The organism is Streptomyces sp. NPDC021749 (assembly GCF_040640655.1).
Lineage (GTDB): Bacteria > Actinomycetota > Actinomycetes > Streptomycetales > Streptomycetaceae > Streptomyces.
The window spans coordinates 170,305-218,768 of record NZ_JBFACE010000011.1; the positions used below are offsets into that span (position 1 = coordinate 170,305).

Below are 48,464 nucleotides of genomic sequence, written 5' to 3' on the forward strand. Positions count from 1 at the left end.
CCCCGCTGGCCCGGCCCGACAAGAAGCTGGACAAGCAGGAGAACCGCCGGATGCCGACGCTGCGCCCCTGACGGGCCGACAGGCTCGCCGGGCCAGCGGACCGATGGACCGACGGGCCGACGGGCCGGCGCGCTCCCCGCGACCACGGGGAGCGCGCCGCACCCGCACCGGCTCAGTACGACAGGCCGTGCCCGATCTGGTACAGCGCCGTGTCCGGGGCGTCGGCGCGCATTATCGCCACCGGCAGCCGGCCCACCGGCTCCCGCCGCCCGGCGATCACCCGGGCCGCCGCCCGCAGCTCCACGTCCGTCCACGAATAGCTCGCCAGCGCCGCCTTGACGCCGTCCAGCTGCGCGATGTCGTACGGATTGCGCACCGCCAGCTGCACCACCGGCTTCCCGGTGGCCAGCAGCGCCTCGACCAGCTTCCGCTGCGGCGAGTTCGCGGTCACGTTGTACGTGGCCACCACCACCGCGTCCCGCTCGCCGAGCGCCGCCACCGCCGCGTCGATCTGCTGGGGCGTCGGCGACATGCCCGTGGACCGGGCGGTGGCCGTGAATCCCAGCTCGCCCAGGGCCCGCGCCAGGACCGCGGTGGGCGGACCGCCGGTGCCCGACGGCGCGGCCGCGTCGACCCCCACCACCAGCACCCGACGCTCCCGCCGGCGGGACAACGGCAGCACCCCGCCGTCGTTCCGCAGCAGTGTCGTCGTACGGTCCGCGATCCGGTCGGCGGACGCCAGATGGCCCCGCGTCCCGACGACCCGGTCCACATCGCCCTGAGTGGTGTACGGGTCGTCCAACACCCCCCGCCGCTGCTTCAGCAGCAGGATCCGCAGCAGCTTCGCGTCGAGGTCGCGCTCGGACAGTTCCCCGTCCTTGAGCGCCTTGAGGACCGCGCCGTGCGCCAGGGACAGATCCGGCGGGTTCAGCAGCTGGTCCACCCCGGCCTTGAGCGCGAGGACCGGCACCCGGGCATCGCCGTACTTCTTCCGTACGCCCTCCATGCCCAGCGAGTCCGTCACCACCACCCCGTCGTAGCCGAGGCGTTCGCGGAGCAGGCCGGTGAGGATCGGCCGGGACAGCGTCGCCGGGTCCTCGCTCGGGTCGAACGCCGGTACGACGATGTGCGCCGTCATGATCGAATCGATGCCCGCGGCGATCGCGGCCCTGAACGGCGGTGCATCCAGCCGCTCCCACTCCTCGGCGGTGTGGTGGATGTACGGCAGCCCCACATGGCTGTCGGTGTCGGTGTCGCCGTGCCCCGGGAAGTGCTTGGCGCAGGCGGCCACCCCGCCCTCCTGATAGCCCTTCACCTGCCCGCCGACCATCCGGGCCACCGCCTGCGGGTCGGCGCCGAACGACCGCACGCCGATGACCGGGTTGGCCGGGTTGACGTTCACGTCCGCGTCCGGTGCGTAGTCCTGCCGGATGCCCATCGCGGCCAGCTCCCGACCGGCGATCCGGCCCGCCGTACGCGCGTCCTCGCGGGAGCCGCCGGCGCCGAGCGCCATCGCACCGGGGAACAGCGTCGCGGGCGCGCCGACCCGGGCCACTATGCCGTGCTCCTGGTCCGTGGAGATCAGCACCGGGACCGGCACGCGCTGGGCGGCCGCGGCCTTCTGGATGCCGTTGGACAGCTCGGCGATCTGGTGCGGCTCGCGGGTGTTGTGCGCCCAGCCGAAGTAGATGATGCCGCCGACGTGGTACTTCGCGATCAGTTCCGCCGCGTTGGCGACCCCGATCTCCTTCTGGTTGGCGGCCACGTCGGCCGGGTCCGGGTCGGTCGCTGAGTGGCCGTAGACCCGCATCACGAACAACTGGCCGACCTTCTCCTCCGGTGTCATCCGGGCGATCAGGCGGCGCAGCCGGGCCCGGGCGGCGGCATCGGGGGCGGGCCGGCGCCCGGTGACGGGCGCCGCCACGGCGGGCCCGGCGCCCGCTGCACAGGCGGCGACGGCACCGGCCGCGGTGGTCAGAACGGTACGTCTGGAGTGCATCCGCGCTCCTTCCGGAGGGCTTCCTCGACCTGATGAAGGGCTCGTTGAAGGAAACTTCCAAGGAGACACGGATAGCCGGAAAACTATTGTCGGTCAATCACTCCGACCGGGGGTGCCGCCCTCCTCTTGCACGCCGGCCGGGGCTGTGGGAGGGACCGCGGGAGACCCGGCAGCGGCGTCACCCGCGGAGGCACCGGCCGCCACCCCGTCGAGCAACCGCCGCAGATGCTCCCGGCCCGCGGCCAGCAACCCGGGCAGCTCGGGTGCCTCCGGGAACCAGCGCTTCTCGTACTCCCAGCACAGCCAGCCGCCCGCCCCCAGGCCGTAACCGCCCTCCGGCGCCGGCACCGGACCGTGCGCCGCCGCCGGTTCCGGCCCGAGCGCGGCCAGCGCGGACGCCAGCGGCAGGGTGCCCGCACCGAGCGGCACCGGACGCGGATCCGCCGCCGACACCACGTCCTTGACCTGCACATAGCCCAGATACGGAGCGAGCGCCGCCCGGGTGTCGGCGGGCCGCTCAGCGCCGCGCCAGGTGTGCAGCACGTCCCACAGCGCGCCGACGCTGCGGTGCCCCACCAGGCCCAGCACCCGCGCGGCGGCCGCGCCCGTGCCGTGCGAGTCATGGGTCTCCAGCAGCACCCGGACGCCCCGCTCGGCCGCGAGCGGCGCCACCGCGGCGAGCCGCCGGGCGGCATCCGCGTCCGCCGCGTCCGCCGGCCGCTCCTCACCACCCGGGAACACCCGCACATACGGCGCGCCCAGATCCGCGGCGAGCAGCACCAGCTCGGACAGCTCGTGCGCCAGTTCCTCCTCGCCCGCCGCGTCCCGCTCGGCCGCGACCCGGGCGTACCCGGCCACGGCCAGGATCTCCACCCCCGCCGCCGCGAACTCCGCGCGCACCGCGGCCCGCTCCCGCGGCCCGAGCAGCGGATGCACCGGCTCCTCCGGATGGGCCCGCAGCTCCACCCCCTGATAGCCGGCCCCGGCGGCCAGTCGCACCACGTCGGCGACCGGCATGCCCGGCACCCCGAGCGTGGAGAACGCCAGGCGCAACGGGGGTGCCACCGCCCGTCCCGGACCGCCGACCGGGGTGCCGGCCGGGGTGCCGGCCGGGGCGCCGCCGCCCGGACCGCCGCCGCCCGGACCGTCGCCGCCGGTGCCCTCCGTGCCCTCCGTGCCGTCCGTGCCGTTCATGCCCGCGCTCCTCTCTTCGTGGTCGTCCCTACCTGGTCGTCCCGCGCAGTGACAGCCGCCAGTCCTGGCCGACCAGGTCCTGTCCGAAGCTGTGGTGCGGTGTCTCCGAGACCAGCTCGAAGCCGGCCCGCTGGTAGATCCGGCGGGCCGCGTCGAGGACGGAATTCGTCCACAGCACCATCTCCGCGTACCCGGCGTCCCGCGCGAAATCGACACAGGCGTCGACGAGTTGCCGCCCGATGCCGTGGCCCCGCGCGGACGGCTCCACCAGCAGCAGCCGCAACCGGGCCACACCCGGCCGGCCGTCCCGTACGCACATCACCGCACCGGCTCTTGCGCCGCCCAGCTCCGCTATCCAGGTGTGGTCCCACCGAGGGTCGAACCCCTCGGCGTACTCTGCGACGATCCGGGCGACCAGTGCCTCGTAGCTCAGGTCGAAGCCGTACTCGGCGGCGTAGAGCGCGGCGTTCCGCTCGACCATCCAGCCGAGGTCACCGGGGCGGGTGGGGCGCAGGGTGACCTCGGGGGAGGGCGTGGGGGAGCCCTCGGCGGCGGCCGGTTGCTCCGGTCGTTCGGGGTGTTCCGGCGCGCCGGTGGCCGGCGGGTCGTCGCCGAGCAGCGCGCGTATCGTCCGCATCGCGTCCGTCAGGCGGGCCCGGTCCGCCGGCGGAAGGTGCCGGAGCAGTGAGCCCGCGGCCTCCCGGGAGCGCTCCTCCAGGAGCCGGGCCGCCTCCCGGCCGCCGCCGGTGAGCGTGATCCGCTGGCGGCGCGGGTCCTGCTCGGACCTGCCGCGGCTGATCAGCTCGCGCTGCTCGAACTTGCCGAGCAGCCGGCTGAGATAGCCGGCGTCCAGGGACAGCGAGGCGCGCAGGTCCGCCGCGTCCACCCGCTCCTGGTGGGCGAGTTCGTAGAGCACCCGCGCCTCGGTGAGGGTGAAGGGGGTGTAGAGGTGCCGGCCGTAGTCGAGCGCGCCGATCAGGTTCGTGTAGAAGCGGTTGAATCTGCGCAGCTCACGGACGTCGGCGGCGGGATCGGGCGCCGCGGTGGCGGCACCCGGCCCGCTGCCGGACGGGGTGCCGGGGGGTGCTTCGGTTGTCATCGTCGACCCCTCACCATTGACTGAGTCAAGGATAGCGAACCGAGGCCGATCCGCGCACCACCGATTCCGCCCGCAATGTCGCCGGCCCGCCCGGCGGCCCCCTGCGCCGCCCCGTCCGCCGGCGGCACCGTCGTCGCGCGTCCCCGACGGCCCCGGCCCTGTTTCCGGCACCGCTCCCTGATGCCACGGTAGAAAGCGCTTACTGCCTGTCCGTTCCTACTGCCACTGCACCGCACCACGCCGCTGCTCCCCCCGCCGCCACCGAGGACCCCGCCGAGGCACCCACCCGCGAGGTCCCCCTTCGAGGAACCCACCCCCGAGGACCCCCACCGAGGCACCCACCGAGGAACCCACCCCCGAGGAATCCGCCCCGCCCGAGGGGCAGAGAGGCCGGGCCGTGACACGCAGGACCGTACGCATCGCCATGAACGGCGTGACCGGGCGCATGGGCTACCGCCAGCACCTGGTCCGCTCCCTCCTCGCCCTGCGCGACCAGGGCGGACTGCCCCTGGACGACGGCACGGTCATCCGGCCGGAGCCGGTGCTGGTCGGCCGCTGTCCGCACAAGCTGCGTGCCCTGGCCGAGCGGCACGGCCTGGCGGAGTGGACGTGCGACCTCGACGCCGTACTGGCCGACGACACCGTCGAGATCTACTTCGACGCCCAGATCACCGCCGCCCGCGAGGAGGCCGTGAAGAAAGCGATTGCGGCCGGCAAGCACCTCTACGTCGAGAAGCCCACCGCGAGCAGCCTCGCGGGCGCCCTCGAACTCGCCCGGCTCGCCCAGGAGGCCGGCGTCAAGAACGGCGTCGTCCAGGACAAGCTCTTCCTCCCCGGTCTGCGCAAACTCCGCCGCCTCGTCGAGGGCGGCTTCTTCGGCCGCATCCTGTCGGTACGCGGCGAGTTCGGCTACTGGGTCTTCGAGGGCGACTGGCAGCAGGCCCAGCGCCCCTCCTGGAACTACCGGGCCGAGGACGGCGGCGGCATCGCGGCCGACATGTTCCCGCACTGGGAGTACGTGCTGCACGAACTGTTCGGCCCGGTCCGTACCGTCCAGGCGCAACTGACCACCCACCTCCCGCGCCGCTGGGACGAGTCCGGCGACCCGTACGACGCGACCGCCGACGACGCCGCCTACGCCGTGTTCCAACTGGCCGGCGGCATCGTCGCGCAGATCAACTCCTCCTGGGCGGTCCGGGTGCACCGCGACGAACTCGTGGAGTTCCAGGTGGACGGCACCGAGGGGTCGGCCGTCGCCGGGCTGCGCGGCTGCCGGGTGCAGCACCGCTCCGTCACCCCCAAACCGGTCTGGAACCCCGACCTCCCGGCCACCGAACCGTTCCGCGCGCAGTGGCAGGAGGTCCCCGACAACGCCGACTTCGACAACGGCTTCAAGGCGCAGTGGGAGCTCTTCCTGCGCCACGTCGTCCGCGACGAGCCCTGGCGCTGGGACCTCGCGGCCGGCGCCCGCGGCGTCCAACTCGCCGAACTGGGCGCCCGGTCGTCCGCGGAGGGCCGCCGCCTGGACGTCCCGGAGCCGGGCCGGTGACCGCCCCGACGCCCGGCCGGACGGCGTCCGGGCCCGCGGTCGGCGCGGCGCCCGCAGCCCGGCCCCCGGTGCGCTCCCGCACCGTCCTCGCCGCCGCCCACGTCGTCGCCGACCCGTACGCCGACACCACACCGGACGGGCCGGCCGCCCTCGACTGGGACGCCACCCTCGCCTTCCGCCACCACCTCTGGTCGCACGGTCTGGGCGTGGCCGAGGCGATGGACACCGCCCAGCGCGGGATGGGCCTGGACTGGGCCGTCGCCGCCGAACTGATCCGCCGCTCCGGCGCCGAGGCCCGCGCGGCCGGCGGCCGGCTCGTCTGCGGCGCCGGCACCGACCAGCTCACCGGCGGATCGCTCGCCGAGATCCGGGCCGCGTACGAGGAGCAGCTCGCCGTCGTCGAGGACGCCGGCGCACAGGCCGTCCTGATGGCCTCCCGGGCGCTCGCCGCCGCGGCCCGCGGCCCCGAGGACTACCTGGACCTCTACGGCCACCTCCTCCGCCAGGCTGCCCAACCGGTCGTCCTGCACTGGCTGGGCCCGATGTTCGACCCGGCGCTGGCCGGCTACTGGGGGTCGGCCGACCTGGACGCGGCCACCGACACCCTCCTCGCGGTCGTCGCCGCCCACCCCGGCAAGGTCGACGGCGTCAAGGTCTCCCTGCTGGACGCCCGGCGGGAGACCGCACTGCGCCGCCGCCTGCCGCCCGGCGTGCGCTGCTACACCGGCGACGACTTCCACTACCCCGAGCTGATCGCGGGCGACGACCGGGGCTTCAGCCACGCCCTGCTCGGCGTCTTCGACCCGTTGGCCCCCCTGGCGGCGGAGGCGGTCCGCCGCCTCGACACCGGCGATCCGGCCGCCTTCCGCCAACTCCTCGATCCCACCGTCGGGTTGGCCCGCCACCTCTTCCAGGCCCCCACCCGCTACTACAAGACCGGTGTCGTCCTGCTGGCCTGGTTGGCGGGCCACCAGTCGCACTTCACCATGGTCGGCGGGCTCCAGTCGGCCCGCTCGCTGCCCCATCTGCACCGCGCCCACGAACTCGCCGCCGGGCTCGGCCTGTTCCCGGACCCCGACCTGGCCGTCCACCGGATGCGCCGGCTGCTCTCCGTATACGGCGCCGCGGACGCCTTCCCGCTCCCGGGGACGGCGAAGAAGGCCCCCCGGGAGCGCGCAACGGAGCGGAGCCCCCGCATGACCGGCAACCTGACCGGCCCCACCGTGCCTACCAGCCCCACCTCCCTCTCCCGACTGAGCCTCAACCAGGAGACCCTCCGGCAGTGGTCACTGCCCGAACTGGCCGACGGCTGCGTACGGGCCGGCATCCCCGCCGTCGGGCTGTGGCGCGCTCCGGTGCAGGCCTACGGCGTGGCCGCGGCGGCCCGGCTCGTCCGCGCGGCCGGGCTGCGGGTCAGCAGCCTGTGCCGGGGCGGGTTCCTCACCGCCCTCGACCCCGGGGAGCGGGCGGCGGCCCTGGACGACAACCGGGCGGCCGTCGACGAGGCCGCCACCCTCGGCACGGACACCCTGGTGCTGGTCTCGGGCGGGCTGCCGGCCGGCAGCCGGGACCTGCCCGGCGCCCGGGAGCGGATCGCGGACGCCGTGGGGGAGTTGGCGCCGTACGCCGCGGAACGGGGCGTACGGCTGGCGATCGAGCCGCTGCACCCGATGTACGCGGCGGACCGGTGCGTGGTCTCCACGCTCGCCCAGGCGCTGGACCTCGCCGAGCGGTTCCCCGCGGACCGGGTCGGGGTGGTCGTGGACACCTACCACCTGTGGTGGGACGACACCGCCGGCGCGCAGATCGACCGCGCCGGTGCCGCCGCACGCCTCGCCGCCTTCCAGCTGGCCGACTGGGTCACCCCACTCCCGGAGGGCGTGCTGCTGGGCCGCGGGCAGCTGGGGGACGGCGTGGTGGGCCTGCGCTGGTTCCGGGAGCGCGTCGAGGCGGCCGGCTACCGGGGGCCGATCGAGGTGGAGATCTTCAATCCGGCGCTGTGGGCCCGCGACGGCACCGAGGTACTGGCCGAGATCGTGGACCGTTTCCGCCGGCACGTCGCCGCCCGGCCGGAGTCCGCACCGGAGGCGCCGGGTGAACGGAATTCGTACAAGGGGTGACGGGCGAATAACTCAGCGGATGCGCGCAACCGTTCGCGGCCGGCAGAGGTCATAGCTGACGCTGGCCCCGCAAGGGGGAGGGATCCGGGGGGATCCGGGGCCGGCACGGGAGGGGGAATCGAGGGGCCCGACCTTGGGGGGACGGGCCCCTCGATGGTGGTGCCTCGATGCCGCACACCACGGCCGCGACGACTGGACCACCACGTCTGCTCTGCCTGGTCTGCTCTGCCAGGTCCGCTCCGCGAGGTCCGCTCCGCCAGGTCCCGGCCGCGTTGTCGGACCCTGGGGGTACCGTCGGGGCATGGTCAACACAGCCGTGGTGGAAGGGGTCCTGGAGCGGATCACGTACGCCAACGAGGAGAACGGCTACACCGTCGCGCGGGTCGACACCGGCCGGGGCTCGGGTGACCTGCTGACCGTCGTGGGCTCGCTGCTGGGGGCGCAGGTGGGCGAATCGCTGCGGATGGAGGGCCGTTGGGGCTCGCACCCGCAGTACGGCAAGCAGTTCACCGTGGAGAACTACACGACGGTGCTGCCCGCCACCGTCCAGGGCATCCGCCGCTATCTCGGCTCGGGCCTGGTCAAGGGCATCGGCCCGGTCTTCGCCGACCGGATCACCCAGCACTTCGGGGTCGACACCCTGGACGTCATCGAGCAGGAGCCGGAGCGGCTCATCGAGGTGCCGGGGCTCGGCCCCAAGCGGACCAAGAAGATCGCGGACGCCTGGGAGGAGCAGAAGGCCATCAAGGAGGTCATGGTCTTCCTCCAGAGCGTCGAGGTCTCCACGTCCATCGCCGTGCGCATCTACAAGAAGTACGGCGACGCCTCGATCTCGGTGGTGAAGAACGAGCCGTACCGTCTCGCCGCCGACGTCTGGGGCATCGGCTTCCTCACCGCCGACCGCATCGCGCAGTCCGTCGGGATCCCGCACGACAGCCCGGACCGGGTCAAGGCGGGCCTGCAGTACGCCCTGTCGCAGTCCACGGACCAGGGGCACTGCTTCCTGCCCGAGGAGCAACTGATCGCCGACGCGGTGAAGTTGCTCCAGGTGGACACCGGCCTGGTGATCGACTGCCTGGGGGAGCTGGCCGCGGAGCCGGAGGGCGTGGTGCGCGAGAAGGTGCCGGCCGGGGAGGACGGTTCGGAGGTCACCGCCGTCTATCTGGTGCCGTTCCACCGCGCGGAGATCTCGCTCGCCGGGCGGCTGACCCGGCTGCTGCGCACCGACGAGGACCGGATGCCGGCCTTCCGGGACGTGGCCTGGGACAAGGCGCTGGCCTGGCTGGCCCGTCGTACGGGCGCCGAGCTGGCCCCGGAGCAGCAGGAGGCGGTGCGGCTGGCGCTGACGCAGAAGGTCGCGGTGCTCACCGGCGGCCCGGGCTGCGGCAAGTCCTTCACGGTCCGTTCCGTCGTCGAGCTGGCCCGCGCCAAGAAGGCCACGGTCGTGCTGGCCGCGCCCACGGGCCGGGCCGCCAAGCGGCTGTCGGAGCTGACCGGCGCGGAGGCCTCCACGGTCCACCGCCTCCTGGAGCTCAAGCCGGGCGGGGACGCCGCCTACGACGCGGACCGGCCGCTGGACGCCGATCTGGTGGTCGTCGACGAGGCGTCCATGCTGGACCTGCTGCTGGCCAACAAGCTCGTCAAGGCGGTCCCGCCGGGCGCCCATCTGCTGCTGGTGGGCGACGTCGACCAGCTGCCGTCGGTCGGTGCCGGGGAGGTGCTGCGGGACCTCCTGGCCCCTTCCGGCCCCGTACCGGCCGTCCGGCTGACCCGGATCTTCCGGCAGGCCCAGCAGTCCGGCGTGGTCACCAACGCCCACCGCATCAATTCCGGTGTGCCGCCGCTGACCACCGGGCTGACCGATTTCTTCCTGTTCGCGGAGGAGGACAATGAGGAGGCCGGGCGACTCGCCGTGGACGTCGCGGCCCGCCGCATCCCGGCGAAGTTCGGTCTCGACCCGCGCCGGGACGTCCAGGTGCTGACCCCGATGCACCGCGGCCCGGCCGGCGCGGGCGCGCTGAACGGTCTGCTCCAGCAGGCCATCACCCCCGCCCGCCCCGACCTGCCCGAGCGGCGCTTCGGCGGCCGGGTCTTCCGGGTGGGCGACAAGGTCACCCAGATCAGGAACAACTACGAAAAGGGCCGCAACGGCGTCTTCAACGGCACGGTGGGCGTGGTCACCGCCCTGGATCCGGAGGAGCAGCGGCTGACGGTCCGCACGGACGAGGACGAGGAGGTCCCGTACGAATTCGACGAACTCGACGAACTCGCCCACGCCTATGCCGTGACGATCCATCGCTCGCAGGGTAGTGAGTATCCAGCGGTGGTGATTCCGGTCACCACCAGCGCCTGGATGATGCTGCAGCGCAATCTGCTGTATACCGCCGTCACCCGGGCAAAGCGCTTGGTGGTGCTGGTCGGCTCCCGCAAGGCCCTGGGGCAGGCCGTACGCACGGTTTCCGCCGGTCGGCGGGGTACGGCGCTGGCTCACCGGCTCGCCGGGGCGATGTGATGTCACACCTCTTTCCCAATCGGGTCGAACGGGAGCAGGATGGGACACTGGCGCGGCACTGAGTGCCGTAATGAGGCCCTATGGCCGACCCCGAGTGCACATCCAAGGTCCAAATGGGGGAAGGTATAGGCAGTCAGGGCACCTCGAAGAAGAGGCACAACGTCGGTGAGGGATGACGTGAGCGACAACTCTGTAGTACTGCGTTACGGGGACGGCGAATACAGCTACCCGGTCGTCGACAGCACGGTCGGCGACAAGGGCTTCGATATCTCGAAGCTGCGCGCCCAGACCGGTCTGGTGACCCTGGATTCCGGTTACGGCAACACCGCGGCGTACAAATCCGCGATCACCTATCTCGATGGTGAGCAGGGAATTCTTCGTTACCGCGGGTACCCGATCGAGCAGCTCGCAGAGCGCAGCACGTTCGTCGAGACCGCGTACCTCCTCATCAACGGTGAGCTGCCCACCGTCGACCAGCTGTCGGCCTTCAAGCAGGACATCACCTACCACACCCTGCTCCACGAGGACGTCAAGCGCTTCTACGACGGCTTCCCCCGGGACGCCCACCCGATGGCGATGCTGTCCTCCGTGGTCAGCGCGCTGTCGACCTTCTACCAGGACAGCCACAACCCGTTCGACGAGCAGCAGCGCCACATCTCCACGATCCGGCTGCTGGCCAAGCTCCCGACGATCGCGGCCTACGCCTACAAGAAGTCGGTCGGCCACCCGGTCGTCTACCCGAGCAACGACCTCGGCTACGTCGAGAACTTCCTGCGGATGACCTTCTCGGTGCCCGCCGCCGAGTTCGAGCTGGACCCGGTCGTCGTCAGCGCCCTGGACAAGCTGCTGATCCTGCACGCCGACCACGAGCAGAACTGCTCGACCTCCACGGTCCGCCTGGTCGGCTCCTCGCAGGCGAACCTCTTCGCCTCGATCTCCGCCGGTATCAACGCCCTGTGGGGCCCCCTGCACGGCGGCGCCAACCAGTCCGTGCTGGAGATGCTGGAGCGCATCCAGCGCGACGGCGGCGACGTCGACGCCTTCATCCGCAAGGTGAAGAACAAGGAAGACGGCGTGAAGCTCATGGGCTTCGGGCACCGCGTCTACAAGAACTTCGACCCCCGGGCGAAGATCATCAAGGCGGCGGCGCACGACGTCCTCTCCGCGCTCGGCAAGTCCGACGAGCTGCTGGACATCGCCCTCAAGCTGGAGGAGCACGCGCTCTCCGACGACTACTTCGTCTCGCGCAAGCTCTACCCGAACGTCGACTTCTACACCGGTCTGATCTACCGGGCCATGGGCTTCCCGACCGAGATGTTCACGGTGCTCTTCGCGCTCGGCCGGCTTCCCGGCTGGATCGCCCAGTGGCACGAGATGATCAAGGAGCCGGGCTCCCGCATCGGCCGCCCGCGCCAGATCTACACCGGCATCATCGAGCGCGACTTCGTGCCGGTCGAGCAGCGCTGACGCCTGCGCCTGCTTTCTCGGGCGGCCCTGAGCCCAAAAGCGAGAAGCGCCCCGCCTCCGGATCCCCCCACGGGTCCAGAGTGCGGGGCGCTTCCCTTGTCCCGGTTGGATTCCCCCCACGGGATCCGTCCGGGCGTTCCGGGTTGCACCGCGCTCTGCCGGGACGCGCACATCGGGAGGGCCGCTCAAAGCTCCCCGGGCACGTCGCCCCGGCCACGCGTAGCCGTGGCACGGTCCCCCAAGACCGGCACGGCAGGTGCAGTGCAAGACCCGCCGGGGTGCCTGCACTGCCCGGTTAGACTCACGACCCCCCTCAATGGTTACGTTCCGATGAGTGTGATCTGGGTCTCTTGCCATATGGGGGCGAATGCGGTCAAGGCCCTCGATCTGGAGATCGGGGCCTTGGGGTATGGGTGCTGTGTCCCGGAGTGTGGACATTGTGTCAACTGTAGGGATTATGTGAAGGTTTGAATGGTTACGCGCGGCGGCGCGAGCCGCGGCCGGGGGTGACGACCCGCATCCGCACGCGCGGACCGGCGAACCGGAATCAGGCCGCCCGGCCCACCAGCTCGTAACCCGCCTCGTCGACGGCCGCCCGCACCGCCTCCTCGTCCAGCGGTGCCTTCGAGGTGACCGTCACCAGCCCGGTGGTCGCGACCGCCTGCACCGCGCTCACGCCCGGGATCTCCGAGATCTCCGACGACACCGCCCCTTCGCAGTGACCGCAGGTCATGCCGGTGACCCGGTACGTCGTGGTCACCGCGCCGGCCGGGGCGTCGGCGGCGCCGGAGTGGCAGGAGCCTTCCGGGGTGCAGCAGGAGCTGTTCTCAGCCATGGGTTCTCCTCGTGGTGCGGATGTCCGATGCTTCTGTCCGAGCTTCGACCGGCCTTGCCCACCCTATACCCCTAGGGGGTATGTACCCAAGCGGGGGCACGCCGGTTCCCGCCGGGGACCACGCCGCCGCGTTGCCGCGCACCCCGCCGCGCGTCAGCCTTGGGATACGGACTCGGAGCCGATCCGAGGAGGCGGCGCATGGCCGTACTCGCTTTTTACGCCCTGCTGGCGCTCACCACCCTGCCGCCCCTCGTCCCCAACTCCGCCCTGCTCGTCTCCGCCGGCGTACTCGCCTCCCGGGGCGCACTCTTCCTCCCCCTCGTCCTGCTCACCGTGGCGGGCAGCGCCCTGACCGGAGATCTGCTGATGTTCCTCGCCGCCCGGCGGTTCGGCGCACCCGTGCGGGACTGGATGCGGCGCACCCCGCGCCGCAGCGCCCTCCTGGACCGGACCTCCCGGCGCATCGAGCGCTACGGCATCCCGTTCGTGATCGCCGTGCGGTTCCTGCCCAGCGGCCGGATCGCCGGCGCGCTGGCCTCCGGCGTCCTCCGCTACCCGCTGCCCAGGTACCTCCTCGGCGCCGGCATCGCCGAGGCGACCTGGGCGGCGTACTCGGCCGGCCTCGGCTACCTCGGCAGCGCCACCGCCGGCAGCCCGCTGTACGCCGCCGCCGTCGGCCTGGGCGTCTCCTGCGCGGTCGCCGCCACCGCCACCGTCGTGCAGTGGGCCATCCGCCGCCGGGCGGTCCGCCGCGCGGCTACCGCTCCCCGCCCGCCGTGCCCGCACCCGTCCGACCCCTCGGGGCTGCCGGACCGGCCGTAGCGCGGACGTCGGCGAGCGCCACCGGCGCACCGGACCGCCGGGACCGCTCGCACGCCTCGGCCACGTACAGAGCCTCCAGCGCCTCCGCGGGCGGACACGGGTTCTCCGCGCGGCCCGCGGCCACCTCGGCGAAGACCCCCAGCTCGGTCACGTACGCCTCGTGGAAGCGCTCCATGAACGTCGCGTACGGGGCGGCCGCCCGCCGCCACGACAGCCGCGGCTCCGCGGACGGCAGCGGCGCACGGTCGTCCAGCCCCACGATCCGGGTGCCCCGCGAGCCGCACACCTCCAGGCGGACGTCGTGCCCCGCGCCGTTGTAGCGGGTCGCCGTGACCGTGGCCAGGGTGTCGTCGTCGAAGCGCAACAGCGCCGCACAGGTGTCGACGTCGTCGCCGTCGGCGAAGAAGGACGCACCGCGGTTGGACCCCTGCGCGTAGACCGAGACCACCTCACGGCCGGTGAGCCAGCGCAGCACGTCGAAGTCGTGGATGGAGCAGTCCCGGAACAGCCCGCCCGAGGTGGGGATGTACCCGGCGGGCGGCGGGGCCTGGTCGCTGGTGCAGGCGCGCAGGGTGTGCAGCCAGCCCAGCTCGCCCGAGCGCAGCGCCTCGCGGGCGGCCCGGTAGCCCGCGTCGAAGCGCCGCTGGAAGCCGATCTGGACCGGCACCGGGCCGGCCTGCGCCCGTTCCACGACACCGATCGTGCCCGCCACGTCCAGCGCGACCGGCTTCTCGCAGAAGACCGGCACACCGGCGTCCAGCGCCTGGTGGATCAGGGTGGCGTGCGCACTGGTCGCGGCGGTGATCACGACCCCGTCCGGGCCGTCCGCGTACAGCTCCGGGATGCCCGCGGCCGCACGCACGCCCAGCGTCTGCGCCAGCGAGACGGCCCGCGCCGGGTCGGCATCGGCGACCACCAGATCGGTGACGCCGGGAACCTGCTGAAGGGTCTTGGCGTGGAAGGCGCCGATGCGCCCGGTGCCGATGAGGCCGATCTTCACTTCTCGGTCCTTCCAGGAGGTGGCGGTGGCGGCTGCCATGGGAAACGTCGTGAAGCGTCGTGGAACGTCGTGGAACGCGGCGGGCAGCAATTGGAACGGTCCAACAGCGGCCGTTCCGCGCACCCTGCATGTCCGGATGTCCGCATGTCAACCCTTCTCGCAGGCCGCATGGCGGGCCGCGGGGAGGCCGGGAGCGGCGGACCCTCCCGGCGTTGACGGTCACCTGCGACCTCGGCGTTGACGGTCACCTGTGGCGATGGCAGGATTCCGGTCCATGGAACGGTCCAACGAGCGCGACGGCGGCCACCGGGCAGCAGCCGCCGGCCGGCCCCCGACGATCCGCGGGGTCGCGGAACGCGCCGGTGTCTCCAAATCGCTGGTCTCGCTCGTTCTGCAGGGCTCGCCGCGGGTCAGCGACACCAAGCGGCGGGCCGTCCTGGCCGCCATCGACGAGCTCGGCTACCGGCCCAACGCCGCCGCCCGCAGCCTCGTCGCGCGCCGCACCCACACCGTCGGCGTGCTCCTGAACGACCTGCGCAACCCCTGGTTCGTCGACCTCCTCGACGGCCTGAACTCGGTCCTCCACGCCCACGGCCTGCGCATACTGATGGCCGACGGCCGGCTCGACCGGCGCACCGGCCAGGACGTCGCCCGCACCTTCCAGGAACTGCGGGTCGACGGCCTCGTCGTCGTCGGCACCCTCCCGGACACCGACGGCCTCGCCGAGGCCGCCGAGCGGCTGCCCACCGTCATCGCCGGCAACCACGAACCCCGGCTCCCGCACGTCGACATCGTCGCCAACGACGACGAACGCGGCGCCCGGCTCGCCACCGAGCACCTGATCTCCCTCGGCCACCGCCGGATCGCCCACATCTCCGGCCAGGGCCTGGTCGGCACCCTGCGCCGCCGCGGATTCGAGGCCGCCGTACGCGCCCACGGCCTGCACACCGCCGCCGTGGTCGAGAGCGCCGACGGCACGGAGGAGGGCGGTTACCGCGCCGCCGTACGACTCCTCAACCCCGCGCGCCGCACCGAACGCCCCACCGCCGTCTTCGCGTTCAACGACATCTCCTGCGTCGGCGCGCTCTCCGCGGCCCAGGAACTCGGGCTGACCGTACCCGTCGACCTCTCCCTCGTCGGCTACGACAACACCTACCTCGCCCGCATCCGCCACCTCTGGCTGACCTCGGTCAACAACGCCAGCCACGAGGTCGGCCGGCGGGCCGCCCGCTGCCTCCTGGACCGCATGGCGGGCAACGACGTGCCGGCCGCCGCGAACCCGGCGACCAGTGCGCACCCGCCCGCCGACCACCAACTCGTCGCCCCGGAGCTGGAGATCAGGGGGTCGACGGCCCCGCCCGGAGCCGCGTGACACCGGCCCGGCCCCGGCCGCGACCGGCTCCCCGCCCGCCCGGGTCCGCCTACTCCTGACGCCCGGCCCGCAGTTCGCGGTCCACCGCCCGCAGCAGCACCAGCAGCATCCGGTTCAACGGCGTCGCGATGCCGTGCCGTTCGGCCGCCCGCACCACCGCGCCGGTGAGGTACTCGTGCTCCAGCGGACGGCCCGCGAGCCGGTCGTACAGCATCGACGAGCCACCGTCGGGCGGCGCGTGCGCGTACAGCTCCAGCGTCCGGGCGATGTCCGCGTCACCGATGTCCGCGCCCTCCGCGCGGGCCACGGCCGCCGCCTCCCGCAGCAGATCGCGACTGAGCGCCGCCATCTCCGGATCCGCGAAGACGCCGATCCGCTGCTGGAGCAGGGCCGTGAGGGGGTTCGCCGCGAGGTTCGTGAACAGCTTGCGCCAGACGGCCGTGGTGAAGTCCGGCACCGGATGCACCCGCAGCCCCGTACCGGCCAGCAGCGCGGCGAACCGGTCCGCCAACGGGCCCTCGGGAACGTGCAGTTCACTGGCGACGTGGTGCCGGACCCGGCCCGGCGCGATGCGCTCCGCGGAGATGTAGACCACGGTCGGCAGGATCGCGGTCCCCGGAGGAACGAGCGGTGCCACCCGCTCCTTCTGGCCGATGCCGTTCTGCAGCACCGCGACGACGGTCTCCGGGCCGCACAGCCGCCGCAGCCAGCCCTCGGCGCTCGCGGTGTCCTGCGCCTTGGTGGTCAGCAGCACCCAGTCGACCGGTGCCACCCGCTCCGGATCGGTGACGATCCGCACCGTCGCGGTCCGCACCTCGCCGCCGCTCTCGACGGCGAGGTCCCGCAGCGGACTGCGGACGCACAGCGTGACGTCCAGGCCCGCCCACCGGGTGAGGGCGGCGACGTACCCGCCGATCGCACCGGCCCCGATCACCGCGACCCGGGCGGGCGCGGCGGCGGCCCGGTCCGGCACGGCGGCGGCCTGGGGTGTCTGGGCCATACCTCGATCGTAGCCACGCGACCGGGCGTCACGGGGGCACGAGAGGGACGGGAGCACCCGGAAGGCCCGGGCGGCCCGCCGGCGGCGGCGTCACTACCGGCCGCGCCGGCTCGGCCGCTGGGCCACCCACGCTCTGACCGTGTCCGCGAACCAGAAGGGTTTCCCGCCCTCCACCAGATCCGGTTCGGGCAGCAGCCCGTGCTTGCGGTACGAGCGCACGGTGTCCGGCTGCACCTGGATGTGCGCCGCGATCTCCTTGTACGACCAGAGCCTGCGGTCGGTCATCTCTGACACCTCCTGAGCGCCGCACGCAGGGCCGGCCCGGGACGAGCCGGCCGGGGCCGCGTACGGCCTGGTGATCCCTCAGCCTGTGCCCGGACAACGACGCTGGGTGACGACCGGCGAGGGGCTGTTGAACGGTTGTGACCGAAGGCCCGGGGAACTGTGACAGCCGTGACACCCGCCGTACGCCTGTGACGGGAGGGAGATACCGCTCCCTTCGCGTCCCCTCCGGGGCCCTCCAGGGGCGGCCCGGGCGCCCTACGTGCCCGCCGCCCTTTGCAGCTCGTGCTCCAGGTCCTCCAGGGCCAGCCCCTTCGTCTCCGGTGCGTAACGCCGGCAGAAGACCCACGACAGCACGCACATCGCCCCGAAGAACCAGAACGTGCTGCTCGCGCCGACCGCGTCCAGCAGGACCGGGAAGACCAGCGCCACCGCGAAGTTGACCACCCACATCACGAACACCGCGGCCCCCATGGCCAGTCCGCGCACCCGCAGCGGGAACATCTCCGCGAGCAGCAACCACACCCCCGTGTTCAGCGTGGCCTGCATGAACGCCATGTACAGCACCATCAGGCACAGCACCAGCACACTGACGGCCGGCGAATGCGGGAGACGGAAGGACGCCCCGAGCAGCGCGAGCGCCACCGTCATCCCCGCCAGCCCGCAGAGCAGCAGGGGCCGCCGGCCGACCCGGTCGATCAACGACATCCCGATCGCCGTGGCCACCACGGAGACGGCCCCGACGGCGATCGTGGCGGTGATGGCCGCGCCGGTGCCCAGACCGGTCGACGCGAGGATCTTCGGCGCGAAGTACACCACCGCGTTGACGCCGGTGATCTGCTGCACCGCCGCCAGCCCGATGCCGACCAGCAGCAGCCGCCGCACCCACGGCGTCCGCAGCTCCCGCCAGGCGCCGCGCCGGGCGTTGGCCTCCAGACTGCGGGCGCGGTCGATCCGGGCCAGCTCGGGGGCGACGTCCTCGGCCGGCAGCGTACGGCCGAGCACCCGGGCCGCGTCCTCCTGCCGCCCCTTGCTGATGTACCAGCGCGGGGTGTCGGGCAGGAAGAACAGCCCGGTGAACAGCGCCACCGCCGGCAGCGCGGCGAGCCCCAGCATCCAGCGCCAGGCCGCCCATTGCGCCAGGACCGCGTTGAGGAGGTACGCGAGCAACTGCCCGCTGACGATCATCAGGGAGTTGAACGAGACCAGCCGGCCCCGGATGTGCGGAGGAGCGATCTCGGACAGGTACAGCGGGGTGATCACGGACGCACTGCCGACCGCCAGGCCGAGCACGAACCGCGCCACCGTCATGAACGGCACGGTGGGGGAGAGCGCGACGGCGACCGCGCCCCCGATGAACACCGCACCGGCCCACAGCAGCGCACTGCGCCGGCCCAGCGCATCGGACATCCGCCCGCCGATCAGCGAACCGAGGGCGGCGCCGATCAGCAGGGCACTGGTGATGACGCCCTCACCCAGTGACGTCAGGCCGAAGTGGCCCTCCATGAAAGGGAGCGCGCCGGAGATCACCCCGGTGTCGTAGCCGAACAGGGCGCCACCGAGGGCGGCGATGGCGGCGATGCCGACGATGAAGCGCTTGGCGTTCCGGTCCCGGGAGGCAGGACGCTGACCGGCGGACGCCACCTGGCTGGTCGGAACGGCCATCAGCACCCCCGCCGCGCCCGCGGAACGGGCGCGACACGCGTGGCATACATGGGCATGGGAACGGGGCCTTTCGGTACGGAAGCTACAGGTGACGGGGGGCGGTCAGCGGTACATCGCCGGCCGCTCGACCAGCTCGACCGGGACGCGCTCACCGGTGGCCTGGGCGCGCACCCCGGCCTCGCAGACCGCGGCCGCGGCGTAGCCGTCCCAGCAACTGGGGCCCTCGACCTCGCCGCGCCGGGTGGCGTTCACCCACAGCTGCACCTGCCGGTCGTACGCGTCCTCGAAGCGCTCCACGAAACCGGGCGGGATGGCGCCGCCCCAGCGGCCGCCGGCGTTGGTGAAGACACCGTGGTCGTCGCCGATCCGGGCGGTGCCGCCCTCGCAGACCGCCTCGCAGCTCACCTGGTAGCCGAAACCGCAGTTGACGAAGATCTCGGTGTCCACGACCTGGCCGCCCGCGGTCTCGAAGAGGACCAGCTGCGGGTCGCTCAGCCCTTCGGGCGCGTGCGCGGTGGGGACGGGGCGCAGCACGCGTACGGCGGTGATCTCGTCGTCCAGCAGCCAGCGCGTCACATCGATCTCGTGCACCACCGAGTCGTTGATCATCATCGCGTTGGTGAAGCCGGGCGGCGTGTCCGCATTCCGATGGCGGTTGTGCAGCATCAGCGGACGCCCGTAAGTCCCTTGTGAGAGCAGGGACTTCAGGCTCCGGTAGTCCGCGTCGTAACGGCGCATGAAGCCCACCTGTACGCGGCGGTGCCCGAGCGCCTGCTCGGCCTCCAGCACGCGCAGCGCGGACGCGGCGTCCGGCGTCAGCGGCTTCTCGCAGAGCACGGGCCGATCGCGTGCGAACGCCGCCAGCAGTGCCGCCTCGTGCGCGGGGCCGGGCGAGGCGATCACCACCGCGTCGACGGCCGGGTCGTCCATGGCGGCAGCGGGATCGGTGTACGCGGTGCAGTCCTCGATGCCGTCCGCCAGATGCTTCACCCGTGCCGCGTCGATGTCCGCCACCGCCGCCACCCGGGCCCCGCTGATCACCTCATCGATCCGCCGCACATGGTCCGCCCCCATCCGCCCGGTCCCGATGACCGCCACCCCGAGCGTTCCGCCGGACACCACGCCGCTCCGCCTCCTCATACCGTCCTCCGTGCCGTGCTCCATGCCGTCACCGTCCTCCGTGCCGCGTGCCATGCCGTGTTCCATGCCGTGCTCCCTTCCGTCAGGCGCCGCAGGAGCGCAGGAAGCGGCGGGTGCGCTCGGCGATGGGGAACGGGCGGTCCGGCGGGCAGGGGTACATGTCCTGTTCGACGATGGCGAAGAGGTCGACGTTCAGTTCTTGCGCGGCCTCCAGGACGGGCGGCAGTGCGGGTACGCCGAGCGGCGGTTCGCACATCACGCCCTGCTGGACGGCCGGGCCGAACGGCGTGCCCTTGGCGACGACGTCGCTGAGGATGTCCGGGTCGACCTGCTTGAGGTGCAGGTAGCCGATCCGTTCGCCGTAGGTGCGGATCAGCTGGACGCTGTCGCCGCCGCAGTAGGCGTAGTGGCCGGTGTCCAGGCACAGGTTGACCAGGTCGGAGTCGGTGACGTGGAGGAAGCGCTCGACGTGCTCCTCGGTGTCGATGTGGGTGTCGGCGTGCGGGTGGACGACGATGTCGAGCCCGAACTCGTCGCGCACCCGCTTGCCCAGGCGCTCCATGCCCGTCGTCAGGTGCTTCCACTGCTCGACGGTCAGTTCGCGCGGTTCGAGCTCCTCGGCGGTCTTGTCGTCCCGCCAGAAGGACGGGATGACGACCAGGTGCCGGGCGCCCATGGCCTGGGTGAGGGTGGCGACCTCAAAGACGTGCGCCCAGGTCTTGTCCCATACGGACGGGCCGTGGTGCAGCGACGTGAAGATCGTGCCGGCCGAGACCTTGAGGTGGCGGCGGGCGACCTCGTCGCGGAGGACGGCGGGGTCGGTGGGCAGATAGCCGTACGGGCCGAGCTCGATCCACTCGTAGCCGGCCTGGGCGACCTCGTCGAGGAAGCGCTGCCAGGGGACTTGCCGGTCGTCGTCGGGGAACCAGACTCCCCACGAGTCGGGGGCCGAACCGATGCGGAGGCGGTCCAGGACGGGCGGGGCGGCATGGCGTGCGGGCATGCTGCGGCTCTCCTCTCGCCGGTCGGCGGTGACCGGGAAGGCGCGGGGTGGGGTTGTGGGGCACAGCCTCTCTGCCGCCCCGGGGAGTGTCAAGACTTCGTCCTGACATAAGGACGTAAGGACTTGCAGGCGCAGGTTCGCTTTGACGTCAGAATGTAAGGACAAACTGTTGACAGGGTCTGAGGGTCACCGTTAGACCTTTCCTCGGGCGGGGTGAAAGAACCCGGTCCCGCCGAGTGAACCCGCTGAGCGGCAAGCGGATGGAGCGCGCTGACCCGAAGGGGCGTGTATGACCGAGTCGTACGACCTGATCACGATGGGCCGGATCGGGGTGGACATCTATCCGCTGCAGACCGGCGTGTCGTTGGCGCAGGTGGAGACCTTCGGAAAGTTCCTGGGGGGCTCGGCCGCGAACGTCGCGGTGGCGGCCGCCCGGCTCGGGCGGCGCAGCGCGGTCATCAGCCGTACCGGCGCGGACCCGTTCGGGGAGTTCCTGCACCAGGCGCTGCGGGAGTTCGGGGTGGACGACCGGTGGCTGACGCCGGTCGCCGCCCATCCGACGCCGGTGACCTTCTGCGAGATCTTCCCGCCGGACGACTTCCCGTTGTACTTCTACCGGCGCCCCAAGGCCCCTGACCTCGACATTCACGCGGGGGAGCTCGACCGGGAGGCGATCGCGGCGGCACGGATCTTCTGGGTCACCGGTACGGGGCTGTGTGAGGAGCCCAGTCGCAGCGCCACCCTGGCCGCGCTGGAGGCGCGCGCCGAGTCCGCCGGACCGACCGTCTTCGACCTCGACTGGCGGCCGATGTTCTGGGGCGGTGAGGGCGGCGCCTCCGGCGACGGCGGGGCCACCGGCGCCGCGGCGCGGGCCGCCGCACGGCCGTATTACGAGGCCGCGCTGCGGCACGCCACCGTGGCGGTCGGGAACGTGGACGAGGCCGAGGTCGCGACCGGGCTGCGCGATCCCAAGGCGTGTGCGCACGCGCTGCTGGACATGGGCGTCGAGCTGGCCGTCGTCAAACAGGGGCCCAAGGGCGTGCTGGCCGTGCACCGGGACGGCCGGGTCGCCGAAGTGCCGCCCACCCCCGTCGAGGTCGTCAACGGACTCGGCGCGGGGGACTCGTTCGGCGGGGCGCTGTGCCACGGGCTGCTCTCCGGCTGGGACCTGGAGCCGATGATGCGGTACGCGAACGCGGCCGGAGCGATCGTCGCCTCCCGGCTCGCCTGTTCCTCCGCGATGCCCACGCGCGAGGAGGTCGAGGAGTTCCTCGCCGGCCGGTGACCCCCGGCGGCCCGGTCCGCAGTCCTCGCCCGGCCCCCACCCCTCGCCCGGCCCGGCCGCCGGCCCGCACCACCCCACTCCGCTCCACCCCGCCCCGCCCCAAGAAGGTGAGTTGACCCTTGTCCCCTCGGATCAGTGATCTCGCGACGTTGCGGGCGCGGCAGCCCGGAGCGGTGGCGGAGGCCGCCGCCCGTCGTACCCGCCGGCCGCTCATCGGCGAGAGCGGGCGGCTGATGATCGTGGCAGCCGACCACCCGGCCCGCGGTGCGCTCGCCGTGGGGGACCGGCGGCTCGCCATGGCCAACCGCCTGGACCTGCTCGAACGGCTGGTGCTCGCGCTGTCGCGGCCGGGAGTGGACGGGGTGCTGGCCACCGCCGACATCCTGGAGGACCTGCTGCTGCTCGGTGCCCTGGAGGGCAAGGTGGTGATGGGCTCGATGAACCGCGGCGGGATCGCCGGCGCGTCGTTCGAGATGGACGACCGGTTCACCGGGCACCGGCCGCAGGACCTGGCCCGGCTCCGGTTCGACGCCGGGAAGCTGCTGCTCCGCATCGACTACGACGATCCCGGGTCGCTCACCACGATGGAGGCCACCGCCCGCGCCATCGACGCGATGGCCGAGCGGGAACTGCCCGTCTTCGTCGAGCCGTTCCTGTCGTCCCGAATAGACGGCAGGGTCCGCAACGACCTCAGCCCGGAGGCGGTCATCCGCTCCGTCGCCATCGCCTCCGGCCTCGGCGGCACCTCCGCGTACACCTGGCTGAAGCTGCCGGTCACCGACGACGCGGAGGCGATGGCGCGGGTCTGTGAGACCAGCACGCTGCCGACGGTGCTGCTCGGCGGTGACATCGGCTCCACCGTCCGGGACCAGGAGGCCGCGTACGAGAAGTGGGCCAAGGCGCTGCGGCTGCCGACGGTGCAGGGCCTGGTCGTCGGGCGGTCGCTGCTCTATCCGGCCGACGGCGATGTCGCCGCCGCCGTGGACACCGCCGTAGGCCTGCTGTAAACGCCGCGATTCCCGCAGGAGACTTGAGACATGAGTGCTGAATTCCCCCCGACGGGCAGCTCCCACCCCGACCCCGGGCCCCCTCCCGGAAACCGGCCCGCACCCCGCCCCGGGGCCGCGTCCCGCCCGGCTGCCGATCTCCACCTCAAGGCCGGCGAAGCCGCGCGCGGTCCGTACGCCGTGGACGTCGACCCGGAGCGGGCCGGCTGGGGCTATTCCTCGCTGCGGGTCCTGGAGCTGCCGGCCGGGGGGCACCACGCGTTCGACACCGGGGACAGCGAGTGGATCGTGCTGCCGCTGTCCGGCGGGTGCACGGTCGTGGTGGACGGCGTCGAGGAGTTCGAACTCCTCGGCCGGGACAGCGTGTTCAGCGGGGTCACGGACTTCGCGTACGTACCGCGGGACGCGCACGTGGGGATCACGAGCAATGCCGGCGGGCGGTTCGCGCTGACCGGTGCCCGGTGCGAGCTGACCCTGCCGGCCCGCTACGGGGCCGCCTCCGAGGTGCAGGTGGAGCTGCGCGGCACCGGGAACTGCTCGCGCCAGGTGAACAACTTCGCCGCGGCCGGCACGTTCGAGTGCGACCGGCTGATCGCGGTGGAGGTGCTCACCCCGGGCGGCAACTGGTCGTCCTATCCGCCGCACAAGCACGACGAGTGCCGCCCGGGCGTGGAGTCCGAGCTGGAGGAGATCTACTACTTCGAGATCGCGTCGGCCCACGGCACGGAGGGCGTCGGCTACCAGCGCGTCAGCCCGTCCGGGCACGGCCGCGGCACGGACGTGCTCGCCGAGGTGCGGGGCGGCGACGCGGTGCTGATCCCGGACGGCTGGCACGGGCCGTCGATCGCGACGCCCGGCCACGCCATGTACTACCTGAACGTCATGGCCGGCCCGGGGGAGGAGCGGGAGTGGCTGATCTGCGACCACCCCGAGCACGGCTGGATCCGTGACACCTGGCCCGACCAGCCCGTCGACCCCCGCCTTCCGCTCTACGACGCGCCCGTAGGAGACGTCCGATGAACGCCGCCCCGACGACCCGCCGCCTCACCGTCGCACAGGCCCTGGTCGAGTTCCTCGCCCACCAGTACACCGAGCGGGACGGCCGGCGACAGCGGCTGATCGGCGCCTGCTGGGGCATCTTCGGCCACGGCAATGTCGCCGGTATCGGCCAGGCGCTGCTGGAGTCCGGCACGGCGCTGCCGTATCTGCAGGGCCGCAACGAGCAGGCGATGGTGCATGCCGCGGTCGGGTACGCCCGGCAGTGCGACCGGCTCTCCGCGCACGCCGTCACCACGTCCATCGGCCCGGGCGCGACCAACCTGGTCACCGGCGCGGCGCTGGCCACCGTCAACCGGCTTCCGGTGCTGCTGCTGCCCGGTGACACCTTCGCCACCCGGCCCGCCGATCCGGTGCTGCAGCAGCTGGAGGTGCCGTACGCCGGTGATGTGTCGGTCAACGACGCGCTGCGTCCGGTGTCGCGGTACTTCGACCGGGTGACCCGGCCGGAGGCACTGATCCCGGCGGCGATGCAGGCGATGCGGGTGCTGGCCGATCCGGTGGACACCGGGGCGGTCACGCTGGCGCTGCCGCAGGACGTGCAGGCGGAGGCGTACGACTGGCCGGTGGAATTCTTCGCCGACCGGGTGTGGCGGGTGCCCCGGCCGGCCCCGGACGCCGCCGCGCTGGCGGAGGCGGTGGCGGCGGTCCGCGGTGCCCGCCGGCCGTTGGTGATCGCGGGCGGCGGGGTGCACCACTCGGAGGCCGAGGAGGCGCTGCGGGCGTTCGCCGACGCGACCGGGATCCCGGTCGCGTCCACCCAGGCCGGGAAGGGCTCGCTGCGCCACGACCACCCGTGTGACGTGGGCGGCATCGGGCACACCGGTACGGCGACGGCGGACGCGCTGGCCCGGGAGGCGGATCTGGTGATCGGCGTGGGCACCCGCTACACGGACTTCACCACCGCGTCGGCGACGCTGTTCGCGGAGCCGGGCGTGCGGTTCGTCAACCTCAACATCGCCGCGTTCGACTCCCACAAGCTGGGCGCGCTGTCGCTGGTCGCCGATGCCCGGGCCGGCCTTGCGGCCCTCACGGGTGCGCTGGCCGGGCACCGGGTGGAGAAGGAGTACGAGGCGGCGTACGGGGCGGCGAAGGAGGAGTGGGAGCGCCGGGTGGACGCGGCGTACGGTGCCGCGGACGCGTCGGCGCGGCCGTCCCAGACGCAGGTCCTGGGGGCGCTGGACGCGCTGGTGGACGACACCGACATCGTGATCAACGCGGCCGGGTCGCTCCCCGGCGACCTGCACAAGCTGTGGCGGGCCCGGTCCCGCCGGCAGTACCACCTGGAGTACGGGTACTCCTGCATGGGCTACGAGATCCCGGCGGCGATCGGGGTGCGGCTGGCCGCGCCGGACCGGCCGGTGTGGGCGCTGGTCGGCGACGGTACGTATCTGATGAATCCGACCGAGATCGTCACCGCGGTGCAGGAGGGCATCAACATCACGATCGTGCTGATCCAGAACCACGGCTACGCCTCGATCGGCGGACTGTCCGAGGCGACCGGTGGTGAGCGGTTCGGGACGGCGTACCGCTTCCGGGCCGGGGACGGTACGTACACGGGGGCGCCGCTGCCGGTGGACCTGGCCGCCAACGCCGCCTCGCTCGGGATGGCGGTGATCCGGGCCGGGACGGTCGGTGAGCTGCGGGCGGCGCTGGCCGAGGCGCGGGGCGCGAAGGGGCCCACATGTGTCTATGTCGAGACCGAAACGGCCGACACTGTGCCGGGCGCGCCGGAGGCGCAGGCCTGGTGGGATGTTCCCGTTGCCGAGACCGCGACGCGTCCGGCGGCGGTCGCCGCGCGTGCGGCGTACGACCGGCAGGCCGCCGGGCGCCGCCGCCACCTCTGACCCACGTTTGCCCATCGTCACAGCGAAGTCGTCACAGCGAAGTCGTCACCCCAGAAAGGCCCCTCGCATGAAGACCATCAGCCACTGGATCGGCGGTAAGCCCGTCGAGGGCGTCTCCGGCAACTTCGGTCCGGTCTACAACCCGGCCACCGGCGCCCAGGAGAAGCAGGTCGCCTTCGCCTCGGCCGGGGAGGTGGACGCGGCGGTGCGGGCCGCGAAGGAGGCGTTCGCGACGTGGGGCACCAGTTCCCTGGCGAAGCGCACGTCGGTGCTGTTCAAGTACCGGGAACTGGTCGACGCGCACCGTGAGGAGCTGGCCCGGCTGATCACGGCCGAGCACGGCAAGGTGCATGCGGACGCGCTCGGTGAGGTCGCCCGCGGTCTGGAGATCGTCGAGCTGGCCTGCGGCATTCCGGAGAAGCTCAAGGGCGAGCTGTCCACGCAGGTGTCCACGCGGGTGGATGTGGCGGCGATCCGCCAGTCGCTGGGCGTGGTGGCGGGCATCACCCCGTTCAACTTCCCGGCGATGGTGCCGATGTGGATGTTCCCGATCGCCATCGCCTGCGGGAACACCTTCGTGCTGAAGCCGAGCGAGAAGGTGCCGAGCGCGGCGTTCAAGCTGGCGGAGCTGGCGGCCGAGGCGGGGCTCCCGGACGGTGTGCTGAACATCGTCAACGGCGACAAGGTGGCGGTGGACGCGCTGCTTGCGCACCCGGACATCGCCGCGGTGTCGTTCGTCGGTTCCACGCCGATCGCCCGGTACATCCACACCACCGGTACGGCCAACGGCAAGCGGGTGCAGGCGCTGGGCGGCGCCAAGAACCACATGCTGGTGCTGCCGGACGCCGACCTGGACCTGGCCGCGGACTCGGCGATCAACGCCGCCTACGGCTCGGCCGGTGAACGCTGCATGGCGATCTCCGTCGTCGTGGCGGTGGGGGACACCGCGGACCCGCTGATCGGCAAGATCAAGGAGCGCGCCGACCGGCTGCGGATCGGCCCGGGCGACGACCCGGCGTCCGAGATGGGCCCGCTGATCACCAAGGCGCACCGCGACAAGGTCGCCTCGTACGTCACCGGTGCCGCGGCGCAGGGCGCGGACGTGGTCATCGACGGCACCGGCTACACCGTCGAGGGCTACGAGGACGGCCACTGGATCGGTGTCTCGCTGCTGGACCACGTCACGCCGGAGATGGACGCCTACCGTGACGAGATCTTCGGCCCGGTGCTGTCGGTCGTGCGGGTGGAGACGTACGACGAGGCGATCGCGCTGATGAACAACTCGCCGTGGGGCAACGGCACCGCGATCTTCACGCGGGACGGTGGCGCGGCCCGCCGCTTCCAGCTGGAGGTGGAGGCCGGCATGGTCGGTGTGAACGTGCCGATCCCGGTGCCGGTGGGCTACCACTCGTTCGGTGGCTGGAAGGACTCGCTCTTCGGCGACCACCACATCTACGGCAACGACGGCGTGCACTTCTACACCCGCGGCAAGGTCGTCACGACCCGCTGGCCCGACCCGGCCGACGGCGGGATCAACCTGGGCTTCCCCAGCAACCACTGACGAGGACCGGATGCCCCGACCCCCTGCCGGCCCGTGCCCGGCGGGGGGTCCGGTGCGTCCGGGCCCTTGCTAACGTGCTCCCTCGCATCTGATGGGACGAGCGGCGCGCCGATGTTGGCGGGGCACCGGGAACAACGGGGGACGAATGCAGTCATCCATGGCGCTCACCAAGGGCGCCCGCATCACGGGCGGCGCGTTCTGCCTGCTCTTCTTCCTCTTCACGGCGTACTGGCTGGCCGTCGATCTGGGCGAGTTCGGCCTCGACGGGATGTGGGGTTTTTGGACCCTGCAGCGTCCGTCCGGTCTCAACCAGGTCACCGGGCCGTTCCATCTGGGGCTGGCGCTGCTGCAGTTGGCGGCCGTGATCACGGCGTTCGCGGGGCAGCGGGTGGCCGGCGGGCTGCTGGCGGTGGCGACGACGCTGACCTTCGCCACCACGCTGCAGGCGCTCGTCAGCGTCGGCAACCACACCAGTGACGACAAGTGGTTCCAGCACGCGGAGACCTCCACCTCGACCTTCGACGGGGTCTTCATCAGCAGCGGTCTGCTGTTCCTGCTGACCCTCGTCGCCGGTGTGGTGCTGCTCGCCGGGATGCGGACGTGGCCCCGGCCGACGCCCAGTGAACCGCCGCTGCGGCCTGCCAAGGTGGCCGGCACGGTGGCCGGGCTGGTGCTCGGTGCGATGGCGCTGTGCCTGGTCGTCTGGCACATCTACATGCTGGTGCAGGGCGGCACCGGCTCCTTCGAGATGCTCTACCTCGGGCGGGGTGCGCTGTCGTCGCTGCTGAGCCTGGCGCCGGGCTGGTCGGGGCTGGTGTTCCTGGTCCTGACCGCGCTGGCCGGGCTCAACAGCCTGATGCGGGGCGGTGCGGCCCGCGGGCTGGCGATCGGGCTGTCGGTGGTGTCGCTGCCCGGCGCCGTGCTGACGCTGATCGGGCTGGTCGCCAACGGCGAGCTGTTCACGCTGAACGAGTCGATGCCGGGGATGAGCGTCCTGGGCGATGTGCAGTTGCTGCTGGACCTGCTCGGTTCGGCGGCGCTGGTGGCGCTGATGGCGCGCGGTGAACCGGTGGCGCCCGCCTGGTATCCGCCGGCCCAGGCCCCGCAGTTCGGGGTGCCCGGCTACGTCCCGCCGGCCGGCCCGCCGCAGCAGGCGATGCCCACCTGGCAGCCGCCGGTGCCGCCCGGCCCTCCGGTCCCCCCGGGGCCGCCGGCCGGCGGACCGCCGATGCCGCCGCCGGGCAACCCGCCGCAGCCGCCGGGCGGTTTCGGCCCCGCCCCGTACTGACGTCGTTTCCCGGCCGGTGGCCGTTCGCGCGCGGGCCCCGCGTACCGCATCCGCGGTAGCCGGGGGCGAACCGTACTCCCCCCGGAGGCCACCGGGTTCACCCCGGGGTACCGGCCGCCCGCACCGCCCCCTCCCTAGGATCGCGGTATGGATCTGCGAGGTTTCGGCCGCCGGGCCCGGTCGCGTGCGGCGCTGCGCGGCCGGCGGCTCTCCGCCGCCGTGGGCGCGCTGGCGGTGCTGGCAGGGGGCGGTACCTGGGCGGCCGCCTCCTCGGACGCGGCGCCCGCGGTGCACCGCGAGGACCGGCTGCTGTCCCTGCCGGCACGTCCCGGCGGTACGAAGCAGGTGCGGATCGACACCTCCTTCTTCACCTCGGGTCCGGCCGGCCGGCGGCCCGCGGTGCTGCTCGGCCACGGCTTCGGCGGCAGCAAGGCCGACGTCCGCCCCGAGGCGGAGCGGCTGGCCAGGGACGGCTACGCGGTACTGACCTGGTCGGCGCGCGGCTTCGGAAGGTCCACCGGGAAGATCGGGCTGAACGACCCGGACGGCGAGGTCGCCGACGTCCGCCGGCTGGTCGACTGGCTGGCCCGGCGGCCCGAGGTGCGGCTCGACCGGCCCGGCGACCCCCGGGTCGGGGTGGCCGGCGCCTCGTACGGCGGGGCGGTGTCGCTGCTGGCCGCCGGGCACGACCGGCGGGTGGACGCGATCGCCCCGCAGATCACGTACTGGAACCTCGCCGACGCGCTCTTCCCGCACGGCGTGTTCAAGAAGCTGTGGGCCGGGATCTTCTTCACCACCGGCCAGTCCGGCGCCCCCACCGGCGCGCCGCGCACCCCGCCCGCCTCCTCCGGCGGCTGCGGACGGTTCGAGCCGGCGCTGTGCCGGATGTACGAGCGGACCGCGGTCGCCGGCCGGCCGGACGCGGCGGCCCGCCGGCTGCTGGTGGCCCGTAGCCCGTCCGCCGTCGCGGACCGCATCAACGTCCCCACGCTGATCATGCAGGGCCAGACCGATTCGCTGTTCCCCCTGGACCAGGCCGATGCCGTGCAGCGGGCGGTCCACCGCAACGGGGCACCGGTCGCGGTCGACTGGATCGCCGGCGGCCACGACGGCGGCGACCGGGAGACCGCCCGCCTGACGGCCCGTACGGCGGCGTGGTTCGACCGCTATCTGAAGGGCGACAAGGGCGCCGACACCGGGCCCGGGTTCCGGATCAGCCGGACCGGGGGAGTGGATTCCACCGACGGCGCGGTGCGGCTGCGCGGGGCGAGCGCGGACCGGTACGCCGGGCTGGCGCACGATCCGCGGCGGATCCGGCTCACCGGCCGGACCCAGACCTTCCGCAATCCGGCCGGTTCCGGGCCGCCCGCGATCTCCGCGGTGCCCGGGGTCGGGGCGCTCGGCGATCTCTCCTCGCTCGGTTCCGGCGGGCTGTCGCTGGACTTCCCCGGCCAGTACGCCCGCTTCGAGTCGGCGCCGCTGCCCGCCGGGGTCCGGCTGACCGGCCGCCCCGAGGCGACCGTGCGCGTACGGTCCACCTCCCGGGACGCGGTGCTCTTCGCCAAGCTCTACGACGTCGCCCCGGACGGCCGCCGCCAGGTGCTGCCCGCGCAGCTCGTCGCCCCGTACCGTATCGCGGACGCCCGCGCGGGCCGGACGGTGCGCCTGCAACTGCCCGCCGTGGACCACGAGTTCGCGGCCGGGCACCGGATGCGGCTGGTCCTGGCGGCCACCGACCTCGGCTACGCCTCACCGGCCGAACCCGCCGCGTACACCGTCTCGCCGGCGGGCGGCGGGGTGCTGGACGTGCCGACCGTGCCGCAGGTGCGCAGTGCGGCCGCCCCGCTGCCCGCCTGGACCTGGGCGCTGCCCGCCGTGGCCGCCGTGGTGGCCGGGCTGCTGCTGTGCACCGCCCGCCGCCGGACCGCGGCGCCGCCGCCCGACCCGGCGCTGGCCGCGGTGCCGCTGGAGATCCGCGGGCTGAGCAAGCGCTACGCGGGGTCCGAGGACCGGTACGCGGTACGGGAGTTGTCGTTCCGGGTGGAACGGGGACAGGTGCTGGGGCTGCTCGGGCCCAACGGCGCCGGGAAGACGACGACGCTGCGGATGCTGATGGGCCTGATCGCGCCGGACGAGGGCGAGATCAGGGTCTTCGGGCAGGCGGTGCGGCCGGGCGCGCCGGTGCTGTCGCGGGTCGGCGCGTTCGTCGAGGGCGCCGGATTCCTGCCGCATCTGTCCGGCCGGGCGAACCTGGAGCTGTACTGGCAGGCGACCGGCCGGCCCGCCGAGGACGCGCACCTGGACGAGGCGCTGGCGATCGCCGGCCTGGGGGAGGCCCTGCAGCGCGCCGTCCGCACGTACTCACAGGGCATGCGGCAGCGACTGGCGATCGCCCAGGCCATGCTCGGCCTGCCCGATCTGCTGATCCTGGACGAGCCGACCAACGGGCTGGACCCGCCGCAGATCCGCGAGATGCGGGAGGTGATGGTCCGTTACGCCGCGGCCGGGCGGACCGTCATCGTCTCCAGCCATCTGCTGTCCGAGGTCGAACAGAGCTGTACGCATCTGGTCGTCATGGACCGCGGGCGGCTGGTGCAGGCCGGGCCGGTCGCCGAGATCACCGGCTCCGGCGACACCCTGCTGGTCGGGGTCGCCGCGGAGGTCACCGACGCCGTGGTGGAGAAGGTGGCCGCGCTGCCGGGCGTGACGTCGGCGGTCCGCGTCGACGGCGGGCTGCTGGTGCGGCTGGCGGACCCCGCCGGCACGCCGCGGCTGGTGGCCGAACTCGTCCGGCTGGACGTCCCGGTGGACCGCGTCGGCCCGCACCACCGGCTGGAGGACGCCTTCCTCACCCTGATCGGAGGCGACGCCCGATGACCGCCGACCGGAGGGGACGCATCATGTCCGCCGAGCGCAGGGGCCGCGCCGCGGCCGACAACGGGACCGGGGCGCCGGCCGGGCCGGGACCGGGGCCCGGGGACGGGCGGGCGTCGGGCTACCGGCCCCGCCGCACCCTTCCGCTGCGCGTGGAGGCACGGCGGCAGCTGCTGCGCCGCCGCACCCTGGTCGTCGCCGCGGTGCTGGTGCTGTTGCCGTTCGTGCTGGTGGCGGCGTTCGCGATCGGCGGCGATCCGTCCACCCGCAGCGGCGGCGGACGGGTCTCGCTGATGGCCGCGGCCACCGCCTCCGGCGGGAACTTCACCGCGACCGTGCTGTTCGTGTCCGCGGGGTTCTTGCTGGTGGTGCCGGTGGCACTGTTCTGCGGTGACACCGTCGCGTCGGAGGCGGGCTGGTCGTCGCTGCGCTACCTGCTGGCCGCGCCGGTGCCGCGGGCCCGGCTGCTGCTGGCCAAGCTGATCGTGGCGCTGCTGTTCAGCGCCGCCGCGATGGTGCTGCTGCCGCTCGTGGCGCTGGGCGTGGGCACCGCCGCGTACGGCTGGGGGCCGCTGCAGCTGCCCACCGGCGGGGCGCTGTCCGCGGGTGACGCGGTGGGGCGGCTGGCGGTCGTGGTCGGCTATGTCTTCGTCAGCCAACTGGTCACCGCGGCGCTGGCTTTCTGGCTGTCGACGGTCACCGACGCGCCGCTGGGCGCGGTCGGCGGCGCCGTCGGGCTGACCATCGTGGGCAACGTCCTGGACCAGGTCACCGCCCTCGGTGGCTGGCGGGACGTGCTGCCCGCCCACTGGCAGTACGCCTGGGCCGACGCCCTCCAGCCGCGGGTGGAAGGGGCCGGGATGCTCCAGGGCGCGTCGGTGTCGGTGGCGTACGCGCTGGTGCTGGTGGCGCTGGCGTTCCGGGGGTTCGCGCGCAAGGACGTGGTGTCGTAGCGGCGGGGAGCCGACGCGGTCCGGGGCGGGGCCGGCCCGCGGGGCCGCCGCGCCCCGCCGGCGTCCCCGGGCCGGCCGTGGTGATCAGGCGGTCGGCCCCTGCATGTGCGCGCTGACCCACTGCATGGTGCCCTGGCCCAGGCCCTTCACGTAGGTGGCCGCACTGTGGGTGCCGCCCGGCACTATCTGGAGCCGGGTGCGCACCGGGCCGTGCCCGTACCGGGCGATGAACCTCCGGACCTTCGGCAGCACGGTGTACTCCTTCGAGCCGTCCTGGAAGGCCAGGTAGACCTCCGGTCCGCCGCGTGCCGTCAGCCGGCGGGCCAGTTCCTCGGGGTTGTTCTCCCGCTCCTCCCTGGCGTGGCCGTTCCACAGCGGGGAATCGGGCACGATGTCCGGCCCGTTGGGGATGGCCACCTTGAAAGTGCCGGGGTTCTGCAGGACGTTCTTCAGAGCCGCGAAGCCGCCCGAGGAGGAGCCCATGATGGCCCAGCCGTCACGGGTCCTGAGGGTGCGGAAGTTCTGCCGCACGAGGTCGGGCACGTCCTGGCTGAGCCAGGTGCCGATCTTCGGCTGGCCGGGTATGTCGCTGCCGTCGTAGTACTGCTTGTCGTTGGGGTTGAGGACCGGCATGACGACGATGAAGGGCAGGCTGGTGCCGTTCTTCGACCACTGCGCGAGGTTCTCCTCCAGCTTGAGGTCGGAGCCGATCCAGTAGTTGACGGGATAGCCGTACGAGCCGGGCAGCGCCTCCATCACCGGGAAGCCCTTGTCGGCGTTGCGCTTCTCGTAGTACTCCGGCGGCGCCCACACCCACACCTTGCCGGTGAAGCCGGACTTCGGGCCGTGCAGGGTGGTCACGCCGATCGGGGTGTTGCCGCCGGCGCCGCCGACCCGGCTCTCCTCCTGGAAGGTGATCGGCTTGGTGGGCCACTGCACCAGCGAGTGCTTCCCGCGGGGCGCGGTGTGCAGCGCGGCGCCCGTCTTGGGGCCGCCGCCGAAACGTACGGGGGAGTGCGGGGAGGCGCTCGTGCCGCAGCCGGCCGTGGTGACGAGAACGGTCAGGGTGATCAACGCGATCACCGGGTGGAACAGGGCTTTGCGCACGGGCCTTCTCCTTGCCGAACCTGCCGGGATGCGCCCCGGCCGACCAGCAAGAGGGCGCGGGGGCGCGGCCGGGTTTCCGCCGACGGGTGTCGGCTTGCTCGCACCCCCGCCCGGAATCCGGCCTTCCCCTTCCTGACCTGGGGTGTTTTACGTGCGACGGAAGGGTGGTTTACCAGGATTTTCCCGGCGACCGGGGCGCTCGGGCCGGGCGGCGCGCGGGGGCGTGGCCGCCGGGCCGTGGGGCAGCGCCCGTCCGCCCGCCGCCCCGTTACACCCCGCTCTGCCCCGTATCCTCTCGTTATGACCTGGTCGCGTGCCCTGAAGGACGCCGCCCGCTCCGGGCTGACCATCGAGCGGACCAAGCTCACCCCGCTGATCGCGGTCCGCGGCACGGCCGGTGTCGCCCTCGTCATCGGCCTGTGCCTGTGGCGCGGCAACCCCGCCCTCGCGGTCTCCTCCGCCTTCGGCGCGTTCTCCTCCGGCATCGTCACCTTCCAGCGCAGCATGCGGCCGCGCCCGGTGCTCGCGCTCGCCGTCGCCGGCGCGCTGGCGGTCTCCACCTTCCTCGGCTATCTGGCCGCCGCCCATGTCGCCGCGTTCGTCCTGCTGCTCGCCGGGTGGACCCTGATGGCCGGGATGGCCTGGGCGATCGGCCCGGTCTCCGGACTGGCCGGCACCCAGACCGTGGCCATGATGCTGGTCACCGTCACCCTGCCGACCTCCGTCCTCGGCGCCCTGGAACACGCCGCCCTGATCTTCTTCGGCGGGCTCGTCCAGGCCACCCTGATCGTCCTCTTCCCGGTCCGCCCCTGGGGCACCCAGCGCGATGCGCTCGCCGACGCGCTGGCCGCCGAGGCCGACTACGCCCGCCGGCTGCGGCACGACCCCGTCGCGCCCTTCGACCCGGCGCCCCTGATGGACGCCCGGCTCGCCGCCACCGTGACCGCCCGTCAGGCCCGGCGCCGCCCCGTCCAACTGCACGGCCCGCGCGGCCTCGCCGAACGCGTCCGGCCGGTCCTCGCCTCCCTGGCCGACCCGGTCGTCGGCGCACCCCTGGAGGGCCCCGAACGCGACCGCGCCCGCGACCTGCTGGGCGCCGCCGCCACCGTCCTGGACGCCGTCGCCCACGCCGTACGGCACGCCCGGCCCGTACGGCTGCCGCCCGAGGCGATGGCCACCCTGGAGGTCCCGGCGACCGGTCCGATGCTGCACGGCCCCGCCCGGCGCTCCGCCTACCGCCTGATCTCCCTCCTCGCCGACGCCGTCGAGCTCACCGACGAGCCGGTCCAGGCCACCCGCCCCACCACCGAGGCGGAACGAGGGCAGCGCGGGCGGGAACAAAGCAGCCACCTGCTGCGCCCCAGCGTCCCCAAGCTCGTACCGGTCGCGCTGCGCTCCCTGCACCGCGAGGCCCGCTGGTCCTCGCACATCTTCCGGCACGCCCTGCGGGTGGCCGCGGTCGCCGCCGTCGGCTACCTGCTGGGCACCGCGCTGCCGTTCGGCCACGGCTACTGGGCGCCGCTGGCCTCCGTCATGGTGATGCGCCCGGACTTCGCGCAGACCTACTCCCGGGGCGTGGCCCGTTTCTGCGGCACGCTCGTCGGCGTCGCCGTCGCGGGCACGGTGATGGCCCTGCTGCACCCCGGCGCATACGCCAGCGCCGTGCTCGCCGTGGTCTGCGTCTGGCTGATGTACCTGCTGATGCGCACCGGCTTCTCGGTGACCTCGGCCTGCGTGTCCGCCTACGTGGTCTTCCTGCTCGGCATCGCCGGCGCCGGCTGGGAACAGACCGTCCAGGAACGCGTCGTGCTCACCCTCCTCGGAGGACTGCTGGCGATGCTCTCCTACGCGCTGTTCCCCGCCTGGGAGACGCCCCGGCTGCGCGACCGGCTCGCCGACTGGCTGGAGGCCAACGGCCGCTACGCGCTCGCCGTATGGGAGGCCTGCGCCCGGCCCGCCGACCGTCGGCCGCGGCAGGTCCGCGAGGCCCTGCTGGACGCCCGGGCCGCCCGCGCCGCCTGGGAGAAGAGCGCGGACCGCGCCGAGAAGGAGCCGGTGCGCCACCGCGGGCTGTCGCCCGGCTCGGCGAAGGCGGCCGGCGCCGCGCTCGCCACCATGGGCCGGGTCACCATGATCCTGGAGGCCCATCTGCCCGCCAAGGACGCCGAACCCTCCGCCGGCGCCGCCGCGTTCGCCGCCGAACTGCGCCCCTGCGTGGCGCGCGCCGCCGAGGCCGTACGCGAACGCGGCCCGCTGAACTGGAGCGCCCTGCGCACCGTATGGGAGAGGTGGGACGCCGAAACCGGGAGCGAAGGCGTCGCCCCGCGCGCCGCCGGGCTGCTGCTCGACGCCCTCGACGAGCTGGCCGAGGCGCTGTCCGGTGATCCGGAGGAACGCGAGGAGGGGGCACCGGGAACCATCCCCCGCCCCCAGTAGTCTTATTAATTGCCCGCAATGAACCCCATTGGTGACCAATGGGTCATCTGTGGCCCGCCGCCCCCCGTCCCCGTCAATTCCCCCGTCGCGAGAGAGCAACCCAACTCCCCATGGCGTCCAGCACTTCGTCCGGTACGTACGACATAGGCATCGACCTCGGCACCGCCAACACCCTGGTGTACGCGCGCGGCAAGGGCGTGGTGCTGAACGAGCCGTCGGTGGTCGCCGTCAACGCCTCCGGCGAGGTCATCGCCGTGGGCGCGGAGGCCAAGCGGACCATCGGCCGCACCCCCTCCGGAATCACCGCGATGCGCCCCCTGAAGGAGGGCGTCATCGCCGACTTCGAGGCCGCCGAGCAGATGCTGCGCGCCCTGATGAAGAAGGCCCTGCCCAGCCGCCGCTTCTCCCGGCCGCGGGTGGTCATCTGCGTCCCGTCCGGCATCACCGGCGTCGAACGCCGCGCGGTCATCGACTCCGCCCGTGGCGCCGGGGCCCGCGAAGTGCACCTGATAGAGGAGCCGATGGCCGCCGCGATCGGCGCCGGCCTCCCGGTGGACGAACCGGTCGGCTGCATGGTGGTGGACATCGGCGGCGGCACCACCGAAGTCGCCGTGGTCTCCATGGGCGGCCTGGTCACCGCCCAGTCCCTACGGGTCGCCGGCGACGCCCTGGACGCCGCGATCGCCGCCTACGTCAAGAAGAAGCACTCCCTGGCCATCGGCGAGCGCACCGCCGAGGACATCAAGATCGCCATCGGGTCGGCGGTCTGGACCCCCGTCGACGTCGACGAGGACGGCGAGCCGGACCGCCGCTCCTCCTTCACCATCCGCGGCCGCGACCACCTCAGCGGCCTGCCCCGCACCCAGGAGATCGGCGAGGAGGAAATCCGCCGGGCGCTCGCCGAACCGGTCGACGCGATCGTCCGCGCCGTCCACCAGACCCTCGACGCCTGCCCGCCGGAGCTCTCCGGCGACATCATCGAACGCGGGATCGCCCTCACCGGCGGCGGCGCCCTGCTGCGCGGCCTGGACCGGCGACTGCACCAAGAGATGGGCGTGCCCGTACGCGTCGCCGACCAGCCCCTGGACTGCGTCGTCAACGGAACCGCCAAATGCGTCGACGAATTCGCCTCCCTGCACGGCCTGTTGACGGGCGCGAAGGAACAACCCCGGAAGACGGTGCGTTTGTAGGGTGACCGCTGCAGGGCCAACGCTGCGGAGCTGAACGCGGCCGGACGCGACTGAACATGGCCGGACGCGACTGAACATGGCTGGACGCGGCCGGACTCGGCCGGACGCGGCCGGATTGCCCCCTGCAGAGCCGAACGCTGTCGAGGCGGCGCCGCAGGGCGACCGCCCGTAAGGAGGACGCATGCCGCAGACCACGGAACCGGCCGACCGCCCGGCCGGCCCGGTCCACCGCTTCGCCGAGATCCCCGAAGGCCGCATCCACTTCGTCGAGCAGGGCACCGGACCGGTGGTCCTCCTGGTCCACGGCTTCCCCGAGTCCTGGTACTCCTGGCGCCACCAACTGTCCGCGCTGGCCGCCGCCGGCTATCGGGCGGTCGCCATCGACGTCCGCGGCTACGGACGATCGTCCAAGCCGGCCGAGGTGCCGGCCTACCGGATGCTGGCCCATGTGGCCGACAACGTCGCCGTACTGCGCGCCCTGGGCGCGGAGACCGCCGTCATCGCGGGCCACGACTGGGGCGCGCCCATCGCCGCCCACAGCACACTGCTCCGGCCCGACCTCTTCACCGCCGTCGCCCTGCTGAGCGTGCCGTACACGCCCCGCGGCGCCACCCGGCCCACCGAGGCGTTCGCGCGGCTCGGCACCGACGAGGAGTTCTACGTCAGCTACTTCCAGGAGCCGGGCCGCGCCGAGGCGGAGATCGAACCGGACGTCCGCGGCTGGCTGGCCGGCATCTACGCCGGCCTCTCGGGCGACGCGAAGCCCTCCGCCGACGACCAGGACGGCAACGGCCTCATGCGGCTGACCGTCCCTGCGAGCGGCAGGCTCTCCGACCGCTTCCCGGCCGACACCACCCTGCCGTCCTGGCTCACCGAGGCCGATCTCGACTACTACGCCGGCGAGTTCGAGCGGTCCGGACTGACCGGCGCCCTCAACCGCTACCGCAACGTCGACCGGGACTGGGCGGACCTCGCCGCCTGGCAGGGCGCCCCCATCACCCGGCCCGCCCTCTTCATCGGCGGCGACCGCGACGCCCCCACCCACTGGCTGGCCGACGCCATCAAGGCGTTCCCGCTGACCCTCCCGGCCCTCTCCGGCTCCCACATCCTCGAAGGCTGCGGCCACTGGGTCCAACAGGAGCGCCCCGACGACGTCAACCGCCTCCTGATCGACTGGCTGCGGAACCTGCACCTGCCTGCCTGAGGGACCTTCCGGAGGACCTTCCGGAGGGCCTTCCGGAGGGCCTTCCGGAGAGGGCCCTTCCTGGCTGGGCTTCTGTGGGAGGTGCCTTTCCTGACCGGGCTCCAGTGGGGAGGGTCCTCTTGGGCGGGACCTCTTGAGCGGGCCCTCTCGATGAGGGCCCGCCGGCGAGGCCGCGCCCCTTACCTGTTGCCACCCATATAGACCTCCAGCCCGTCCAGGATGCGCTCCAGGCCGAACTCGTCCGCCCGGTCGCGCGCGCCCGCATCGGCCTCGGTGGCGGCGAGGGCCGCGGCGACCGCCGGATAGCGGTCGGCGCGGCCCACCAGCAGCTCGTTCAGCGCCGCGCTCATCACCTGCTCGGGCTCCGTCGCCCGCGCACTGCCCAGCCCCATCGAGGTGGAGACCTGCGCGAGGGCCCGTACGTGGCCGCTCACCACGACCACGGCGTCGAGCTGTTCCCCGCCGCTCAGCCCGGTGTCCGCCAGTGCGGCCACCGCCGCCTCCGTCCAGCCCAGTTCGTTCGGCCCCATGACACGCGGACCGGTGGCCGCACCCAGCAGCCAGGTGTGCCGGTGGTAGACGGCCGACAGCGCGTCCGCCCAGGACCGCAGCCCGTTCCGCCACCCCTCGGGCAGGGCCGGCGGTTCACCCATCGCGCTGTCGATCATCAGCGCGACCAGCTCGTTCTTGCCCGGCACATAGCGGTAGAGGGACATCTTGGTGAAGTCCAGCTCGCCCGCGACCCGTTGCATCGAAACCGCCCCGAGCCCGCCGGCGTCGGCGAGCGCGATCGCGGCCCGGGTGATCCGTTCCAGGCTCAGGGCCGGCCTGGGCCCGCGGCTGGGCCGCTCCCGCCCGCCCCACAGCAGCTCGACACTGCCCGCCTGATCCCCGAAAACCTTGCGCTTCTCGTCGTCGCCCACCATCCCCGCATCCTAAAACTGCGTCCGGGGTACACAGAAGCGTGTCCGTCGGATACAATTTTTCTGTCGCTCGGATCCGACCTGATCCGAGCGGCCCGATCCGGTCGACAGGAGCGATCTGGCAACAGCGGATCGGTCTCCACTGTGTGAAGACGGGGGAACGAACGATGACTCGACGCACGACGACGCACGCAACGCCCTGCCCGCAGGCCGTGGAGGGGGAAGTGGCCATGGCGGTGGCCACGCACATTCACGCGGACGCGCACGTTCACGTGGACGAGAACGCGGACGTGGGGGTGGGGGTGGACGTGGACGCAAACGCGAACGCGGACGTGGAGGTCGGCATGGAGGTGGGCATGAAGGTAGGCGTGGAAGAAAAGGCAGGTGCGGGGCGCCGCCCCACCGAGGCCGACAGCATCCCCGCCAACCGACCGGAGGGCCGCTCCGGCGGCGCAGATGACAGTGGTCGGAGCCGCACCGTCCTCATCTCCGGCGCCAGCGTTGCCGGCCCGGCCCTCGCGTACTGGCTCTGCCGCCACGGCTACCGCCCCACCGTGGTCGAGGTGGCCCCCGCCCTGCGCGGCGGCGGGTTCGCGGTCGACTTCCGGGGCTCGGCACATCTGACGGTCCTGGAACGCACGGGAATCCTGGACGAGATCAGACGCCACAGCACCGGCGGCGGCCCCGCCATGAGCTTCATCGACGACCGCGGTCGCCAACTCGCCACCCTGCCGCCCGAGTTCGCCGCCGGCGACGTGGAAATCCTCCGCTCCGACCTCTCCCGGATCCTCTACCACCACAGCCTGACCCCGGCGGCCGACGGGCACCCGGCACCCGAGTACCTCTTCGACGACACCATCACCTCCCTCACGCCCACCCCGGAAGGCGTCCGCGCCACCTTCGCGCGCACCCCGTCCCGCACCTTCGACCTGGTGATCGGCGCGGACGGTCTGCACTCCACCGTGCGCAGACTGGCCTTCGGCCCCGAGCAGGACTTCGTCAGCCACCTCGGCTACTACGTCGCTGCCTGGGACCTCCCCGAGTCCGCCCGCGACCTGGCTGCCCGGTCCGTCGGCTACTCCGAACCGGGGCGCGTGGTGACCGTCGGCCGCACTCCCCGCCGCAGCGCTGAACCGGGCTATGCGGGCGAGGTGTTCTGCGTCTTCGCTTCCGAGGAGCAGCTGACCGGCGACCGGCGCGACCTGCCCGCCCACAAAAGGGCGATAGCCCGGGCCTACGAAGGGGCCGGCTGGCGCACCCCGGAGCTGATCGACACCCTCTGGGAGGCTGACGAGCTCTATTTCGACTCCCTCAGCCGCGTCGACGTCCCGTGCTGGTCCACCGGCCGTATCGCCCTCCTCGGCGACGCCGCCTACGGCGCCACCCTCGGCGGTATGGGCACCGGTTCGGCGATCATCGGCGCCTATGTCCTGGCCGGCGAACTGGCGGCCTCCCCCGACGACCACTCAGCGGCCTTCGCCCGCTACGAAAGCAGACTCCGCCCCTATGTGACCCAGTGCCAGGAAGGCGGCCGCGGCACCGGCGCGTTCCTCGCGCCCACGACCCAGGAGGCCATCGACGCCCGCAACATCGCCCTCAACGACCCCGCAGCCCGCGCCGCCATGCTGCAACAGGGCCACGACCTCTCCATGGCCATCACCCTCGACGACCACGACCCGGGCGACCCGGCCCCCCACCCGACCGGGACGTCCATAGGCCACGCGTAACGCTTCCCGGAGGACCGCGGGCCTTGCGAGCGCCCTGGCGGTGTCACGGACCTCGCGAGTGCTCTGGTGGTGTGGGCCCGGCGAGTACTCGGACACTGTGCGCCCCGCACCCCCCTACTCCCCCCGCCGCTTGGCACGGTGGCGGCGTACGGCATCCCGGTTGGCGCAGGCGTGCGAGCAGTAGCGCTGCCGCCCGGCCCGGCTGAAGTCGGCATACGCGTTGCCGCACTCGACCAGCGCGCAGCGCCCCAGCCGGTGCATGCCCAGCCCGGTCAGGTGCAGCGCGGTCCCCACGGCACCCACCGCCCGCAGCACACCCCCCAACCCGATCCCGTCCTCCCGATAGTGGATGTGCCAGCCGCCGTCCGCATGGTCGGTCAGCCGGGGAGGGGTGGATGCCTCGGCGAGCAGCCCGTTGAGCAATGCCGCCCGCCGCTCTTCCGTCTCGGCGTCGACCACCTCCGCCCACCGCCGGAGAAAGCCCAACACCTCGACCAGATCGCCCTGTTCCACGGGCCGGTCGATGACCATCCCCGCTGCCACACACCGTTCTTCCAGCTCCGGCACGCTGCCCGGAGGCGCGTTGGTGAGCTCGACCACAAAGCGGACGGGATCCTCCCCGTAAGGGTTCAGCTGCACAAGACCATTACACCAGGCTGCCCCCATGACGTCGCACCCATCCACGAACCCTCACACCACCAAGAACCACCCAACCGCCCCTCCCCAACGCCAACTTGCCCGCACCGCCGCCGCCCCCGGCCGCAGCCACCCACCCACCAACAGCCGCCCGACCGGCGACAGTCACCCACCCACCGACAATCGCGCCCCCGGCCACAGCCACCCACCCACCAACAACCACCCACCCACCAACAGCCGCCCGACCGGCGACAGCCACCCACCCACCCACCAACAGCCGACCCGCCGGCAACACCCACTCACCCGCCGACACCCGCCGCCCCGGCGCCGCCGAGATGCGCACCCCGCGCCCTCCCGGCAAATGGCTCCCCCTCCTGGCCACCTGCCTCGGCACGTTCCTCCTCCTCGTCTACGCGACGATCGTGACCGTGGCGCTGCCCAGCATCGCCGCCGACCTGCACGCCGGCTTCGGCCCGCTCCAGTGGGTCGTCGACGTCTACACCCTCGCCCTCGCCGGCTGCTGCTCGGCATGGGCTCCCTCGGCGACAGCCTGGGCCGCAAACGCCTCTACGTATACGGTCTGGCCGCTTTCACGGTCGCCACGCTCGCCTGCGGTCTGGTCCCCAACGCCCAGGTGCTGATCGCGGCCCGCGCTGTCCAAGGAGTCGCCGGCGCGGCCATGTTCGCCACCCTCCTCCCGCTGATCGGCCTCACCTACACCGGTCGCGACCGGGCCAAGGCGTTCGCCATCTGGGGCGCGGTGCCCGGCGCGGCGGGCTGCGTGGGAAACATCGCGGGCGGAATCCTCACCCACTTCCTCTCCTGGCAGTGGATCTTCTACGGCGCGGTCCCGCTCTGCGCCGCCACCATCGCGCTCTCCGCCAAAGTGCTCGCCCGTGACGCCACCCGGCCGACCCCCATCGACTGGCCGGGCATAGCGACCCTCACCCTGGCCGCACTAGGCCTCGCCTTCGGCTTCATCCGCGGCGGCGAAGCGGGCTGGTCGGCCCCTTCCACCCTGCTCGGCTTCCTGGCCGGCGCCGCCCTCCTGGCCGCCTTCCTCCTGGTCGAACGCTCCGCGGCGCGCCACCCCACACACCAGCCCATGCTGCCCCTCGCACTGTTCCGCAGTCCCGCCTTCAACGGCATGCTCCTCGCCGCCTGCGTCTACTACCTGGCCGGCTTCGGCTTCCTGCCCGTCCTCTCCCTCTGGCTCCAGGACGGCGCGGGTCTCTCCTCGCTGGACACCGCGTTCGTCATCACCGCCCAGCCTGTGGCCTTCTTCGCCACCTCCGCCCTCGCCGGCAGTGCCCTGCACCGCGCCCCCGCCCGCTGGACGCTCGGCGGCGGCTCGATGATCGTCGGCCTCGGCAATCTGGCCTTCCTCGTCACCGCCCCCGGCTCCTCCTGGCCGGCCCTGCTCCCCGGCCTCGTCCTCACCGGCGTCGGCGCCGGCCTGGTGTCACCCGTCCTCCCCGCGACCGCCATGTCCTCCGCCCCTCGATCCCACGCCGGCGTGGCAGCCGCCGCCGCCAACAGCGCCCGTCAGCTGGGCCTGGCCCTCGGCATCGCCCTTCTGGGAACTGTCTTCCACCAGTACGCCCCGCCCCCGACCCCGTCCCCCACCGCCTACGCCCGCGCCCTCCACGCCGTCTTCCTCCTCGCCGCCACCCTCGCCCTCACCGGCGGCCTCCTGTCCACCCACCTCCTCGGCCGCCCCACCATCACCCCGAACCCCACCCCGCCACCGGCTGACCCCCATCCGTAACCACACCCTCAACACGGTCCGGCCGGACAGAGGAGGCGCACCCAAGCCAGCCGAGCCCCACCCGCATCCCGCCACCGACGAACATCAGGTGCCCCTCCCACCCGCGGCGCCCTCGGGTGGCGGTACAAGGAGTGGCTGCGCCGTACGGGCCGCGAAGGGAAAGTGCCGGCCGATCGCTGGGCGGCCCTGCCGGCCGCAGGAAACTTCCCCGCGCATTCACCGCAGCCACCCGCAGAATCCGGGCGCCAGCCGAACAGCGCCGGACCCTCCCCAGGGCAGCAGGGGAGGGTCCGGCGCTTTCGTATGTGCCGCCACACCCACCCTGACCAGCAAAAAGACCCTCCCGCAGGGAGGGTCTGGTCTGGCGCCCCCGGCAGGACTCGAACCTGCGGCCAAGTGCTTAGAAGGCACCTGGTGGCTACCGGCATGAGATGCCTCTGACCTGCAACGATGGCTAGGAATGAAGGGGCATGAGGCGGATTTCCAGCGCTCTCGGGAAGGCAGACGTTGAGCGACTGTTCATCGCGCACGCGGGGATGGGGATCCGAGCGTCGGCCCGCGCGGCGAGGGGTGGCGGGATGTGAACCCACGACCTCTTCGTCCCGAATGAGGTTCGGTTGCTGAGCCTCCCCGCTTCGATGGCGTTTCCGCAGGTCAGGTGGGTGAGCTCGGTTGCTGTCGGGCGGCCTGGAAGGGGTTCGGGGAGCGGGTCGGCTCCCAGATGGCTCCCAGAGAACGGGGGATGTCCTGTCACTCTGTCCGAACTGCAGCAGTTGACGGCCAGCGTCTCGTCCTTTTGACGTCCACCCGCGCCCCCGGACATGCCTCCTGATCACGTACCCGGCCGTCGATACGCCGACTGCGTGATCTCATCAGGACCCGCTGCTCAGCTCTTCCTGGATCTCGGCGGGGCGTGTGTCGTGTGGACGCTCAGGCCGCCATTGACCCCTACTTACCGCTCCAATCGGCACGACACTGGCACGACGGCCTGACATGGCTGCGGCAGGGAGCGTTTTCGTGGTCGTTGGGTTGCTGGGGCGCGTGGGGTGCTTCTTGGCCGTGCGCAGATTGCTTGTGCGAAGTGATCAGGATCGCCTGTACTGCCTCGGGCTTGAGGTCGCACGTCCTTCCGCGGCAGGAGCCTGGCTAGCTCCGTACGAGGGAGCGGCCACTCAGCTCCGTCGGGAGCACTCGCCGGCTCTCGGGTTGCCTGCGGCTAGCAGCTCGTGATCGCCACACGTGGGTTCCCTCCTGACGGTTGGCTGGGTTACAGCCAACTTTCGTGGAATGTGGCTTGTTCACGTTATTACTCGCCGGTCCCTGTTGAAGGTACAGCTTCTCTCTCACATCCTGGAAGGCTTTCCATTGAGCCATGATCTGGGGGATAGGTGTCTCTTCACACTGCACTCCGTGCGAACAATCCGGAGGCGGTCCATCACACGCGCCAACTCATCGAATACATGCGCGAAATCGTCCGGGGTTCGTACAAACCAGTGCGGGACTGGCAGAAGTATCCGGAGGTCCTCTGGCTCTCCGGCCTGCCAGACGACAGGCTCCGGCGGCACCCGGACGATGACCGGACGCTGCTCAAGGTGGCACACCGTCCGCCTCGCTCGGCTCCTGCCCTGCCCGAGGTGCTGACGGGGTGGGTTGATCCCGAAGCCGCCACCATCGCGACGCCCGAAGCACCACCGCTGGCCGAGTCGGGACCCGGTCAGGGCTGGGAGGAGGATGAGAACGGAGATCTGTTCGAGGTCTCCGAGATCCGCCGGGAGGAAGCGCACGAAGTTCTGCGTGCGTACGCGCGATGGCTCGACGCGTGGCGCAAGTGGTCGGCAAAAGAGCGTGCAGACCGGCCGTACCGGGAACTCCATCAGCAGCTGTACCGAATGGCGACCAGGCTTCAGCAGGACGGAGAGGAATACGAGGCGGTACTGGGTGCCGGATTCCTGAGCGTAGGAGCCGCTCGTCCCTCGGCGCGCATCGCCCGGCATATTTTGACGGCGCCGCTGATACTCACCGTGAATTCCACGAATATGTCCATCACTGTCGCCCTCGCACCCGGCGACCCCGCGCGGCTGGAGGACAGCGAGTTCCTTGACGCGGACCAGGGCTACAGCACCCGTCTGCTGAGCCCGCTGCGGGACCGTGTCGACGCGGAAGGATTCCATCCGCTGTCCCGCGACTCCCAGGACGTGCTCCGCGACTGGTCGGAGAGAGCGTTCGGCACCGATCGCGCGGTGGCATTCCACCGTGGCTGGGACCGCCCGCCGGCCGACCCGACGCTGCCGCTGCCAACGCTTGGGTTCGCGCCGGCGATCATTCTCCGTCAACGGGGCCAGGGTGCCCTCGTGAACTTCTACGACGGCATCGCGAACCGCCTCGCCCAGCCTGGTGCCATCGCTCCACTGGGCCTGGCTCAGTTGCTGTACCAGCTGGAATCGGAGGATCGCAGGGTGTGGGGTACGGCGGGGGGCCGCGACGTGCCGCCCGCCCTCGGCCACGACCCGCTGTTCCCGCTGCTGTCGAACGAAGCCCAGCGGGAGGTGCTGAGGCGCCTGCAGACCGATACCGGCGTCGTCGTTCAGGGACCGCCAGGCACGGGGAAGACGCACACCATCGCCAACCTCGTGTGCGCCTTGCTGGCGGACGGCAAGCGGGTGCTTGTCACGAGTGAGAAGGGCCAGGCGCTGAAGGTCCTGCGGCAGCAACTGCCCGCCGAGCTGCGTAGTCTGTGCGTCCTCCAGGGCGACCGGCGCCAGGACGGCAGCGATGACTTGGAACAGTCCGTGCGCGCCCTCTCCCAGCTCAGTGCCACCCAGTCGACGGAGCGTCTCGACGTAAGGATCAAGGGCCATGAGGCGCTGCGCTCGGAACTGTCAGACACCCGCGCGCGGCTCACTGACGAACTCCGCGCCGTTCGCGAGGCGGAGTGGTACGAACACCTCGACGTGGCGCCCGGTTACGAGGGGCGACTAGCGGAGATCGTGGAGATTGTCGCTGCCGGTGCACCGAAGTACGACTGGATGCCTGCACTGCCTGCCTCGGCACCGCGAGAGCCTTCGCTGAGCCAGGACGAGGCCCAGCGCTTGCTGGGTCTGGTGTCCCGGCACGGGGCCGGAGTGCTGGACGAGCATGCCGCCCGCTGCCCGGACCCCGCGGACTTCGTGGCACCCGTGCTGTTCGAAGAGGCGGTCAATGCCCTGGACACTGCTGTGCGCGCATGCGCCGAAGCGTCGTCCGACACGCTCTCCCTCGAACTCGCAAATCAGGGCCGCGATCTGATCGCGACGTTGGTAGAGCTGCTGGACGCAGCGGAACACGCACTTCAGAGCGAGGGGCTGCCGGGTGAGCCGGCCGCTTGGTCGCCCGATGAATGGACCACTCGTGCCCTGCGGGACGGAATGGCCGGCCAACGGCAGCAGTTGTGGGACGGAGTGCGCCGGTCAGCCGCCCGCGCCAAGGAGGTGCAGAGCGTACTTCAGCACATCCCCTTCGCCACGCTCGACGTACCTCACGTGGCGCTTGCCGAGGAATCGCGTCTCATCGCCGCTGGGCGGGACCTTGAACAGTTCCTGCGCGGCGGCGGCAAGCTGCGCAAGCTGGCTCCGAAGTCGGCGCAGAAGGAAGCCCAAGTCCTTCTCCGGGATTGCCGAGTGGACGGGCGGCTGCCCAGGACGCCGGACGAGATCTCCGCACTGGTGGCTCACCTGGCGGCACGCCAGTGCGTCCGGCAGCTGAACGAGCGCTGGCAAAGCGTCGGTGTGCCCGCGGCTGAGGGCTCCACGGAGGTGGCTCTGTCGGAGCTGCTGGACCGGATGCCGACGCTCCGCGCGGTTGACGGGTTCACCCACTCCGTACGTACGCTGCACGACGTCCTGCTCAAGGCCCGGATCAAGGCAACGGTGCGGACGGCACAGCAGTGGGACGACGTGCGTACATCGGCGAACGGTGCGGAACGGCTGCTCCGCGCCCGTGAGGCCGAGGAGGAGCTGCGGTCCATCGCCGAGCAACTGCCGCGGCCCGATGCCCACGGCGTGGCCGAACTGGCGGCGGTGCACCGGGCCGTCACCGCCCGTGACCCGCGGGCGTACACGTCCGCGATCGACTCACTGACCGAGGTATTCCAGCGTGAGGCCGATCGCCGGGAGGCCCGCAAACTCCTGGACCGACTGTCCGATGACCACCCCGAACTTGCCCGGCGTTTCGCTGAGTCCCCGACCGAGACGGCTTGGGAGACCCGTCTGATGAACCTGGAAGGAGCCTGGGCATGGCGGCGAGCGCGTACCTTCCAGGACACGATGCTGACGCCTGGCAGGGAAGCCAAGTTGGAAGGGGAACTGGAGGCTGTAGAGGCGCAGTTGAGGAACATGGTGACTCAACTGGCGGCGGACAGAGCGCTGTACCACTGCCTGGTCCGAATGACGGCCGGCCAGAAACAGGCACTGAGCTTGGCGTTTAACCTCGCAGGTCACCCGACCTGCTGAACTGCGGTTCTTTCCAGGACAGTGGAGGCGGCCGTTCTCCACGCTTCGAGATGTCG

34 protein-coding genes, 1 tRNA gene and 1 pseudogene (1 of these 36 running past the window's edge) are annotated in these 48,464 nt (G+C 72.4%); 22 read left to right on the forward strand and 14 right to left on the reverse strand.

From position 1 onward, the window contains the following. On the forward strand, positions 1-71 hold the 3' end of the coding sequence (locus AB0G35_RS14025) for a S28 family serine protease (protein WP_360948170.1). Its footprint begins 1,351 nt before the window's first position; 71 of the gene's 1,422 nt are visible here — the last part of the coding sequence; its start codon lies beyond the left edge, outside the window; its stop codon occupies positions 69-71. Positions 72-172: 101 nt separating this feature from the next. On the opposite strand, the gene AB0G35_RS14030 is transcribed toward AB0G35_RS14025, so the two are convergent. The 3 genes from AB0G35_RS14030 to AB0G35_RS14040 form a co-directional block, all read right to left on the reverse strand. After that, positions 173-1,999 carry a glycoside hydrolase family 3 protein gene (locus AB0G35_RS14030; protein WP_360948172.1) on the reverse strand — a complete coding sequence of 609 codons (1,827 nt, stop codon included), beginning with the start codon at positions 1,997-1,999 and terminating at the stop codon, positions 173-175. Between the two features lie 93 nt (positions 2,000-2,092). Continuing rightward, on the reverse strand, positions 2,093-3,052 hold the full coding sequence (locus tag AB0G35_RS14035) for a sugar phosphate isomerase/epimerase (protein WP_360948246.1): 960 nt from the start codon (positions 3,050-3,052) through the stop codon (positions 2,093-2,095). Positions 3,053-3,221: 169 nt separating this feature from the next. Next, positions 3,222-4,292: a helix-turn-helix domain-containing GNAT family N-acetyltransferase gene (locus tag AB0G35_RS14040; protein ID WP_360948174.1), complete on the reverse strand. Its 1,071-nt coding sequence runs from the start codon at positions 4,290-4,292 to the stop codon at positions 3,222-3,224. Positions 4,293-4,689: 397 nt separating this feature from the next. Between AB0G35_RS14040 and AB0G35_RS14045 the strand changes: the two genes are divergently transcribed. The 5 genes and pseudogenes from AB0G35_RS14045 (at position 4,690) to AB0G35_RS14065 (ending at position 11,940) form a co-directional block, all read left to right on the forward strand. After that, a complete protein-coding gene (locus AB0G35_RS14045) occupies positions 4,690-5,841 on the forward strand; it encodes a Gfo/Idh/MocA family oxidoreductase (protein WP_360948176.1) in 1,152 nt (383 codons plus the stop codon). Beyond that, positions 5,838-6,962: pseudogene (locus AB0G35_RS14050) on the forward strand (dihydrodipicolinate synthase family protein); the annotation flags it as partial. The gene AB0G35_RS14045 and the pseudogene AB0G35_RS14050, both read left to right, overlap by 4 nt. 75 nt (positions 6,963-7,037) lie before the next feature. Then, positions 7,038-7,961, forward strand: coding sequence for a sugar phosphate isomerase/epimerase family protein (locus AB0G35_RS14055; protein ID WP_360948248.1), 924 nt, complete (start codon positions 7,038-7,040; stop codon positions 7,959-7,961). A gap of 301 nt (positions 7,962-8,262) precedes the next feature. Next, positions 8,263-10,473 (forward strand): ATP-dependent RecD-like DNA helicase, encoded by a 2,211-nt coding sequence (locus AB0G35_RS14060; protein ID WP_360948178.1) that lies wholly within the window; start codon positions 8,263-8,265, stop codon positions 10,471-10,473. A gap of 177 nt (positions 10,474-10,650) precedes the next feature. Beyond that, entirely contained in the window at positions 10,651-11,940 is a 1,290-nt protein-coding gene (locus AB0G35_RS14065) for a citrate synthase (protein ID WP_360948180.1), read from the forward strand. Positions 11,941-12,487: 547 nt separating this feature from the next. On the opposite strand, the gene AB0G35_RS14070 is transcribed toward AB0G35_RS14065, so the two are convergent. Next, positions 12,488-12,775: a heavy-metal-associated domain-containing protein gene (locus AB0G35_RS14070; RefSeq protein ID WP_360948182.1), complete on the reverse strand. Its 288-nt coding sequence runs from the start codon at positions 12,773-12,775 to the stop codon at positions 12,488-12,490. 198 nt (positions 12,776-12,973) lie between these two features. On the opposite strand from AB0G35_RS14070, the gene AB0G35_RS14075 reads away from it, so the two are divergent. Continuing rightward, positions 12,974-13,597 (forward strand): VTT domain-containing protein, encoded by a 624-nt coding sequence (locus AB0G35_RS14075; RefSeq protein WP_360948184.1) that lies wholly within the window; start codon positions 12,974-12,976, stop codon positions 13,595-13,597. On the opposite strand, the gene AB0G35_RS14080 is transcribed toward AB0G35_RS14075, so the two are convergent. Beyond that, entirely contained in the window at positions 13,533-14,597 is a 1,065-nt protein-coding gene (locus AB0G35_RS14080) for a Gfo/Idh/MocA family oxidoreductase (RefSeq protein ID WP_360948250.1), read from the reverse strand. The two genes, AB0G35_RS14075 and AB0G35_RS14080, sit on opposite strands and share 65 nt — an antisense overlap. Positions 14,598-14,871: 274 nt before the next feature. On the opposite strand from AB0G35_RS14080, the gene AB0G35_RS14085 reads away from it, so the two are divergent. Continuing rightward, positions 14,872-15,969, forward strand: coding sequence for a LacI family DNA-binding transcriptional regulator (locus AB0G35_RS14085; protein ID WP_360948186.1), 1,098 nt, complete (start codon positions 14,872-14,874; stop codon positions 15,967-15,969). Positions 15,970-16,018: 49 nt separating this feature from the next. Here the strand turns inward: AB0G35_RS14085 and AB0G35_RS14090 are convergent, their stop codons facing one another. The 5 genes from AB0G35_RS14090 to AB0G35_RS14110 all read right to left on the reverse strand — a co-directional run bounded on the left by AB0G35_RS14090 (position 16,019) and on the right by AB0G35_RS14110 (position 21,059). Next, entirely contained in the window at positions 16,019-16,969 is a 951-nt protein-coding gene (locus tag AB0G35_RS14090) for a 2-dehydropantoate 2-reductase (protein ID WP_360948188.1), read from the reverse strand. Between the two features lie 93 nt (positions 16,970-17,062). Next, positions 17,063-17,254, reverse strand: a complete 192-nt coding sequence (locus AB0G35_RS14095) for a MerR family transcriptional regulator (protein WP_360948190.1) — start codon at positions 17,252-17,254, stop codon at positions 17,063-17,065. 255 nt (positions 17,255-17,509) lie between these two features. Next, complete coding sequence (locus tag AB0G35_RS14100; RefSeq protein ID WP_360948192.1) at positions 17,510-18,916, reverse strand: sugar porter family MFS transporter; 1,407 nt, start codon at positions 18,914-18,916, stop codon at positions 17,510-17,512. Between the two features lie 102 nt (positions 18,917-19,018). Then, positions 19,019-20,056: a Gfo/Idh/MocA family oxidoreductase gene (locus AB0G35_RS14105; protein WP_360948252.1), complete on the reverse strand. Its 1,038-nt coding sequence runs from the start codon at positions 20,054-20,056 to the stop codon at positions 19,019-19,021. An 82-nt stretch (positions 20,057-20,138) separates the two neighbouring features. Then, the gene (locus AB0G35_RS14110; protein ID WP_360948194.1) at positions 20,139-21,059 is read right to left on the reverse strand and encodes a sugar phosphate isomerase/epimerase; all 921 of its coding nucleotides are present in this window, start codon (positions 21,057-21,059) and stop codon (positions 20,139-20,141) included. Positions 21,060-21,348: 289 nt separating this feature from the next. Between AB0G35_RS14110 and iolC the strand changes: the two genes are divergently transcribed. The 8 genes from iolC (at position 21,349) to AB0G35_RS14150 (ending at position 32,930) form a co-directional block, all read left to right on the forward strand. Then, entirely contained in the window at positions 21,349-22,344 is a 996-nt protein-coding gene (iolC, locus tag AB0G35_RS14115; RefSeq protein ID WP_360948196.1) for a 5-dehydro-2-deoxygluconokinase, read from the forward strand. Positions 22,345-22,463: 119 nt separating this feature from the next. Beyond that, a complete protein-coding gene (locus AB0G35_RS14120) occupies positions 22,464-23,351 on the forward strand; it encodes a deoxyribose-phosphate aldolase (protein ID WP_360948198.1) in 888 nt (295 codons plus the stop codon). A 30-nt stretch (positions 23,352-23,381) separates the two neighbouring features. Further along, positions 23,382-24,371, forward strand: coding sequence for a 5-deoxy-glucuronate isomerase (gene iolB / locus AB0G35_RS14125; RefSeq protein WP_360948200.1), 990 nt, complete (start codon positions 23,382-23,384; stop codon positions 24,369-24,371). After that, positions 24,368-26,254, forward strand: coding sequence for a 3D-(3,5/4)-trihydroxycyclohexane-1,2-dione acylhydrolase (decyclizing) (gene iolD / locus AB0G35_RS14130; protein WP_360948202.1), 1,887 nt, complete (start codon positions 24,368-24,370; stop codon positions 26,252-26,254). The genes iolB and iolD overlap by 4 nt, the downstream gene beginning before the upstream one ends. 67 nt (positions 26,255-26,321) lie before the next feature. Next, positions 26,322-27,815: a CoA-acylating methylmalonate-semialdehyde dehydrogenase gene (locus tag AB0G35_RS14135; RefSeq protein WP_360948204.1), complete on the forward strand. Its 1,494-nt coding sequence runs from the start codon at positions 26,322-26,324 to the stop codon at positions 27,813-27,815. A gap of 157 nt (positions 27,816-27,972) precedes the next feature. Then, entirely contained in the window at positions 27,973-29,103 is a 1,131-nt protein-coding gene (locus AB0G35_RS14140) for a hypothetical protein (RefSeq protein WP_360948206.1), read from the forward strand. A 147-nt stretch (positions 29,104-29,250) separates the two neighbouring features. Next, positions 29,251-31,980, forward strand: coding sequence for an alpha/beta fold hydrolase (locus AB0G35_RS14145; RefSeq protein WP_360948208.1), 2,730 nt, complete (start codon positions 29,251-29,253; stop codon positions 31,978-31,980). 23 nt (positions 31,981-32,003) lie between these two features. Continuing rightward, positions 32,004-32,930, forward strand: coding sequence for an ABC transporter permease (locus tag AB0G35_RS14150; protein WP_360948210.1), 927 nt, complete (start codon positions 32,004-32,006; stop codon positions 32,928-32,930). Positions 32,931-33,014: 84 nt separating this feature from the next. On the opposite strand, the gene AB0G35_RS14155 is transcribed toward AB0G35_RS14150, so the two are convergent. After that, positions 33,015-34,037 (reverse strand): alpha/beta hydrolase-fold protein, encoded by a 1,023-nt coding sequence (locus AB0G35_RS14155; RefSeq protein WP_360948212.1) that lies wholly within the window; start codon positions 34,035-34,037, stop codon positions 33,015-33,017. 300 nt (positions 34,038-34,337) lie between these two features. Between AB0G35_RS14155 and AB0G35_RS14160 the strand changes: the two genes are divergently transcribed. The 3 genes from AB0G35_RS14160 to AB0G35_RS14170 all read left to right on the forward strand — a co-directional run bounded on the left by AB0G35_RS14160 (position 34,338) and on the right by AB0G35_RS14170 (position 38,867). Beyond that, entirely contained in the window at positions 34,338-36,473 is a 2,136-nt protein-coding gene (locus AB0G35_RS14160) for an FUSC family protein (protein WP_360948214.1), read from the forward strand. Between the two features lie 110 nt (positions 36,474-36,583). Continuing rightward, positions 36,584-37,663 carry a rod shape-determining protein gene (locus AB0G35_RS14165; RefSeq protein WP_360948216.1) on the forward strand — a complete coding sequence of 360 codons (1,080 nt, stop codon included), beginning with the start codon at positions 36,584-36,586 and terminating at the stop codon, positions 37,661-37,663. A gap of 181 nt (positions 37,664-37,844) precedes the next feature. Next, on the forward strand, positions 37,845-38,867 hold the full coding sequence (locus AB0G35_RS14170; RefSeq protein WP_360948218.1) for an alpha/beta hydrolase: 1,023 nt from the start codon (positions 37,845-37,847) through the stop codon (positions 38,865-38,867). A 179-nt stretch (positions 38,868-39,046) separates the two neighbouring features. Here AB0G35_RS14170 and AB0G35_RS14175 read toward each other — a convergent pair whose 3' ends face one another. After that, complete coding sequence (locus AB0G35_RS14175) at positions 39,047-39,793, reverse strand: TetR/AcrR family transcriptional regulator (RefSeq protein WP_360948220.1); 747 nt, start codon at positions 39,791-39,793, stop codon at positions 39,047-39,049. Between the two features lie 164 nt (positions 39,794-39,957). Between AB0G35_RS14175 and AB0G35_RS14180 the strand changes: the two genes are divergently transcribed. Next, positions 39,958-41,517, forward strand: coding sequence for an FAD-dependent monooxygenase (locus AB0G35_RS14180; RefSeq protein WP_360948222.1), 1,560 nt, complete (start codon positions 39,958-39,960; stop codon positions 41,515-41,517). A gap of 114 nt (positions 41,518-41,631) precedes the next feature. On the opposite strand, the gene AB0G35_RS14185 is transcribed toward AB0G35_RS14180, so the two are convergent. Next, the gene (locus AB0G35_RS14185; RefSeq protein WP_360948224.1) at positions 41,632-42,156 is read right to left on the reverse strand and encodes a CGNR zinc finger domain-containing protein; all 525 of its coding nucleotides are present in this window, start codon (positions 42,154-42,156) and stop codon (positions 41,632-41,634) included. Between the two features lie 526 nt (positions 42,157-42,682). Between AB0G35_RS14185 and AB0G35_RS14190 the strand changes: the two genes are divergently transcribed. Then, a complete protein-coding gene (locus tag AB0G35_RS14190; RefSeq protein WP_360948226.1) occupies positions 42,683-43,921 on the forward strand; it encodes an MFS transporter in 1,239 nt (412 codons plus the stop codon). 362 nt (positions 43,922-44,283) lie between these two features. Here the strand turns inward: AB0G35_RS14190 and AB0G35_RS14195 are convergent. Continuing rightward, positions 44,284-44,365: transfer RNA gene (locus tag AB0G35_RS14195), tRNA-Arg, on the reverse strand. Positions 44,366-45,381: 1,016 nt separating this feature from the next. Here AB0G35_RS14195 and AB0G35_RS14200 point away from each other — a divergent pair. Beyond that, positions 45,382-48,408: an AAA family ATPase gene (locus AB0G35_RS14200; RefSeq protein ID WP_360948228.1), complete on the forward strand. Its 3,027-nt coding sequence runs from the start codon at positions 45,382-45,384 to the stop codon at positions 48,406-48,408. Positions 48,409-48,464 lie beyond the last annotated feature (56 nt).

Coding starts and splice junctions, on each gene's coding strand:
- AB0G35_RS14150 (WP_360948210.1), top strand. CDS start 32,004: ATGTCCGCCGAGCGCAGGGGCCGCGCCGCGGCCGACAACGGGACCGGG.
- AB0G35_RS14200 (WP_360948228.1), top strand. CDS start 45,382: ATGCGCGAAATCGTCCGGGGTTCGTACAAACCAGTGCGGGACTGGCAG.
- AB0G35_RS14070 (WP_360948182.1), bottom strand. CDS start 12,775: ATGGCTGAGAACAGCTCCTGCTGCACCCCGGAAGGCTCCTGCCACTCC.
- iolD (WP_360948202.1), top strand. CDS start 24,368: ATGAACGCCGCCCCGACGACCCGCCGCCTCACCGTCGCACAGGCCCTG.
- AB0G35_RS14135 (WP_360948204.1), top strand. CDS start 26,322: ATGAAGACCATCAGCCACTGGATCGGCGGTAAGCCCGTCGAGGGCGTC.
- AB0G35_RS14095 (WP_360948190.1), bottom strand. CDS start 17,254: ATGACCGACCGCAGGCTCTGGTCGTACAAGGAGATCGCGGCGCACATC.
- AB0G35_RS14090 (WP_360948188.1), bottom strand. CDS start 16,969: ATGGCCCAGACACCCCAGGCCGCCGCCGTGCCGGACCGGGCCGCCGCC.
- AB0G35_RS14165 (WP_360948216.1), top strand. CDS start 36,584: ATGGCGTCCAGCACTTCGTCCGGTACGTACGACATAGGCATCGACCTC.
- iolC (WP_360948196.1), top strand. CDS start 21,349: ATGACCGAGTCGTACGACCTGATCACGATGGGCCGGATCGGGGTGGAC.
- AB0G35_RS14100 (WP_360948192.1), bottom strand. CDS start 18,916: ATGGCCGTTCCGACCAGCCAGGTGGCGTCCGCCGGTCAGCGTCCTGCC.
- AB0G35_RS14170 (WP_360948218.1), top strand. CDS start 37,845: ATGCCGCAGACCACGGAACCGGCCGACCGCCCGGCCGGCCCGGTCCAC.
- AB0G35_RS14085 (WP_360948186.1), top strand. CDS start 14,872: ATGGAACGGTCCAACGAGCGCGACGGCGGCCACCGGGCAGCAGCCGCC.
- AB0G35_RS14160 (WP_360948214.1), top strand. CDS start 34,338: ATGACCTGGTCGCGTGCCCTGAAGGACGCCGCCCGCTCCGGGCTGACC.
- AB0G35_RS14145 (WP_360948208.1), top strand. CDS start 29,251: ATGGATCTGCGAGGTTTCGGCCGCCGGGCCCGGTCGCGTGCGGCGCTG.
- AB0G35_RS14105 (WP_360948252.1), bottom strand. CDS start 20,056: ATGAGGAGGCGGAGCGGCGTGGTGTCCGGCGGAACGCTCGGGGTGGCG.
- AB0G35_RS14030 (WP_360948172.1), bottom strand. CDS start 1,999: ATGCACTCCAGACGTACCGTTCTGACCACCGCGGCCGGTGCCGTCGCC.
- AB0G35_RS14175 (WP_360948220.1), bottom strand. CDS start 39,793: ATGGTGGGCGACGACGAGAAGCGCAAGGTTTTCGGGGATCAGGCGGGC.
- AB0G35_RS14190 (WP_360948226.1), top strand. CDS start 42,683: ATGGGCTCCCTCGGCGACAGCCTGGGCCGCAAACGCCTCTACGTATAC.
- AB0G35_RS14075 (WP_360948184.1), top strand. CDS start 12,974: ATGGCCGTACTCGCTTTTTACGCCCTGCTGGCGCTCACCACCCTGCCG.
- AB0G35_RS14060 (WP_360948178.1), top strand. CDS start 8,263: ATGGTCAACACAGCCGTGGTGGAAGGGGTCCTGGAGCGGATCACGTAC.
- AB0G35_RS14180 (WP_360948222.1), top strand. CDS start 39,958: ATGACTCGACGCACGACGACGCACGCAACGCCCTGCCCGCAGGCCGTG.
- iolB (WP_360948200.1), top strand. CDS start 23,382: ATGAGTGCTGAATTCCCCCCGACGGGCAGCTCCCACCCCGACCCCGGG.
- AB0G35_RS14040 (WP_360948174.1), bottom strand. CDS start 4,292: ATGACAACCGAAGCACCCCCCGGCACCCCGTCCGGCAGCGGGCCGGGT.
- AB0G35_RS14110 (WP_360948194.1), bottom strand. CDS start 21,059: ATGCCCGCACGCCATGCCGCCCCGCCCGTCCTGGACCGCCTCCGCATC.
- AB0G35_RS14140 (WP_360948206.1), top strand. CDS start 27,973: ATGGCGCTCACCAAGGGCGCCCGCATCACGGGCGGCGCGTTCTGCCTG.
- AB0G35_RS14055 (WP_360948248.1), top strand. CDS start 7,038: ATGACCGGCAACCTGACCGGCCCCACCGTGCCTACCAGCCCCACCTCC.